The sequence below is a fragment of the Streptomyces sp. NPDC026092 genome, from assembly GCF_040638605.1.
Taxonomy (GTDB): Bacteria; Actinomycetota; Actinomycetes; order Streptomycetales; family Streptomycetaceae; genus Streptomyces.
Genome location: NZ_JBEZYN010000003.1, coordinates 223,807 through 278,912, shown reverse-complemented (window position 1 = coordinate 278,912; position 55,106 = coordinate 223,807). Strand labels below are relative to the sequence as shown.

The 55,106-nt window shown below is 72.8% G+C and carries 54 protein-coding genes (2 of these 54 only partly in view); 19 read left to right on the top strand and 35 right to left on the bottom strand.

Going from position 1 to position 55,106, the window contains the following annotated elements; translation table 11 throughout:
- Positions 1 to 1,366: the 3' portion of an MFS transporter gene (locus AB0F56_RS06245; RefSeq protein ID WP_362004633.1), read on the top strand. Its footprint begins 44 nt before the window's first position; only the last 1,366 of its 1,410 coding nucleotides appear in the window; its start codon lies beyond the left edge, outside the window; it ends in the stop codon at positions 1,364 to 1,366.
- 28 nt (positions 1,367 to 1,394) lie between these two features.
- Here the strand turns inward: AB0F56_RS06245 and AB0F56_RS06240 are convergent, their stop codons facing one another.
- The 5 genes from AB0F56_RS06240 to argC are packed head-to-tail and all read right to left on the bottom strand — an operon-like array spanning position 1,395 to position 6,264.
- Positions 1,395 to 1,931, bottom strand: coding sequence for an arginine repressor (locus tag AB0F56_RS06240; protein WP_362004631.1), 537 nt, complete (start codon positions 1,929 to 1,931; stop codon positions 1,395 to 1,397).
- Positions 1,932 to 1,938: 7 nt separating this feature from the next.
- Positions 1,939 to 3,171, bottom strand: a complete 1,233-nt coding sequence (locus AB0F56_RS06235; protein WP_362004628.1) for an acetylornithine transaminase — start codon at positions 3,169 to 3,171, stop codon at positions 1,939 to 1,941.
- Entirely contained in the window at positions 3,168 to 4,076 is a 909-nt protein-coding gene (gene argB / locus AB0F56_RS06230) for an acetylglutamate kinase (RefSeq protein ID WP_362004625.1), read from the bottom strand. The genes AB0F56_RS06235 and argB overlap by 4 nt, the downstream gene beginning before the upstream one ends.
- Positions 4,073 to 5,239: a bifunctional glutamate N-acetyltransferase/amino-acid acetyltransferase ArgJ gene (gene argJ / locus AB0F56_RS06225; RefSeq protein ID WP_362004623.1), complete on the bottom strand. Its 1,167-nt coding sequence runs from the start codon at positions 5,237 to 5,239 to the stop codon at positions 4,073 to 4,075. The genes argB and argJ overlap by 4 nt, the downstream gene beginning before the upstream one ends.
- On the bottom strand, positions 5,236 to 6,264 hold the full coding sequence (gene argC / locus AB0F56_RS06220; RefSeq protein WP_362004620.1) for an N-acetyl-gamma-glutamyl-phosphate reductase: 1,029 nt from the start codon (positions 6,262 to 6,264) through the stop codon (positions 5,236 to 5,238). The genes argJ and argC overlap by 4 nt, the downstream gene beginning before the upstream one ends.
- A gap of 113 nt (positions 6,265 to 6,377) precedes the next feature.
- On the opposite strand from argC, the gene AB0F56_RS06215 reads away from it, so the two are divergent.
- Positions 6,378 to 7,046: a helix-turn-helix domain-containing protein gene (locus AB0F56_RS06215; RefSeq protein WP_362004618.1), complete on the top strand. Its 669-nt coding sequence runs from the start codon at positions 6,378 to 6,380 to the stop codon at positions 7,044 to 7,046.
- 32 nt (positions 7,047 to 7,078) lie between these two features.
- On the top strand, positions 7,079 to 7,591 hold the full coding sequence (locus tag AB0F56_RS06210) for a DUF3291 domain-containing protein (protein ID WP_362004615.1): 513 nt from the start codon (positions 7,079 to 7,081) through the stop codon (positions 7,589 to 7,591).
- Here AB0F56_RS06210 and AB0F56_RS06205 read toward each other — a convergent pair.
- Together AB0F56_RS06205 and AB0F56_RS06200 are read right to left on the bottom strand one after the other, a co-directional pair.
- Complete coding sequence (locus tag AB0F56_RS06205) at positions 7,569 to 7,985, bottom strand: VOC family protein (RefSeq protein WP_362004613.1); 417 nt, start codon at positions 7,983 to 7,985, stop codon at positions 7,569 to 7,571. The two genes, AB0F56_RS06210 and AB0F56_RS06205, sit on opposite strands and share 23 nt — an antisense overlap.
- 39 nt (positions 7,986 to 8,024) lie before the next feature.
- Positions 8,025 to 8,438 carry a helix-turn-helix transcriptional regulator gene (locus AB0F56_RS06200; protein WP_362004610.1) on the bottom strand — a complete coding sequence of 138 codons (414 nt, stop codon included), beginning with the start codon at positions 8,436 to 8,438 and terminating at the stop codon, positions 8,025 to 8,027.
- A 177-nt stretch (positions 8,439 to 8,615) separates the two neighbouring features.
- Here AB0F56_RS06200 and AB0F56_RS06195 point away from each other — a divergent pair, with 177 nt between their 5' ends.
- From AB0F56_RS06195 to AB0F56_RS06185, 3 genes are all read left to right on the top strand, one after another.
- Positions 8,616 to 9,386, top strand: coding sequence for a DUF2071 domain-containing protein (locus tag AB0F56_RS06195; RefSeq protein WP_362004607.1), 771 nt, complete (start codon positions 8,616 to 8,618; stop codon positions 9,384 to 9,386).
- Between the two features lie 68 nt (positions 9,387 to 9,454).
- A complete protein-coding gene (locus AB0F56_RS06190) occupies positions 9,455 to 9,934 on the top strand; it encodes a sigma factor-like helix-turn-helix DNA-binding protein (RefSeq protein WP_362004604.1) in 480 nt (159 codons plus the stop codon).
- A gap of 93 nt (positions 9,935 to 10,027) precedes the next feature.
- Entirely contained in the window at positions 10,028 to 11,629 is a 1,602-nt protein-coding gene (locus AB0F56_RS06185; RefSeq protein WP_362004602.1) for an ABC-F family ATP-binding cassette domain-containing protein, read from the top strand.
- A 2-nt stretch (positions 11,630 to 11,631) separates the two neighbouring features.
- Here the strand turns inward: AB0F56_RS06185 and AB0F56_RS06180 are convergent, their stop codons facing one another.
- From AB0F56_RS06180 to AB0F56_RS06170, 3 genes are all read right to left on the bottom strand, one after another.
- Entirely contained in the window at positions 11,632 to 12,801 is a 1,170-nt protein-coding gene (locus AB0F56_RS06180) for a methyltransferase (protein ID WP_362004600.1), read from the bottom strand.
- 53 nt (positions 12,802 to 12,854) lie between these two features.
- Positions 12,855 to 13,430 carry a histidine phosphatase family protein gene (locus AB0F56_RS06175; protein ID WP_362004597.1) on the bottom strand — a complete coding sequence of 192 codons (576 nt, stop codon included), beginning with the start codon at positions 13,428 to 13,430 and terminating at the stop codon, positions 12,855 to 12,857.
- Between the two features lie 205 nt (positions 13,431 to 13,635).
- The gene (locus AB0F56_RS06170) at positions 13,636 to 15,072 is read right to left on the bottom strand and encodes a PLP-dependent aminotransferase family protein (protein WP_362004594.1); all 1,437 of its coding nucleotides are present in this window, start codon (positions 15,070 to 15,072) and stop codon (positions 13,636 to 13,638) included.
- Between AB0F56_RS06170 and AB0F56_RS06165 the strand changes: the two genes are divergently transcribed.
- A complete protein-coding gene (locus AB0F56_RS06165) occupies positions 15,071 to 16,006 on the top strand; it encodes a DMT family transporter (protein ID WP_362004591.1) in 936 nt (311 codons plus the stop codon). The genes AB0F56_RS06170 and AB0F56_RS06165 overlap by 2 nt on opposite strands.
- A 99-nt stretch (positions 16,007 to 16,105) precedes the next feature.
- Positions 16,106 to 16,300: a DUF1918 domain-containing protein gene (locus AB0F56_RS06160; protein WP_362004589.1), complete on the top strand. Its 195-nt coding sequence runs from the start codon at positions 16,106 to 16,108 to the stop codon at positions 16,298 to 16,300.
- Positions 16,301 to 16,336: 36 nt separating this feature from the next.
- On the opposite strand, the gene AB0F56_RS06155 is transcribed toward AB0F56_RS06160, so the two are convergent.
- Positions 16,337 to 17,605 carry a family 10 glycosylhydrolase gene (locus AB0F56_RS06155; RefSeq protein WP_362004587.1) on the bottom strand — a complete coding sequence of 423 codons (1,269 nt, stop codon included), beginning with the start codon at positions 17,603 to 17,605 and terminating at the stop codon, positions 16,337 to 16,339.
- A 179-nt stretch (positions 17,606 to 17,784) separates the two neighbouring features.
- On the opposite strand from AB0F56_RS06155, the gene AB0F56_RS06150 reads away from it, so the two are divergent.
- A complete protein-coding gene (locus AB0F56_RS06150; RefSeq protein WP_362004583.1) occupies positions 17,785 to 18,645 on the top strand; it encodes a 3-hydroxybutyryl-CoA dehydrogenase in 861 nt (286 codons plus the stop codon).
- A gap of 84 nt (positions 18,646 to 18,729) precedes the next feature.
- Here AB0F56_RS06150 and AB0F56_RS06145 read toward each other — a convergent pair whose 3' ends face one another.
- The 10 genes from AB0F56_RS06145 to infC form a co-directional block, all read right to left on the bottom strand.
- Positions 18,730 to 19,260 (bottom strand): NUDIX hydrolase, encoded by a 531-nt coding sequence (locus AB0F56_RS06145; RefSeq protein WP_362004580.1) that lies wholly within the window; start codon positions 19,258 to 19,260, stop codon positions 18,730 to 18,732.
- Between the two features lie 51 nt (positions 19,261 to 19,311).
- The gene (locus tag AB0F56_RS06140; RefSeq protein WP_362004577.1) at positions 19,312 to 20,655 is read right to left on the bottom strand and encodes a transcriptional regulator; all 1,344 of its coding nucleotides are present in this window, start codon (positions 20,653 to 20,655) and stop codon (positions 19,312 to 19,314) included.
- 283 nt (positions 20,656 to 20,938) lie between these two features.
- Positions 20,939 to 22,018, bottom strand: coding sequence for a PP2C family protein-serine/threonine phosphatase (locus AB0F56_RS06135; protein WP_362004575.1), 1,080 nt, complete (start codon positions 22,016 to 22,018; stop codon positions 20,939 to 20,941).
- Between the two features lie 318 nt (positions 22,019 to 22,336).
- Complete coding sequence (pheT, locus tag AB0F56_RS06130; protein WP_362004572.1) at positions 22,337 to 24,865, bottom strand: phenylalanine--tRNA ligase subunit beta; 2,529 nt, start codon at positions 24,863 to 24,865, stop codon at positions 22,337 to 22,339.
- A complete protein-coding gene (gene pheS / locus AB0F56_RS06125; RefSeq protein ID WP_362004569.1) occupies positions 24,865 to 25,992 on the bottom strand; it encodes a phenylalanine--tRNA ligase subunit alpha in 1,128 nt (375 codons plus the stop codon). The genes pheT and pheS overlap by 1 nt, the downstream gene beginning before the upstream one ends.
- A gap of 138 nt (positions 25,993 to 26,130) precedes the next feature.
- Positions 26,131 to 27,279, bottom strand: a complete 1,149-nt coding sequence (locus tag AB0F56_RS06120; RefSeq protein WP_362004567.1) for a PAS domain-containing sensor histidine kinase — start codon at positions 27,277 to 27,279, stop codon at positions 26,131 to 26,133.
- Positions 27,280 to 27,361: 82 nt separating this feature from the next.
- Complete coding sequence (locus tag AB0F56_RS06115; protein ID WP_362004564.1) at positions 27,362 to 28,201, bottom strand: RNA methyltransferase; 840 nt, start codon at positions 28,199 to 28,201, stop codon at positions 27,362 to 27,364.
- A gap of 243 nt (positions 28,202 to 28,444) precedes the next feature.
- Entirely contained in the window at positions 28,445 to 28,831 is a 387-nt protein-coding gene (rplT, locus tag AB0F56_RS06110; protein ID WP_043227974.1) for a 50S ribosomal protein L20, read from the bottom strand.
- 107 nt (positions 28,832 to 28,938) lie between these two features.
- Positions 28,939 to 29,133, bottom strand: a complete 195-nt coding sequence (gene rpmI, locus AB0F56_RS06105) for a 50S ribosomal protein L35 (protein WP_329122635.1) — start codon at positions 29,131 to 29,133, stop codon at positions 28,939 to 28,941.
- A gap of 123 nt (positions 29,134 to 29,256) precedes the next feature.
- A complete protein-coding gene (gene infC / locus AB0F56_RS06100; RefSeq protein ID WP_362005106.1) occupies positions 29,257 to 29,958 on the bottom strand; it encodes a translation initiation factor IF-3 in 702 nt (233 codons plus the stop codon).
- Between the two features lie 333 nt (positions 29,959 to 30,291).
- On the opposite strand from infC, the gene AB0F56_RS06095 reads away from it, so the two are divergent.
- Entirely contained in the window at positions 30,292 to 30,651 is a 360-nt protein-coding gene (locus AB0F56_RS06095) for a DUF1844 domain-containing protein (protein ID WP_362004561.1), read from the top strand.
- Between the two features lie 52 nt (positions 30,652 to 30,703).
- Here the strand turns inward: AB0F56_RS06095 and AB0F56_RS06090 are convergent, their stop codons facing one another.
- From AB0F56_RS06090 to AB0F56_RS06080, 3 genes are all read right to left on the bottom strand, one after another.
- Positions 30,704 to 31,441: an SseB family protein gene (locus tag AB0F56_RS06090; RefSeq protein WP_362004558.1), complete on the bottom strand. Its 738-nt coding sequence runs from the start codon at positions 31,439 to 31,441 to the stop codon at positions 30,704 to 30,706.
- A gap of 239 nt (positions 31,442 to 31,680) precedes the next feature.
- Positions 31,681 to 32,874 (bottom strand): type VII secretion-associated serine protease mycosin, encoded by a 1,194-nt coding sequence (gene mycP / locus AB0F56_RS06085; RefSeq protein ID WP_362004556.1) that lies wholly within the window; start codon positions 32,872 to 32,874, stop codon positions 31,681 to 31,683.
- Complete coding sequence (locus AB0F56_RS06080; protein ID WP_362004553.1) at positions 32,871 to 34,454, bottom strand: hypothetical protein; 1,584 nt, start codon at positions 34,452 to 34,454, stop codon at positions 32,871 to 32,873. Before AB0F56_RS06080 ends, mycP begins: the two co-directional genes overlap by 4 nt.
- Positions 34,455 to 34,578: 124 nt before the next feature.
- Between AB0F56_RS06080 and AB0F56_RS06075 the strand changes: the two genes are divergently transcribed.
- Positions 34,579 to 35,781: an amino acid deaminase/aldolase gene (locus AB0F56_RS06075; RefSeq protein WP_362004550.1), complete on the top strand. Its 1,203-nt coding sequence runs from the start codon at positions 34,579 to 34,581 to the stop codon at positions 35,779 to 35,781.
- 13 nt (positions 35,782 to 35,794) lie between these two features.
- Here the strand turns inward: AB0F56_RS06075 and AB0F56_RS06070 are convergent, their stop codons facing one another.
- The 4 genes from AB0F56_RS06070 to AB0F56_RS06055 are packed head-to-tail and all read right to left on the bottom strand — an operon-like array spanning position 35,795 to position 40,334.
- On the bottom strand, positions 35,795 to 36,748 hold the full coding sequence (locus tag AB0F56_RS06070; RefSeq protein WP_362004547.1) for a DUF2510 domain-containing protein: 954 nt from the start codon (positions 36,746 to 36,748) through the stop codon (positions 35,795 to 35,797).
- A gap of 30 nt (positions 36,749 to 36,778) precedes the next feature.
- Positions 36,779 to 37,576: a 3-oxoacyl-ACP reductase gene (locus AB0F56_RS06065; RefSeq protein ID WP_362005104.1), complete on the bottom strand. Its 798-nt coding sequence runs from the start codon at positions 37,574 to 37,576 to the stop codon at positions 36,779 to 36,781.
- A gap of 11 nt (positions 37,577 to 37,587) precedes the next feature.
- Positions 37,588 to 38,961: an aldehyde dehydrogenase family protein gene (locus AB0F56_RS06060; protein ID WP_362004545.1), complete on the bottom strand. Its 1,374-nt coding sequence runs from the start codon at positions 38,959 to 38,961 to the stop codon at positions 37,588 to 37,590.
- Positions 38,962 to 38,969: 8 nt separating this feature from the next.
- Entirely contained in the window at positions 38,970 to 40,334 is a 1,365-nt protein-coding gene (locus tag AB0F56_RS06055; protein WP_362004542.1) for a glutamine synthetase family protein, read from the bottom strand.
- Between the two features lie 78 nt (positions 40,335 to 40,412).
- On the opposite strand from AB0F56_RS06055, the gene AB0F56_RS06050 reads away from it, so the two are divergent.
- From AB0F56_RS06050 to AB0F56_RS06040, 3 genes are all read left to right on the top strand, one after another.
- Positions 40,413 to 41,162 (top strand): FCD domain-containing protein, encoded by a 750-nt coding sequence (locus AB0F56_RS06050; protein WP_362004539.1) that lies wholly within the window; start codon positions 40,413 to 40,415, stop codon positions 41,160 to 41,162.
- Between the two features lie 113 nt (positions 41,163 to 41,275).
- Positions 41,276 to 42,736 (top strand): ethanolamine permease, encoded by a 1,461-nt coding sequence (eat, locus tag AB0F56_RS06045; RefSeq protein ID WP_362004536.1) that lies wholly within the window; start codon positions 41,276 to 41,278, stop codon positions 42,734 to 42,736.
- Positions 42,737 to 42,765: 29 nt separating this feature from the next.
- A complete protein-coding gene (locus AB0F56_RS06040) occupies positions 42,766 to 43,443 on the top strand; it encodes a gamma-glutamyl-gamma-aminobutyrate hydrolase family protein (RefSeq protein WP_362004533.1) in 678 nt (225 codons plus the stop codon).
- A 268-nt stretch (positions 43,444 to 43,711) separates the two neighbouring features.
- Here AB0F56_RS06040 and AB0F56_RS06035 read toward each other — a convergent pair whose 3' ends face one another.
- The gene (locus AB0F56_RS06035) at positions 43,712 to 44,647 is read right to left on the bottom strand and encodes a LysR family transcriptional regulator (protein WP_362004530.1); all 936 of its coding nucleotides are present in this window, start codon (positions 44,645 to 44,647) and stop codon (positions 43,712 to 43,714) included.
- Between the two features lie 70 nt (positions 44,648 to 44,717).
- On the opposite strand from AB0F56_RS06035, the gene AB0F56_RS06030 reads away from it, so the two are divergent.
- Complete coding sequence (locus AB0F56_RS06030; RefSeq protein ID WP_362004527.1) at positions 44,718 to 45,875, top strand: TDT family transporter; 1,158 nt, start codon at positions 44,718 to 44,720, stop codon at positions 45,873 to 45,875.
- On the opposite strand, the gene AB0F56_RS06025 is transcribed toward AB0F56_RS06030, so the two are convergent.
- The 4 genes from AB0F56_RS06025 to AB0F56_RS06010 form a co-directional block, all read right to left on the bottom strand.
- Entirely contained in the window at positions 45,802 to 46,536 is a 735-nt protein-coding gene (locus AB0F56_RS06025) for a helical backbone metal receptor (RefSeq protein WP_362004525.1), read from the bottom strand. The two genes, AB0F56_RS06030 and AB0F56_RS06025, sit on opposite strands and share 74 nt — an antisense overlap.
- Positions 46,533 to 47,084, bottom strand: coding sequence for a cupin domain-containing protein (locus AB0F56_RS06020; protein WP_362004523.1), 552 nt, complete (start codon positions 47,082 to 47,084; stop codon positions 46,533 to 46,535). Before AB0F56_RS06020 ends, AB0F56_RS06025 begins: the two co-directional genes overlap by 4 nt.
- 161 nt (positions 47,085 to 47,245) lie before the next feature.
- The gene (locus tag AB0F56_RS06015) at positions 47,246 to 49,051 is read right to left on the bottom strand and encodes an ABC transporter permease/substrate binding protein (RefSeq protein WP_362004520.1); all 1,806 of its coding nucleotides are present in this window, start codon (positions 49,049 to 49,051) and stop codon (positions 47,246 to 47,248) included.
- Entirely contained in the window at positions 49,044 to 50,129 is a 1,086-nt protein-coding gene (locus AB0F56_RS06010) for a glycine betaine/L-proline ABC transporter ATP-binding protein (RefSeq protein WP_362004517.1), read from the bottom strand. Before AB0F56_RS06010 ends, AB0F56_RS06015 begins: the two co-directional genes overlap by 8 nt.
- Before the next feature lie 363 nt (positions 50,130 to 50,492).
- On the opposite strand from AB0F56_RS06010, the gene AB0F56_RS06005 reads away from it, so the two are divergent.
- Positions 50,493 to 51,398, top strand: a complete 906-nt coding sequence (locus AB0F56_RS06005) for a 5'-3' exonuclease (protein ID WP_362005102.1) — start codon at positions 50,493 to 50,495, stop codon at positions 51,396 to 51,398.
- Between the two features lie 74 nt (positions 51,399 to 51,472).
- A complete protein-coding gene (locus tag AB0F56_RS06000; RefSeq protein WP_362004514.1) occupies positions 51,473 to 52,309 on the top strand; it encodes a siderophore-interacting protein in 837 nt (278 codons plus the stop codon).
- A gap of 121 nt (positions 52,310 to 52,430) precedes the next feature.
- Here the strand turns inward: AB0F56_RS06000 and AB0F56_RS05995 are convergent, their stop codons facing one another.
- The gene (locus tag AB0F56_RS05995) at positions 52,431 to 53,063 is read right to left on the bottom strand and encodes a MerR family transcriptional regulator (RefSeq protein ID WP_362004511.1); all 633 of its coding nucleotides are present in this window, start codon (positions 53,061 to 53,063) and stop codon (positions 52,431 to 52,433) included.
- Positions 53,064 to 53,252: 189 nt separating this feature from the next.
- Here AB0F56_RS05995 and AB0F56_RS05990 point away from each other — a divergent pair, with 189 nt between their 5' ends.
- Both AB0F56_RS05990 and AB0F56_RS05985 read left to right on the top strand, forming a co-directional pair.
- Positions 53,253 to 54,155, top strand: coding sequence for a hypothetical protein (locus tag AB0F56_RS05990; RefSeq protein WP_362005099.1), 903 nt, complete (start codon positions 53,253 to 53,255; stop codon positions 54,153 to 54,155).
- Positions 54,152 to 54,583, top strand: coding sequence for an ABA4-like family protein (locus tag AB0F56_RS05985; protein ID WP_362004509.1), 432 nt, complete (start codon positions 54,152 to 54,154; stop codon positions 54,581 to 54,583). Before AB0F56_RS05990 ends, AB0F56_RS05985 begins: the two co-directional genes overlap by 4 nt.
- A gap of 19 nt (positions 54,584 to 54,602) precedes the next feature.
- Here the strand turns inward: AB0F56_RS05985 and AB0F56_RS05980 are convergent, their stop codons facing one another.
- Positions 54,603 to 55,106, bottom strand: the final stretch of a protein-coding gene (locus AB0F56_RS05980; protein WP_362004506.1) for a winged helix DNA-binding domain-containing protein. 642 nt of this gene lie beyond the right edge of the window; 504 of the gene's 1,146 nt are visible here — the last part of the coding sequence; its start codon lies beyond the right edge, outside the window — the gene reads right to left on this strand; it ends in the stop codon at positions 54,603 to 54,605.

Here is a 55,106-nt window from a genome sequence, read left to right as displayed (position 1 = left end):
GTTCAGCGGGCGGGATCGGGCCGTGATCGCGGCGGCCGCGCTGTCCATGCTGATCGTGCAGATGGACTGGTTCGCGCTCAACCTCACGCTTCCCGTGATCGCCCGGGACTTCCACGAACCGACCACCGATCTGCAGTGGCTGGTGAGCGGGTACATGCTCACCCTGGGCGCCTTCATGATCACCGGCGGGCGGGTCGCCGATGTCCACGGCCGGCGGCGGACGCTCGTCTGCGGACTCGTCGGGTTCGGGGCCGTCTCCGTCTTCTGCGGCCTGGCGCCGTCCACCGGGTGGCTCGTCGCGGGGCGGGTCGTGCAGGGCGTGACCGCCGCCTTCGTCTTTCCCGTCGCCGTCGCCGTCGTCACCGGCTACTTCCGGGACGACCGGCAGGGCCGGGCCGTCGGAACGGTCCTCGCCTTCAGCGCCGTGGGCACCGCCCTGGGCCCGTTCGTCGGCGGGACGCTCGCCGAACACGTCAGCTGGCGTGCCGTGTTCTACCTCAACGTGCCGATCTGCGCCGCCGCCGTGTTCCTGATGCTCCGCCACGTCCCGGAGACCCGCGACACCCAGGCCTCGGGTCGGCTCGACCTGACCGGCGCGGCCGCCATCGCGGGCGGGCTGACGCTGGTCATGCTCGGCGTGGACCAGGGCGCCTCGTGGGGCTGGGCCGCCCCGGCCACCTGGGGCTGCCTCCTCGCCGGAGCCGTGCTCCTCGCCCTCTTCGCCCGTATCGAACGGCGCAGTGAGGAACCACTGCTCGACCTCGGACTGCTGCGGAACGGCCCGTTCGTCACCATCACCCTGGCCGGGTCCCTGTCCAACGTCGTCTACTGCCTCGTCGCCGTCTTCTCGGCGCTCTACCTCCAGCAGGCGCGGGGCCTGTCGCCCTTCACCTCGGGGCTGATCTTCCTCGCGCTCTCCGTCGGCGCGGGTACGGCCAGCTACTACTCGGGGCACCTGGCGCACCGATGGCGGCCCGAAGTACTCATGGCCGGCGCCATGTTCCTCAGCGGCACCTCGCTGCTCGCCCTCACCTGGTCGACGCCGATCGGCCTGTACCTGGTGGTGTTCGCCGTGGTCGGGGCGGGCCTCGGCCTCGGCTGGGCCCTGACGAACGTCGCCACCCAGTCGTACGTACCGGAGACCCGCCTCGCCGCCGCGTCCGGCTTCGTCCTGACGTCCCTGGTCCTGCTCGGCGCGCTGGCCGTCGCCGTCGCCTCGACGGTCCTCGAGGCGCTCAGCGGCTCGGCGTCCCGCGCGGCCTCCGACGGCCCGGCCATCGAGCTGGTGCTCCGCGCCGCGGCCGTACTCGCCCTGCTCGGCGGAGTGCTCCTGCTCCGCCTGGTCCGCCGGCCGGAACGGCCGTAGGGGGCGGAGTCGGCCGCGTCCCGCAGCCCTAGCGGTCGTTCTGCGCGAGCCTGAGCAGGTGGTCGGCGAGGGCCTGGCCGCCCGACGGATCGCGGGAGATCAGCATCACGGTGTCGTCGCCCGCGATCGTGCCGAGGATCGGGTGGAGTTCGGCCTGGTCGATGGCCGACGCGAGGAACTGGGCCGCGCCCGGCGGGGTCCGCAGGACCACCAGGTTCGCGGAGGCCTCGGCGGAGATCAGCAGCTCGCCGGAGAGGCGCCGCATGCGCTCCTCCTTGGCGGACTCGCCGAGCGGCGCCTGCGGGGTGCGGAAACCGCCCTCGCTGGGAACCGCGTAGATCAGCTCGCCGCCCGTGTTGCGGATCTTCACCGCGCCGAGCTCGTCGAGGTCGCGGGAGAGCGTCGCCTGGGTGACGCTCAGCCCGTCGTCCGCGAGGAGCTTGGCGAGCTGGCTCTGCGAGCGCACCGGCTGCCGGTTGAGGATGTCGACGATCCTGCGGTGGCGTGCGGTACGGGTCTGCGGAACGGACGGCCCGCCGTGCTCGGTTTCCTGCGCGTCGGTCATCGTCGTCTCATTCTCCGGTTCGTCCTTGCCCGTTCACCGCTCCGTCGAGGACACCGGGCAGCGCTGCCAGGAACGTGTCCACCTCCGCGTCGGTGATGATCAGTGCCGGCATGAGCCGTACGACATCGGGGGCGGGCGCGTTGACCAGGAGACCGGCGTCCTGAGCCGCCTGCTGCACCTGGGGCGCGAGGGACTCGGTGAGCACGATACCCAGCAGGAGGCCCGCACCACGGACATGGGAGACCAGCGGGTGGTCCAGGCCCTCGATTCCGCTCCGCAGCCGCTCGCCGAGCCGCTTGACCTCGTCGAGGGTTCCGCCGGCCGCGAGGGTGTCGATCACCGCGAGCCCGGCGGCGCAGGCGACCGGGTTCCCGCCGAAGGTCGTGCCGTGGTGACCGGGCTCGAAGAGCTCGGCCGCCGCACCGAAGGCGACGGTCGCGCCGAGCGGCAGCCCGCCGCCGAGGCCCTTGGCCAGGGTGACGATGTCGGGGTCGACCCCGTCGTGCCCCTGGTACTCGAACCAGTGCCCGCCGGTCCGGCCGACGCCCGTCTGGACCTCGTCGAGGACCAGGAGGGTGCCCGTGGCCCGGGTGATCTCGCGGGCGGCCTGGAGGTAACCGGCGGGCGGCACGACCACGCCGTTCTCGCCCTGGATCGGCTCGATGATCACGAGCGCGGTCTCCTCGGTGACCGCGGCGCGCAGCGGCTCGACGTCTCCGTACGGCACGTGCGTGACGTCACCGGGCAGCGGCAGGAACGGGGTCTGCTTGCCGGGCTGGCCGGTGAGGGCGAGCGAGCCCATGGTCCGGCCGTGGAAGCCGCCCTGGGTCGCGACCATGTGGGTACGGCCGGTCAGCCTGCCGATCTTGAAGGCGCCTTCGTTGGCCTCGGCGCCGGAGTTGCAGAAGAAGACCCTGCCCGGCCGGCCGAAGAGCTGGAGCAGCCGCTCGGCGAGCGCGACGGGCGGCTCGGCGACGAAGAGGTTGGAGACATGGCCGAGCGTGGCGATCTGCCGCGACACGGCCTCGACGATCGCCGGGTGCGCGTGGCCGAGCGCGTTGACCGCGATGCCGCCGACGAAGTCGAGGTACTCGGTGCCGTCGGCGTCCCAGACCTTGGCGCCCTCGCCGCGTACGAGGGACAGCTTCGGCGTGCCGTAGTTGTCCATGAGCGCGCCCTGCCAGCGGAGGGCCAGGCCCGCGTTGCCCGCATCCGCGTTGCCCAGGTCCGCGTTGCTCATTTCCCGTCCCCCGTCGTGTCGTCGGGCACGACCATCGTGCCGATGCCCGAGTCGGTGAAGATCTCCAGCAGGATCGAGTGCTGGACGCGGCCGTCGATCACCCGGGCCGTGGTGACCCCGTTCCGTACGGCGTGCAGACAGCCCTCCATCTTGGGGACCATCCCGCTGGAGAGCTCGGGCAGGAGTTTCTCCAGCTGGCTCGCGGTGAGCCGGCTGATGACCTCGTCGCTGTTCGGCCAGTCCTCGTAGAGGCCCTCGACGTCGGTCAGGACCATCAGGGTCTCGGCGCCCAGCGCCGCAGCGAGAGCCGCAGCCGCCGTATCAGCATTGACGTTGTAGACATGTCCGTCGTCCTCGGAGCGGGCGATGGAGGAGACGACCGGGATCCGGCCGTCCTCCAGGAGCGCCTCGATGGCGCCGGTGTCGATGGCGGTGATCTCGCCGACCCGGCCGATGTCGACCTGCTCGCCCTCGATGACCGGCTGGTGCCTGGTGGCGCTGATGGTGTGGGCGTCCTCGCCGGTCAGACCGACGGCGAACGGTCCGTGCTGGTTGAGCAGGCCGACGAGTTCGCGCTGCACCTGGCCGGCGAGCACCATCCGTACGACGTCCATGGCGTCCTCGGTGGTGACCCGCAGTCCGGCCTTGAACTCGCTGACGATGCCGTGCCGGTCGAGCGCGGCGCTGATCTGCGGTCCGCCGCCGTGCACGACGACCGGCTTGAGACCGGCGTGGCGCAGGAAGACGACGTCCTGGGCGAAGGCCGCCTTGAGCTCGTCGTCGATCATCGCGTTGCCGCCGAACTTGATGACGACCGTCCTGCCGTGGTGACGGGTCAGCCAGGGCAGCGCCTCGATGAGGATCTCGGCCTTGGGCAGGGCGGTGTGCTTTCTGGTCTCGGTCATGACGAGTACGCGCTGTTCTCGTGGACGTAGTCGGCGGTGAGGTCGTTGGCCCAGATGACGGCCGTCTCGGAGCCGGCGGCGAGGTCGGCGGTGATGGTGACCTCGCGGTAGCGCATGTCGACGAGGTCGCGGTCCTCGCCGACCGAGCCGTTCTTGCAGACCCAGACGCCGTTGATGGCGACGTTCAGCCGGTCGGGCTCGAAGGCTGCGGCGGTCGTGCCGATGGCGGAGAGCACCCGGCCCCAGTTGGGGTCCTCGCCGTGGATGGCGCACTTGAGGAGGTTGTTCCGGGCGATGGAGCGGCCCACCTCGACGGCGTCGTCCTCGGTCGCGGCGTTGATCACCTCGATACGGATGTCCTTGCTGGCGCCCTCGGCGTCGCCGATGAGCTGGCGCGCCAGGTCCTGGCAGACGTCCGTCACGGCCTCGGCGAACGCGGCCTGCTCCGGGGTGATGCCGGAGGCGCCGGAGGCGAGGAGGAGGACGGTGTCGTTGGTGGACATGCAGCCGTCGGAGTCGACCCGGTCGAAGGTGACCTTGGTGGACTGCCGCAGCGCGGCGTCGAGGTCCTTGCTGTCGACGTCGGCGTCGGTGGTGAGGACGACGAGCATGGTGGCGAGGCCGGGGGCGAGCATGCCCGCGCCCTTGGCCATGCCGCCGACGGTCCAGCCGTCCTTCGTGACGACGGAGGTCTTGTGGACGGTGTCGGTGGTCTTGATGGCGATGGCGGCCTTCTCGCCGCCGTGCTCGGAGAGTTCGCCCGCGATCTTCGCGACGCCGGCCAGGACCTTGTCCATGGGCAGGAGGAGACCGATGAGACCGGTGGAGGCGACGGCGACCTCGCCGGCACCGATGTTCGTACCCCGGGCGGTGAGCACCTCGGCGACCTTCTCGGCCGTCGCGTGGGTGTCCTGGAAGCCCTGGGGGCCGGTGCAGGCGTTGGCGCCGCCGGAGTTGAGGACGACGGCTGCCAGCTCGCCGGTGCTGAGGACCTGCTGGGACCAGAGGACGGGCGCGGCCTTGACGCGGTTGGAGGTGAAGACTCCCGCGGCGGCGCGGCGCGGCCCGGTGTTGACCACGAGGGCCAGGTCCGGGTTGCCGTTCTCCTTGATCCCGGCGGCGATGCCCGCCGCCGTGAATCCCTTCGCCGCTGTGACGCTCATGGAGCGACTCCAATCGTGGAAAGTCCGGTGTCCTCGGGGAGGCCGAGGGCGATGTTCATGCTCTGCACCGCACCGCCTGCGGTGCCCTTGGTCAGGTTGTCGATGGCGCTGATCGCGATGATCCGGCCCGCCGCGACGTCGTGGGCGACCTGGATCTGAACGGCGTTGGAACCGTATACGGACGCGGTGGCCGGCCACTGCCCCTCGGGGAGCAGATGGACGAAGGGCTCGTCCGCGAAGGCCTTCTCGTACGCGGCGCGCACGCCCTGCACGGTGACCCCGGGCTTCGCCTTGGCGGAGCAGGTGGCGAGGATGCCGCGGGACATGGGCGCGAGGGTGGGCGTGAAGGAGACACCGACGCGCTCGCCGGCGGCGGCGCTGAGGTTCTGGATCATCTCGGGGGTGTGCCGGTGGCCGCCGCCGACGCCGTACGGGGACATGGAGCCCATGACCTCGCTGCCGAGCAGGTGCGGCTTGAGGGCCTTGCCTGCGCCGGAGGTGCCGGTGGCGGCGACGATCACCGCTTCGGGCTCGGCGAGGCCGTTCTCGTACGCGGGGAGGAGTGCGAGGGAGACGGCGGTGGGGTAGCAACCGGGTACCGCGATGCGCTTGGACCCCTCCAGCGCGGCGCGGGCGCCCGGCAGTTCCGGGAGGCCGTAGGGCCAGGTGCCGGCGTGCGGGGAGCCGTAGAAGGTCTCCCAGTCGGCGGAGTCCTGGAGCCGGAAGTCGGCGCCCATGTCGACGACGAGGGTGTCCGGGCCGAGCTGCTCGGCGACGGCGGCGGACTGCCCGTGGGGCAGCGCGAGGAAGACGACGTCGTGGCCCGCGAGCGCCTCGGCGGTGGTCGGCGCGAGGACGCGGTCGGCGAGCGGAAGCAGGTGCGGCTGAAGACCGCCGAGCTTCTGACCGGCGTTGGAGTGGCCGGTCAGGGTGCCGATCTCGACATGGGGGTGGGCGAGGAGAAGACGCAGGAGCTCTCCGCCCGCGTATCCGCTCGCGCCCGCCACTGCTGCTCGTACCGTCATCAGAACCCTCCTCATGGATGGCATGACTATACGCATAGCCGCAGGTTTATGCAAAGCCGTAGGGGCGACTCCTGCTTTCTATCTGCAACCTCCATTGTTCCTAGACTGGCGAGATGGAGGACATCGACGCGATCGCGATGCTGCAGGACCCGGTACGGCGGCGCCTGTACGAGTACGTGGCGGCCCAGGGGCGCGAGGTCGGCAGGAACGAGGCCGCCGAGGCGGCCGGGGTGGCGCGCACGCTCGCCGCGCACCATCTGGACCGGCTGACCGAGGCCGGGCTCCTGGAGAGCGGGAGCCGACGGCTGACCGGGCGTTCGGGGCCGGGGGCGGGGCGGCCCGCCAAGGTCTACACGCGGGCGCGGGCCGAGTGGTCGGTGGCGCTGCCCGCCCGCGACTACCGCACCGCCGCCGAACTGCTCGCCGAGGCCGCCGAGCAGGCCGGGCTCGACGCCGGGCTCTGCGCGGCCGCCCGCCGCCGGGGCGAGGCCCTGCGCGGCTCCGCCGCGCCCTGCGGCGACCTCGACGAGGCCACGCGGACGCTGGCCGCTCGCGGATACGAGCCGCACATGGAGGACACCGAGGGCGCCGCGCGGGTCGTCCGGATGCGCAACTGCCCCTTCCACGCCGTCGCCGAGCGTTTCCCGCCCCTCGTGTGCGGCATGAACCTCGCCCTCCTGGAGGGGCTGCTCGGCACGGACGGCCCCCTCCGCGCCCGGATGGACGCGCGACCGGGAGAGTGCTGTGTCGTGGTCGAAGACTCTAAAAACAATGACGATTGACATAGAAAAGGGGGCCGTGCTGGGATGACGCCATGACCTCACCCGTGCGCGCCCTCCACCTCGCCCAGCTCAACGTCGCCACGCTCCTCCACCCCATCGACGACCCGCGCATCGCGCCGTTCGTCGAGATGCTCGACCCGGTCAACACGGCGGCCGACGGCGCGCCCGGCTTCGTCTGGCGGCTCGTGGAGGAAGGGGCGCCCGACGCCACGGGCCTGCGCCCGGCGGGCGAGGACGTCATCGTGAACCTGTCGGTGTGGGAGAGCCAGGACGCCCTGTGGGACTTCGCGTATCGCAGCGGGCACCTGGAGGTCATGCGGCGGCGCCGCGACTGGTTCGCCCGGCACGTCGAGGCGCACCTGGTGCTCTGGTGGGTCCCCGCCGGGAACGTCCCGACCGTCGGCGAGGCCCTGGAACGGCTTGCGGAGCTGCGGGCGCACGGGCCGTCGCCGCGCGCGTTCACCTTCGCCGCCTCGTACACCGCCGACGAGGCCGCCCCGCACCTCCAGAAGGTCCGCCAGGTCAGGACTTTCGGGGCTGGTTGAAGCGGAGCAGGTTCCCGGAGGGGTCGCGGAAGGCGCAGTCACGGACTCCGTACGGCTGGTCGACCGGCTCCTGGAGGACCTCTCCCCCGGCGGCCCTGATGCGCTCGAACGTGGCGTCGACGTCGTCCGTCTGGAAGATCACCCCGCGGAGCAGGCCCTTCGCGAGCATCTCCGCCATCGCCCTGCGGTCCGCGGGTGAGGCGTTGGGGTCGGCGAGCGGCGGTTCGAGGACGATCTCCACGTCGGGCTGCTCGGGCGAGCCGACCGTGACCCAGCGCATCCCCTCGAAGCCGACGTCGTTACGGACTTCCATGCCGAGGACGTCCCGATAGAAGGTGACCGCCTTGTCGTGGTCGTCGACCGCGATGAAGCACTGTGCGAGCTTGATGGTCATGGCTCCGACGATAGGAGCCGGGGACGGATTCCGCTGCCGCTACGGGACGTGAACCGCCGCGCCGTTCCTGACCGGACGCGTGTGGATCTTCGCGAGACAGGCCGGGATCGGGGCGCCCGCCTCGTGGCAACGGGCCCGGTAGGCGCTCGGGCTCTCGCCGACGAGCTCGGTGAAGCGCGTGCTGAACGAGCCCAGGGACGTACAGCCCACGGCGAAGCAGACCTCCGTGACGCTCAGGTCACCGCGGCGCAGGAGCGCCTTCGCCCGCTCGACGCGACGGGTCATCAGATAGCTGTACGGCGTCTCCCCGAAGGCGGCACGGAAGCTGCGGGAGAAGTGCCCGGCCGACATGAGGGCGATGCGCGCGAGGGCCGGAACGTCCAGCGGCTGGGCGTAGTCGCGGTCCATCGCGTCGCGTGCGCGGCGCAGGCGCACCAGGTCTTCGAGCGTCACGTCAACCAGCATCGCAGACGGGTGTGACAGCGGCGGCCGACGAGGGCGGGGGCGTCGATGTCGACGGAGCCCGGGCAGGGGGACGGCGGGGCGCGGACGACAACGGCGGGACGGCGGGGCGCGGCGGAGCCCGGGGGTGACCGCCTCGGCCGGGAAGCGCTCTGCGATTCTTGCGCCGTGCCGCAGCCCGAGTCCGTCGTGCCCGACGCCCCCGCCCTCATACGCGACCCGCTCCTCACCCAGGAGTGGCTCGACCTCGCCTTCGTCCACTGGGCCGTCGACCCGGACGTCGTGGCCCCGCTCCTGCCGAGCGGAACCGTGCCGGACACCCACGACGGGGTCACTTACGTGGGGCTCGTGGCCTTCCGGATGCACAAGGTCGGGTGGCTGCGGCTGCCGGGGATCCCGTACCTGGGCTCCTTCCCTGAGACCAACGTGCGCCTGTACTCGGTCGACGAGCACGGGCGGCGCGGTGTCGTCTTCCGGTCGATGGACGCGTCACGGCTGATTCCGGTGGTGATGGGGCGTCTCGGCTTCCAGCTGCCGTACCTGTGGTCCCGGATGAGCGTCCGTACTGAGGGCGACACGGTCGACTACACGAGCTCCCGCCGCTGGCCGGGCCCGCGCGGGGCGTACAGCCGGCTCCGGGTGGAGCGGGGCGAGCGCATCGAGGAGCCCACCGAGCTCGAGCACTTCCTGACCGCCCGCTGGGGCCTGCACAACGCGGTCTTCGGCGCGTCGGCGTATCTGCCCAACCACCATCCGCGCTGGCCGCTCTACCGGGCCGAGCTGCTCTCCTGCGAGGAGAACCTGCTCGCCGCGGCCGGGCTCCCGACGCCCAGCGAGGCGCCGGTCAGCGTCCTGTACTCGCCCGGGGTCCCGGTCCGCCTCGGCCGGCCGTCCCGGTCCGCCCCGACCGTGCCCCACCCCCGCAGGCCACCGCGCTAGGGGCTGTCACATCGCCCTCCAGGGGCGCGTCATCGCTTCGAAGGACGATGCGGAGGAGTGAGGGCCCCATGGACGGCGACACGTTTCTGGCCGGGCAGTTCGACCTGCACCACGAGCGGCTGTCGGCGCTCGCCCGGCGGCTGCTGGGCTCGCGGCACGAGGCCGAGGAGGCGCTGGGCGCGGCCAGGACCGCGGCCGGGCGCTGCGGGATCGACTCCTGGCTGACGGCGGTGGTCGCGCGGGTGTGCGTGGAGCGGCTGCGGACCCGGGCGGCGGGCCTCCCGTACGAGCCGCCGATGCCCGAGCCTGAGGCGATGGCCCTCGCGGACGGGACGGGGCTCGCGCTCTTCGTGGCCCTGGACTCCCTCACCCCCGACGAGCGGCTCGCCCTCGTCCTGTACGACCTGTTCGCCCTGCCGCTGCCCGAGGTCGCCCGCCTCACCGGCCGCACGACGACGGAGGCGGCGCGCCTCGTCCGGGGCGCCCGGCGGCGCGTCCGGGGTGGCCCCGCGGAAAACGGCATGCGCCCTGTCAGGGGCCTCCGTTAGCCTCGTACGCATGTCTACGCCCCGAGTCTCCTAGCTCAAGGACCCACTTCCACGCCACCCGTGTGTCCTTCTGCTTTCTCGGAGCGTTACCCCATGATCACCGTTCGTGCCGCCGACGTGCGCACCGGCGCCCGGCTCCTGCTGTCCGACCTCTCCTTCCACGTCGCCCCCGGCGACCGGATCGGCCTCGTCGGTCGCAACGGAGCGGGGAAGACCACCCTGCTCGACACCCTGGCCGGGCTGCGCCCGCCGGCCGCCGGGACCGTCTCCCGTACCGGCGCGGTCGGCCATCTCGCGCAGGATTCCCACGCCGCCGACCCCACCGTCTCCGTCACCGACCGCATCCTCTCCGCGCGCGGCCTCGACCGGGCCATGCGCGCCCTGCACACGGCCGCCGGCGCCCTCGGCGAGGCCCCCGACGAGCGGCGCATGGCCTTGTACGCCCGCGCCGAGGCGGAGTTCGAGGCCCGCGGCGGGTACGCCGCCGAGGCCGAGGCCGCCCGGGTCGCGGCCGGCCTCGGCCTGCCCGCCGACCTCATGGACCGGGCGGTCGGCACGCTCTCCGGCGGCCAGAAGCGCCGGGTCGAGCTGGCCAGGATCCTGTTCGCCGGGCACGGCCGCGAGGGCACGCTGCTGCTCGACGAGCCCACCAACCACCTCGACGCCGACTCGATCGGCTGGCTGCGCGGCTTCCTCGCCGCCCACCAGGGCGGACTCGTGCTGATCAGCCACGACGTGGCACTCCTCGCCGACACGGTCAACCGGGTCTTCCACCTCGATCCGGCGCGCGCCACGATCGACGTGCACAACACCGGCTGGGCGCGGTACCTCGCCCAGCGGGACGCCGACGAGCGCCGCCGGACCCGGGAGCGCGCCAACGCCGAACGCAAGGCGGCCTCGCTGCACGCCCAGGCGGACAAGATGAAGGCACGCTCGGCGACGGCGACGACGGCCCGGAGCATGGCGCGCCGCGCCGACCGGCTGCTCGACGGGCTCGACCCGGTGCGGCAGGCCGAGCGCGTCGCGCGGATCCGGCTGCCCGAGCCCGCGCCGTGCGGCCGGACGCCGCTGGGCGCGGTGTCGCTGACCAAGTCCTACGGGGGCGGTCGACCGGTCATCGACGGCGTCGACCTCGCCGTGGACCGGGGCAGCCGGCTCGTCGTGCTCGGCCTCAACGGCGCGGGCAAGACGACCCTGCTGCGGCTCCTCGCGGGGGTCGAGGTGCCCGACTCGGGGCGGGTGGTGCGCGGGCACGGGCTGCGGATCGGGTACTTCGCGCAGGAGCACGAGACGCTCGACCGCGGTCGCACGGTCCGCGCCAACCTGGCGGCCGCGGCGCCCCATCTGACGGACGGTGAGGTACGGCGGGTCCTCGGGGCGTTCCTCTTCCGCGGCGACGACGCCGACAAGGCGGCCGGGGTGCTTTCGGGCGGCGAGAAGACGCGGCTCGCGCTGGCCGGTCTGGTCCACTCGGGCGCCAACGTCCTGCTGCTCGACGAGCCCACGAACAACCTGGACCCCGCCTCCCGCGACGAGGTCCTGGCCGCCGTCGGCACCTACCCGGGCGCGATCGTGATGGTCACGCACGACGAGGGGGCGATCGACGCGCTGCGTCCCGACCGGGTGCTGCTGCTCCCGGACGGCGACGAGGACCTGTGGAGCGAGGAGTACCGGGAGCTGGTCGCGCTGGCCTGAGGTCAGCCGGCCCGACCCGTCCGCTTCACCGCCCGCAGGACCACGAACTTCGGGTCGCTCGCGACCAGTTCGCAGGAGCCGAAGATCCGGCGCAACGTGACGTGGTAGCCGAGGTGCCGGTTGCCGACCACCCACAGCTCGCCGCCCGGCCGAAGGACGCGCCGCGCGTCGGTGAACATCCGGCGGGCGGTGCGGTCGGTGGTGGCCTGGTGGCTGTGGAAGGGCGGGTTGTTCAGGACGAGGTCGACCGACTCGGCGGCGAGCTCGGCCGTCCCGTCGCCGACCACGAAGTCGGCGGTGCGGCCGGGCGCCGCGTGGGTACGGAAGTTCTCCTCGGCCGAGGCGACGGCCTGGTACGACTCGTCGGCGAAGACCAGCTCCGCCTCGGGCTCGGCGAGCGCGACGGCCAGGCCGACGACCCCGTTCCCGCAGCCCAGGTCCACGACCCGGGCGCGGCCGAGGTCGTTCGGCAGGTGCTTCAGGAAGAAGCGGGTGCCGATGTCGAGGCGGTCCGCGCAGAAGACGCCGGCCTGGTTGACGACGGTCCGCCCGGCGACGGTACCGGCGTCGGCGGGGAGGTCGTAGCGGTACGGCCAGGGGTTCGCGGCCCGGTCCCGCGCAGGGTCGGGGGTGCAGAGGATCAGCCGGGCCTTCTTGGCGGCGAGCGAGGTGCGCGTGGGGCCCAGGATCGATTCGAAGAGCTGGAGCGTGGAGGTGTGGATCTCCTTGACCATGCCGGTCCCGACGACCACCGTGCCCTCGTGCAGGGCGGGTGCGAGCCGGTGCAGCTGGTCCTCCAGGAGCGCGAGGCTCTTGGGGACGCGCACGAGCAGCACGTCGATCCGCTCGGGCGGCGCGTCCTGGGTGGTGAGGAGCCGTACCGCGTCCGGGGCGGCGCCCGAGCGGGCCAGGTTCTCGGTGGTCGCCCGGCGGCCGAGGTAGGAGTCGGAGATCTGCGCGAGCGCGCCGGGGCGGCGGGCCGCGAGCGCCGTCGTGAGGGCGCCCCAGCGGTCGCCGACGACGGCGACCGTGCCGGACAGATCGGTGTCCGTCTCGGCGAGGTGGCTCAGCAGGTACTCGTCGGACGCGTCCCAGGCACGGAGCTGGTCGCGCGGGTCCTCGGGGAAGCGGGCGAGCGGGAACTCGCCCCATGACGTGGTCAAACGGTTCATCGTGCTCTCAGGCTAGCCGCTCGCCGCGCCCCACCCGGCCGGGCCGCCCGCCTTCAGCCCACCGCCGCCTGGAGGTGGAGGTGCCAGAGCCCCGGACGTCCGGTGAGGGTGACCGTGGACAGCGGGCGGACGTCCACGTTCCAGAAGGTGGCCGGCGGCGCCTTCAGGGCGTACACGAGGGCGGCCCGGACGACGGAGGGTTCGGCGACGGCGACGATGGAGCCGTCGTCGGCGGGGCGGGTGTCGAGCCAGCTCCCAATCCGCGCGATGAAGGCGAGCAGGGTCTCGCCGCCGTGCGGGGCGATGCGCGGGTCGGTGAGCCAGGCGTCGACGGCGGCGGGTTCGAGCGCCGCGACCTCCGCGAGGGTCAGTCCGCGCCAGCGGCCCATGTCGCACTCGCGCAGGGCGGGCTGGGCCAGCGGGGCGTAGCCGAGCGCGGTGCCGGTGGCCCTGGAGCGGGGCGTCGGGGAGCAGTAGCGCAGCTCGGCCGCGCCGAGCGGGACCAAGGAGTGCGCGGCGAGCTGTACCTCGTACCAGCCGGCCTCGTCGAGCGGCCGGTCGTCGTCGAACCGCTCGGCGAGCAGGGAGGAGCTGCGCGCCGCTGCGACGAGCGTGACCCGTAGACCCATGGGCGCGATCGTGAGGCCGGACGCCTTGCAGGTCAAGAGGGCATATGCGCGGGCTCAGGTCACGACCGAGGGCGGATCGGGGGCGGTTGCTGTCCGGCAAGCGTCCCCTTGTCCGGAATCGTCAAGGGATCGAATCCGGCCTTCCCGTACACACCACGCGCATCGTCCGTGGCCGGAAGAGCCCCTGGAACCCCCGTCGGCGGTGTCAGTCGGTGAGCTCGTCGACGGCCGTCCGCAGTCGGCGCACCCCCTCGGCGATCTCGGCGGGCCCGGCCACGCCCGCGAAGCTGAGGCGGACGTGCCCGGCGGGCGGTTCGGCGCTGAAGTACGGGCGGCCGGCGGCGACGGCGACCCCGGCCCGCAGCGCGCCCGCGACGAGCGCGGCCTCGGGCAGGGTGTCGGGGAGCCGGAGCCAGAGCTGGTAGCCGCCGACCGGGATGTGCGGCAGGGCCAGTTCGGGCAGGTGCCGGGCGAGGGCGCCGGCCATGGCGGCCCTGAGCTCCCTCAACTCGCGGGAGACGGAGCGCAGATGGCGTCCCCAGGCGGGCGAGCCCACGAGTTCCAGGGCGGCCTCCTGGAGGGGGCGCGGGACAAAGAAGCTGTCGACGACCTGGATGGCGCGGAGCCGTTCCAGGACGGGGCCGCGCGCGGCGAGGGCGCCGACGCGCAGGCTGGGCGAGGTCGGCTTGGTCAGTGAGCGGATGTGGACGACGACGCCGTCGGGGTCCTCGGCGGCCAGGGGGACGGGGAGCGGTCCGGCGTCCTCGTGGACGAGCAGGCGGGCGAAGTCGTCCTCGACGACGAAGGCCCCGGCGGCCCGCGCGATCCGGACGACGGCGCGCCGCCGCTCGGCGTCGAGGACGGCGCCGGTCGGGTTCTGGAAGAGCGGCTGGCAGACGAAGACCCGGGCGCCGGTGGCCCGGAAGGCGGCTTCGAGCAGCTCGGGGCGGACCCCGTCGGGGTCGGCCGGTACGGGTACGGGGCGCAGGCCGGCCGCGCGGGCGACGGCGAGCATGCCCGGGTAGGTGGGCGACTCGACGAGGACGGGGGTGCCGGGCGGGGCGAGGGCGCGCAGGGCGGTGGCGATCGCGGGCTGTCCGCCGGCGGTGACGATCACGTCGGCGGCGGTGACCGTGCCGCCGATCTCGCGGGCGAACCACGCGCGGAGTTCGGGCAGCCCGTCGGTGGGCGGCCGCCCCCAGGCGCCGGGGCGGCGGCCCGCGCGGGCGAGGGCGGCGGCCATGGCACGCTCCGGCTGGAGCGAGGGGTGCAGATAGCCGCCGTTGAACTCGACGACCCCGGCGGGCGGCGCCGACAGGGTCGCGAGGACTCCGGACGCGTCGACGCTGCGCGGGACCAGCTCGGTCGCGGCGTCGGCGCTCAGCGTGACCTCCTGCCAGGAGGTGTCGCCGGCCACGGCCGTCCGCTCGCGCGGCTCCGCGCGGTACGCCCCGGCTCCCGGCCGGGTGACGACGAGGCCCTCGGCGGCGAGCTGGGCGAGGGCGCGGGTGACCGTCACCGGGGAGACGCGGTACCGCTCGACGAGGGCGCGACTGGAGGGCAGCTTCCCGCCGGGTGAGTAGCGGTTCAGCTCCGCTCTCAGGGATGTGGCCAGTTCACCGACGCTGCTACGCTCGTGCATGACAGCACAGGATAGCGCTACTACGACTTCGACGATAGCGGTCGGCTCCACCGGGACCGCCCCTGCGGCGCCCTCCCCGCGGACCCGCGGCACGCTCCTCGCCGGCCTGGGCGTGGTCTCCTTCTCGCTCACCTTCCCGTCGACCGCCTGGGGCCTGGAGAGCTTCGGCCCCTGGTCCCTGGTCGCCGTGCGCTCGACGCTCGCCGCGCTCATCGCGGGCGCCTTCCTGCTGGCGATGAAGGTCCCCCTGCCCGAGCGCCGGCACTGGGCGGGCCTCGCCGTCGTCGCGGGCGGGGTCGTGGTCGGCTTCCCGCTCCTGACGACCCTCGCCCTGCAAACCTCGACCACCTCGCACGCCGCCGTCGTGGTGGGCCTGCTGCCGCTCACCACGGCGGCCTTCGCCGCGATCCGCACCGGCCGCCGCCCCTCCCGCCGGTTCTGGGTCGCGGCCGTCGCCGGCGCCGTGGTCATCCTCGCCTTCACGCTCCAGCAGAGCGGCGGAGCCCTCTCGACGGGCGACCTGTACCTGTTCGGCGCGCTCCTCGTCTGCGCGGCCGGCTACACCGAGGGCGGGCGGCTCGCGGGGCTCATGCCGGGCTGGCAGGTGGTCGGCTGGGCCCTGGTCCTCTGCCTGCCGTTCATGGTCGTCGGCGCGGCCGTCGCCCTCTCCCTCGAACCCGTCCACCTGAACACCCACGGTGTCGTCGGCCTGGCCTGGGTCGCGGCCGGCTCCACCTTCTTCGGCCTGTACGTCTGGTACCGGGGCATGGCGGCCATCGGCATCCCCAGGGCCAGCCAGCTCCAGCTCGCCCAGCCGCTGCTGACCCTGGTCTGGTCGGTGACCCTGCTCGGCGAGTCCCTCTCGCCCGCCGCACCCCTCGCGGCCTGCGCCGTCCTCGTCTGCATCGCGGTGACCCAGCGCGCGAAAAGCTGACGGGCCGCGGACTGGACGCGCGCCCGGGGGTGACGCGGGTCACAATGGCGGACATAGACTCGGATCGAGGACAAGCACGGCCGCGAGGAGGTCACCCCGATGGAAGCGAGCGTGGGCGACAAACTGCTGGTGCACGGCCGGACCGTCGGTCAGCACGACCGTACGGCCGAGGTCCTTCAGGTGCTCGGCGAGAACGGCAATCCCCCGTACCGCGTCAAGTTCGACGACGACGGCCACGAGGCCCTGATGGCTCCGGGCCCCGACACCGTCGTACGCCACCACGAGAAGTCGTGACCAGAAGCCGTATCCGGAAGTCGTAACGAGCAGTCTTCAGTTGGACCGGACCGAGGTCGGGTAGTGATCGGCCACCACGGCCGCCATCGCCCCGATCCGGTCCTTGCCGACCTCCGTCGCCGCGAAGAAGCAGTGCCCGCCGACCCCCGGGTACCGCGCGGCGAGGGTCAGATGGCGGGAGAGTTCCCTCTTGTCCTGCCAGGCGGCGGGCTGGGCGGGGTCGCCGGCCTTGTAGAGCGCCTCGCCGATGAAGAGCCGGACGCCGGTGTCCCGCACCACCGCCTCCCACCAGGGCACGAGCTTGGCGTAGTCGGCGTTGGCGTTGCCGATGTGCCAGTACAGCTGCGGGACGACGTAGTCGATCCAGCCCTCCTTGATCCACTTCCTGGTGTCCGCGTGCAGATCGCCGTAGCTCTCCACGCCCAACTCGGTGTTCGAGCCCAGGGGGTCACTGGTGGCATGGCGCCAGATCCCGAAGGGGCTGATGCCGAAGGCGACCTGGGGGGCGAGCTGCTTGATGCGGGCGGAGGCCTCGGAGACGAGCAGGTCGACGTTGTTCCGCCGCCAGGCAGCCCGGTTCGCGAAGCCCCCGCCGTACCGCGCGAAGGCCTCGTCGTCGCCGAAGGCCTCCCCGGCCACCGGGTACGGATAGAAGTAGTCGTCCCAGTGGACGGCGTCGATCTCGTAGCGGCCCAGGACGTCGAGCATCGCGTCCTGGACGAAGCCGCGCACCTCGGGCAGCCCCGGGTTGTAGTGCAGCTTCCCGCCGTAAGGAACGATCCACTCCGGGTGACGTCGGGCCGGATGGTCCGCCGAGAGCCGGCTCGGGTCCGTGTGGTTCGCCACACGGTACGGGTTGAACCAGGCGTGCAGCTCCAGGCCGCGCGCGTGGGCCTCCTCGACGGCCGTCCCGAGCGGGTCCCAGCCCGGGTCACGCCCCTGGACCCCGGTCAGGCACTCCGCCCACGGCTCGTGCGGCGAGGGCCACAGGGCGTCGGCGGTCGGCCGGACCTGGAGGACGACGGCGTTCAGCCGGCGGGCGACGGCCCGGTCGAGGTGGGCGAGGAGTTCGGGCCGCTGCGCCTGGGCCGAGAGGCCTGGGAGGGAGGGCCAGTCGCGGTTGAAGACGGTCGCGATCCACATGCCGCGGAAGGCGTTCGCCGCCCGCCGCTTCGGCTCCGCCGGCTCGGTACCCGGATCCGGATCCGCTCCCGCGCTCCCGCCCTCCCGCGCGCTCGCGCCCGTCGTGGCGAGCATCGCGAGGGCCGTGCCCGCCACGAATCCCCTTCTCCCGATCAGACCCATATGTCGACCTTGCCGTCCGTCTTGTGTCGGATACGTCACACCTACAGGCAGAGCATGCCCGACCCGGACGATCGATCATCGGTTAATGAGCGGTAACGTCGTGGGGTCGAGGCGGACGCACCGGAATCACACGGGGCCCGCCGCCAGAGAAAAGCGAAAGGCACGAGGTGACGGACTCCATGGCCGACATTGAGCGCGTCGGAGTGGTGGGCTGCGGCCAGATGGGCGCGGGCATCGCGGAGGTGTGTGCCCGCAGCGGTCTTGAGGTGAAGGTCGCCGAGACCACCGGCGAGGCGCTGGAGATCGGCCGTACGCGGCTCTACAACTCGCTCGCGAAGGCCGCCGAACGCGGCAAGATCAGCGAGGAGGAGCGCGACGCCACGCTGGCGCGCCTCAGCTTCACCACCGACCTGGGCGAGTTCGCCGACCGTGACCTCGTGATCGAGGCCGTGGTGGAGAACGAGCAGGTCAAGACCGAGATCTTCAAGGTCCTCGACCAGGTGATGACCCGGGCCGACGCGATCCTGGCCTCGAACACCTCCTCCATCCCGCTGGTCAAGCTGGCGGTGGCCACCTCCCGCCCCGACCAGGTCATCGGCATCCACTTCTTCAACCCGGCGCCGGTGCAGAAGCTGGTGGAACTCATCCCGGCCCTCACCACCTCCGAGGGCACGATCAGCCGCGCCCAGCTCTTCGCCGAGAAGGTGCTCGGGAAGCACGCGATCCGCGCGCAGGACCGGTCCGGCTTCGTGGTCAACGCGCTGCTCGTCCCGTACCTGCTCTCCGCGATCCGGATGTTCGAGTCGGGCATCGCGAGCCGCGAGGACATCGACAACGGCATGGAGTTCGGCTGCGCCCACCCGATGGGTCCGCTGAAGCTCGCCGACCTGATCGGTCTGGACACGATCGTCTCCATCGCCGACTCGATGTACACCGAGTACAAGGAGCCGCTGTACGCCGCTCCCCCGCTGCTCCAGCGCATGGTCGACGCGGGCCGGCTCGGCCGCAAGACCGGCTCGGGCTTCTACCCGTACTCCTGAGCCCCACCGGCCTCCTGAGCACCACCGACCACCGTTCGGCCCGTACACCCGCACAGGTACGGGCCGTTCGGCTTTCCCGGGCTCTCAGCCGAGCCGCAGGTGATGGAGCATGAGCAGCCCGGCGGCCATGTTGGCGGCCGGGATCTCACCCCGGGAGATCATGTCCGGGATCAGTTTGAGCGGTATCCACTCGCGCCGCGAGGACTCGAAGTCGTCCTCGGGCGGGCCGATGTACGTGGCTTCCTCGGCCCAGTAGAGATGGTGCCGGGCGTCGGTGAGGCCGTTGGAGGGCTCGACGGTGAGGAGATGGCGCAGGGGCCCCGGGCGCCAGCCGGTCTCCTCCTCCATCTCGCGGGCGGCGGCCGTTTCGAGGTCCTCGTCGTCCTCGACGACACCGGCGGCCAGCTCCCAGCCCCAGCTGTCGGTGATGAAGCGGTGCCGCCAGAGCATGAGGACTTCGTTGGCCTCGTTGACGGCGGTCGCGACGGCGACCGGGCGGAGCCGGATCAGATAGTGGGCGAGGTGGCGGCCGTCAGGGAGCTCGACGTCCGCGAGGTTCACCCGGAACCAGCGGTTCTCATAGACAGGTTGTTCGCTCAGTTTCGTCCACTGCACGTTTCTGCCACCTTCCGATTGGTCGGTGGCAATATGGCAGCAGTCCTTGGCTCACAGGGGAACGCGTAGCGCCCCGTCGATGAGTTCGGCCGCCTGCCGCGCGTCCCGGCAGTCGCTCGCCAGCAGATGCTCGCGGACCAGCCGCAGCCGGTCGCGCAGCCGCTGCGACTCCATCCCCCGCGCCCGCTCGGTCATCTCCACCGCCGTCCGCGCGGCCGCGTCGGCCTCCCCCTGCCGCAGCTCGATCTGGCAGAGCATCGCGAGGCGGTGCACGCGGCCCCGGTCGTGCGCCGGGGTCTCCACCGCCGCCCGCGCGTGCTCCCGGGCCGCCGGGAGATCACCCAGACTGAGCAGGGCCTCGGCGACCTGCACGTTGACCAGGCCCGGCTGGACATAGCCGGTCTCGGCGGGCTCGTGCCCGGGCCGGATCCGCTCCGCCTCCGCCTCCGCGCGCCGGATGCCGGCCAACGCGGCGGCCCCGTCGCCGAGATGGGCGTACGCCTTCGCCTGCATCGCGGAGAGGTCGGCGGCGAGGGCCGGGGTGATCCGCTCCCCCGCCGACCGCAGGGCCGCCTCGGCGAATGCGACCGCCTGCCGGTACTCCCCCATGAACAGCGACTGGTTGACGAGCAGCGCGACGACGTACGCGCCGAGGCCCCGGTCCCCGCTCGCCTTCGCGAGCCGCAGCGCCTGGTGGAAGTAGCGCTGGGCGAGGCCGAGGGCGTCGGAGTCGTACGCGCAGATGCCGGCCACGGCCACCAGAGCGCCGGTGGCGCGGTGCAGCTGCCGGCCCAGGCTGTCGCCGTACGCGCCGCGCAGCAGCGGCGCCGTCTCGGCGTTGAGGAAGCCGACGATCCGCTGCCGGGTCGCCACTCCGCCGGTCTTGCGGTACATCTGCTCGTAGTGCGCCCGGGCGGCGCCGAGCATGGTGATGTCGGCGGTCGAGACCCGGGTCCGGCCGTCGCGGGACACGTCGGAGTCCTCCGGCGGGTTCTCCCACTCCCAGACCGGCATCACGGCGGGAGTGCCGGTGACCGCCTGCACGCCGAGTATGTGCGGCCGCTGCTGCTCGTCGGAGCGCCACAGGGCGGTGGCCCGCTCGACGAACGCGGAGAGCGGCGAGCCGTGGGCGACGGCGGCGGCGCCGCCGGAGACGCCCAGGCCGATGTCGTCGAGGGTGACCGCCCGGTGCAGCCTCGCCGCGAGCACCTCGCAGATCAGGTCGGGCACCTGGCCGCGCGGCCGCTGGCCCTTCAGCCAGCGGGCCACCGCCGTGTGTTCGTACCGCAGGGCCAGGCCGCGGTCGCGGCCGGCCCGGTTCACATGGGCGGCCAGGCCGGCGTGCGAGACGCCCGCCTCGTCCAGCAGGGCGTCGAGCAGGGTGTTGGGGTGCATGGGCCGCTCCGACGACTCGGTCCGCCCAGCGTAGTGGTGGGCGGTTTCGCACGGGGTGTGAATGAAGTGCCCGTTCTTCCGGTCCGTGCACTCTGCCGCCGTCCGCTCGGGGCCGGTTGACTGAGCGCCTCGCCGCAAGGCGACCCGGGCCGCCGGGCTCCCCCTCGTACAGTGCGGCGGCCCGCACCGCGCCGCCCGCCCGCCGACCTGCCCGACACTCCCAGGCGGCCGGGCGGCGCCGGCCGAGGGAGTGTCCTTTCCGGACACGACCGACCCTGTCCGCTCAACAGTGAGGGGAGGGTTCAGGTCGGGTACGGCGCAGCCCGGGTTCGGCGGGCTGCGCCGGAACCCGCATGCGGTCGTTGCGGACGACCAACAGGGCGACGTCGTCGGCGAGTCGGCCCCTGGTGTGCCGCAGCAGCGCGGCGTGCACACGGTGGACCAGCGCCGCCGGGGAGAGGGGCGTGTCACGGGCGGCCTCGGTCAGGACCGCTTCGAGGCCGAAGAAGCGCCCGGCCCCGTCCCGCGCGTCCTCCGCGCCGTCGGTGTGCAGGAAGAGCGCCTCGCCCGGCAGGAGCCGGCCGCAGGGGTACGGGGTGAGGTCGGCCGGCAGCGGGAACGTGCCGAGCGGGGGCAGCGGGTCGCCGACGGGGACGGGCTCGACGCGGCGGCCGATCCGGTACGGGCCGGGGTGCCCGCAGTTGAGCGCGTACACCTCCCCGTCCTTGCCGATCTCCAGGAGCAGTAAGGTGACGAACTCCTCGGCCGCCGGATGTTCCGGCTCACGTCCGGCGCAGGCCGCCGGGTGCTCCTCCCGCGCCCGCTCGCGCAGATGGCGGGTGAGCGCCCGGTCGAGCCGCCGCAGGACCCCGCCGAGTTCGGGCTCGTCGTGGGCGGCCTCGCGGAAGCTGCCGAGGACCGCGACCACCGCGCCGAGGGCGGCGAGCCCGTGGCCCCGGACGTCTCCGATGACGACCCGCACGCCGTAGGGCGTGGCCACCGCCTCGTAGAGGTCCCCGCCGACGGACGCGCCCCGGGAGGCGGAGAGCTGGCCGGCGGCGACGGAGAGGCCGTCGAGCCGGGGCGGCGGCGGTCGTAGCAGAACGCGTTGGGTGGCGTGGGCGATGGCCCGCACCCGCTCCAGTTCGCGCGAGAGGCCCCGGCGGATGCCGAGGATCAGTCCGGTGCCGACGCTGAAGAAGACCACGCTGGTCGCGATCCGCATGGGAAGCCCCGGTTGCTGCGCCAGTGGACAGCCGAGTTTCCATGTCACGGCCACGGCACCCCAGAGGGTGGGAAGGGCGAGAGGTCCCAGCCTGCGCAGCCGGGAACCATCGGAGAGCGACGTCCTGGTACGGATCATGCACGGCCCTTCCTGAGGCCCTGCAGCGCCCGAAGGCTCTGCGGCACACAGGCCCGCCCCTGTGGCCGCGTCGATTCTCCCGACCTCACAGGGCACCAGGGAACACCGCCCGGACATCTCACCCGAAGGAGTGACCACCCCCACCGCGCCGCCCCACGCCACCCGTCCGCCACCCGCACGGACACGGCCTCTTCGCACGGAGGATCGACCGAAGGGCGAGCGCGGGGTCCGCCTGCAACGCCGGAGAGGCAGGCCGCCCGCAACGCCGGAGGGGCCGGCCCGGGTTCACCGGGCCGGCCCCTCCGGGGAGCGTTCCGCTCAGGCGCCGCGCAGTACGGCGCCCGTGCGGTCCGTCGCCAGGGCGACGGCCGCGTCGCGGGCGGCGGTGGCCTCTTCGACCGTGAGGGTGCGGTCCGTGGCGCGGAACTTCAGGGCGTACGCCAGGGACTTCTTGCCCGCGCCGATCTGGTCGCCGGTGTACACGTCGAACAGCCGGATGGCCTCGAGGAGTTCACCGGCGCCGTCGCGGAGCGCGGCCTCGACCGTCTCGGTCGGGACCGACGCGTCGACGACCAGGGCGACGTCCTGGGTGGCGACCGGGAAGGAGGAGATGCTCGGGGCCTTCAGGGGGCCCTCGTTCGCCCGCTCCACCAGGTCCAGGTCCAGCTCCATCGCGCAGGTGCGGTCGGGCAGGCCGAGCGCCTTGACGACGCGCGGGTGCAGCTCGCCGCCGTGGCCGACGAGGACCTTCTCGCCGTCGACGACCACGTGGAACGCGGCGCAGCGGCCCGGGTGCCACGGGGCGTGCTGGTCGGAGCTGATGATCAGCTCGACACCCGCCTCCGCGGCCACCGTACGCGCCGCCTGGATCGCGTCGGCCCAGTCGGCCGGGTAGCCCTTGCCCCACCAGCCGGCCTGCTCGCGGGCGCCCGCGAGGACGACGGCGACGCGGCGCGGCTGAGCCGGAAGCGCGGCGTTGACGCCTCCGATCTCCTCGTCGGTGGGACGGCGGTCGACGGGCAGCCGGACGGCGACCCCCGGCCGGTCGCCCGGCCGGAAGACCAGACCGGTCTCGAAGAGCGCCAGGTCGTGGCTGCCGCGCCCGTTGTTGCGGCGCAGCGCGCCGAGCAGGCCCGGCAGCAGCGTCGTACGGAGCGCGGGCTCCTCGTCGGAGAGCGGGTTGACGAGCGTGACCACGCGGCGACGGGCGTCGTCCGCGTCCAGGCCGAGCTGGTCGAAGACCTGCGCGCCGATGAACGGGTAGTTCAGCGCCTCGACGTAACCGGCGCCGGCCAGCGCGCGGCCGACCCGGCGGTGGATGCGCTGGCTCTCGGTGAGGCCACGCCCGGCGGGCGGCTTGGGCAGCGTCGAGGGCAGGTTCTCGTACCCCTCGAGCCGGATGACCTCCTCGGCGAGGTCGTTCGGCACCCACAGGTCGGGGCGCCACGACGGGACGGTGACGATCAGCTCGTCCTGCCCGTAGACGTCGCAGCCGATCTCCTGGAGGCGGCGGACGACGGTCTCGCGGCCGTAGGCGACGCCCGCGACCTTGTCCGGGTGGTTCGCCGGCATGGTGACCGTACGGGGCGCGGACGGCGCGACGATCTCGGTGACGCCGGCCTCTGCCGTGCCGCCCGCGAGCAGCACGAGCAGGTCGACGCAGCGCTGCGCGGCGGCGGAGGCGGCCTGCGGGTCGACGCCCCGCTCGAAGCGCCGGGACGCCTCGGAGGCCAGCTTGTGCCGGCGGGCCGTACGCGCGATCGAGATCGCGTCGAAGTGCGCGGCCTCGATGACGATCTCGGTCGTGCCCGTGACGATGCCCGTCTCGGGGTCGGTCACCGGGTCGGCGATCTCGGTGTGGGCGCCGCCCATCACACCGGCCAGACCGATCGGGCCGGTGTTGTCGGTGATCAGCAGGTCCCCGGAGTCGAGGACGCGCTTGGCACCGTCGAGCGTGGTGATCGTCTCTCCGGCGGCGGCGCGGCGGACGCCGATGGGGCCGTCGAGCCGGGTGCGGTCGTAGGCGTGCAGCGGCTGACCGAGCTCCAGCATCACGTAGTTGGTGATGTCCACGGCGAGCGAGATCGGGCGCATGCCCGCCTTCTGCAGGCGGCGGCGCATCCAGATCGGGGTGCGCGCCTCGGGCGCGACCCCGACGACGGTGCGCGCGGTGAAGCGGTCGCAGCCGATCGGGTCGATGACCTGGACGGGGTGACCGTACGAGTTCGGCGCGGGCACGTCGAGCAGCGCCGGGTCGCGCAGCGGCAGGCCGTACGCGATGGCGGTCTCGCGGGCGACACCGCGCATCGAGAGGCAGTAGCCGCGGTCGGGCGTGACGGCGATGTCGAGGACCTCGTCGTACAGCTCCAGGAGCTTGGTCGCGTCGATGCCGATCTCGAGCTCCGGCGGCAGCACGATGATGCCATGCGTGCCGTCGTCGCCCATGCCGAGCTCGTCGCCCGAGCAGATCATGCCGCGGGAGACCCGGCCGTACGTCTTGCGCTCGGCGATCCGGAAGTCACCGGGGAGCACGGCGCCGGGCAGGGCCACGACGACCTTGTCGCCCTCGGCGAAGTTCCGGGCGCCACAGATGATCTCCTGGGGCTCGCCGGTGCCGTTGGCCTGGCCGACGTCGACGGTGCAGAAGCGGATGGGCTTCTTGAACTCCGTCAGCTCCTCGATGGTGCGGACCTGGCCGACCACCAGCGGGCCGGTCAGGCCGGCGCCGAGCTGCTCGACGGTCTCGACCTCGAGTCCTGCCGAAATGAGCTTGGCCTGGACGTCGCGTCCGGTCTCCGTCGCCGGCAGGTCGACGTACTCCCGCAGCCAAGAAAGCGGGACCCGCATCAGATCTCCATCCCGAACGGCCGGGTGAACCTGACGTCACCCTCGACCATGTCTCGCATGTCATCGACGTTGTGGCGGAACATCAGCATCCGCTCGATGCCGAACCCGAAGGCGAATCCGCTGTACTTCTCCGGGTCGACACCGCAGGCGACGAGCACCTTGGGGTTGACCATGCCGCAGCCGCCCAGCTCGATCCAGCCCTCGCTGCCGCAGGTGCGGCAGGGGCGGTCGGGGTTGCCGACGGACTCGCCGCGACAGACGTAGCAGAGCATGTCCATCTCGGCGGACGGCTCGGTGAACGGGAAGAAGTTCGGGCGGAGCCGGGTCTTCATGTCGGGCCCGAAGAGCGCCTGGACCATGTGGTCGAGGGTGCCCTTGAGGTCGGCCATAGTCAGGCCCTCGTCGACGGCGAGCAGCTCGATCTGGTGGAAGACCGGGGTGTGCGTGGCGTCGAGCTCGTCGGTCCGGTAGACCCGGCCGGGGCAGACGACGTAGACCGGGGGCTCCCGGTCGATGAGCGTGCGGGCCTGCACCGGGGAGGTGTGCGTCCGCAGCACGACACCGGACTCGTCGCCGGTGGTGCCCTCGGGGCCCCGGACGAAGAAGGTGTCCTGCATCTGGCGCGCCGGGTGGTCCGGCACGAAGTTCAGGGCGTCGAAGTTGAACCACTCCGCCTCGACCTCGGGGCCCTCGGCGACCTCGTACCCCATGGATACGAAGACGTCGGCGACCCGCTCCATGAGCGTGGTCAGCGGGTGGCGGGCGCCAGCCGGAACGCGGTCGTACGGCAGGGTGACGTCCACCGCCTCCTCGACCAGGACGCGGGCGTCGCGCTCGTCCTCGAGCTCGGCCTGGCGGGTGGCGAGGGCCTTGGAGACCGCGCCGCGGGCCTGGCCCACGAGCTTGCCGGCCGCGGCCTTGGCCTGCGGCGGCAGCGCGCCGATCTCGCGGTTGGCCAGCGCGAGCGGCGAGGTGCCGCCGGTGTGCGCGACCTTCGCGTGCGCGAGCGCGTCGAGGTCACCCGCGGCGGCGAAGGCGGCGAGCGCCTCGTCCCGCATGCGCTCGATCTCTTCCGGTTTCAAGGCCTCGACCTCAACCGGGTCGTACGACTTATTGGGTGCGGACATCTCTTCCCGTGCTTCCGTTTGGCTGGCTTGGGCGCGGCCCCGCTCGACGTCAAGGGCGCAAACGTGCCAAAGGTCGAGTCTAACGGGGCGCGGGGACGCGAATGAGCCCGTGGGCGGCCCGGGCGGCTGTGGATCTCGTCAGGCGAGATAGGCCGGGGCGCCGACGGGCAGGATAAATCGGAACTCGGCGCCGCCGCGGGGACCACGTCCGACGGTGATCGTTCCGCCGTGGGCCTCGACGATGCCCTTGACGATGTAGAGGCCGAGTCCGGTGCCACCTCGCTTGCTCCCCCGCCAGAAGCGGGTGAAGACACGGCCCATCGACTCCTCGGGGATGCCGGGGCCTTCGTCGCTCACGGTGACCGCCGTTCCCTTCTCTCCGTCGGGGGTGTCGCAGGTGGGTGCCACCTCGATGGTGACGGTTCCCTCGCCGTGGCGCACCGCATTTTCGAGCAGGTTGCCGAGGACCTGGTCGACCTTGTCGGGGTCGGCCCACAGATCGGGCAGCTGAGGGCGGACGCGGACGAAGAAGCGGTCCGGGGACTGGCCGCCGGTGGTGTGGGCCTGGATGTGCCGGCCGACGGCGGCGGCGATGTCGACGGGCTGGCGGCGCACCTCGAGCCGGCCGGAGTCGATCCGGGAGATGTCGAGGAGCTCGGCGATGAGCCGGGTGACGCGGTTGGCGTCGGCGTCGACGGTCTCCAGCATCAGCCGCTTCTGGTCGTCGGTGAACCGCTCCCACTTGGCGAGCAGGGTCGCGGTGAAGCCCTTGACGGAGGTCAGCGGGGAGCGCAGCTCGTGGGCGACGGTGGCGATGAGCTCGGCGTGGCTGCGTTCGGTACGGCGCCTGGCCTCGGTGCCGCGCAGCGAGACGACGACGCGGCGCACGGGCCCGGTGGGGTGCTCGCGGACGTAGCGGGCGGAGACGAGGACCTCGCGGCCGCCGGGCAGGAGCAGGTTGCGCTCGGGCTGGCCGCGCCGGGTGGCGAGGCCGCCGTACGGGTCGGTGAGGGTCCACCAGCGGCGGCCCTTGAGGTCCTCCAGGGGCAGCGCCTGTTCGAGCGGGAGGCCGAGGGCCTTGCCCGGGGGTACGGAGGTGATGCGGGCGGCGGCGGCGTTGAAGCAGACGACGTGTCCGGTGGCGTCGGCGACGACGAGGCCGTCGGGCAGCTCGTCGGGGTCGATGCCGGGGATGCCCGGCGCCTCGGGCGGGGTCCCGCCCGGGTCCTCCGGGGCATCCGGCGCGGCACTCCGTGCCTGTGCGGGACTGTCCGTGCCGACCGTCATCCCCGTTCCCCACCCCTCCGTGTAGCGCAGTGGGCCCCCGAGTTCGTCACCCTACTAGGTGCGGGTGACGCTTTGGAGCCCCTCAGCGGGAGGTTCGGGGGCGCTGGGCTCGCGCGGAGGCGTAGAGGCACACGGCGGCCGCCGTCGCGAGGTTCAGGCTCTCGGCCTTGCCGTGGATCGGGACGCGCACCACGGCGTCCGCGAGGGCGCGGGTCTCCTCGGGAAGTCCCCAGGCCTCGTTGCCGAAGACCCAGGCGGTGGGCCCGCCCATGGTGCCGGCGTCCAGCTCGTCGTCGAGGTCGTCCTGCCCGGCGCCGTCGGCGGCGAGGATCCGTACGCCCACGCTCTTCAGTCCGGCGACGGCCTGCTCGACCGGGACGCCGACGACGACCGGGAGGTGGAAGAGGGAGCCGACGGAGGCGCGGACGGACTTGGGGTTGTAGAGGTCGACGGAGGCGTCGGTGAGGACGACGGCGTCGGCGCCGGCCGCGTCGGCGCAGCGCAGCACGGTGCCGGCGTTCCCGGGGTCGCGCACGTGGGCGAGGACGGCGACCAGCTTGGGCCGGGCCGCGAGGACCTCCTCGAACGGCGAGTCGAGGAAGCGGCAGACCCCGACGAGCCCCTGCGGGGTGACGGTCTGGGAGACCTCGGCGAGGACGGCGGCGTCGGCGTAGTGGACCCTGGCGCCGGCCGCGCGGGCGGCGTCGACGATCCCGTCGTACCGCTCGGCGGCCTCGACGGTGGTGAAGAGCTCGACGAGGGTGGGCTCACCGGAGCCGCCGCGGTGCTGGACGGCCTCGCGGACGGCCTGCGGGCCCTCGGCGATGAAGAGGCGGTCCTTGCCCCGGAAGTTGCGCTTGGCGAGCCGCCTGGCGGCGACGACACGCGGCGAACGCGGGGAGATCAGCTCAGGGGTACCCATGGGGTCGGTTGGCTCTTTTCGGCGGTCCGGGCGAGGGGGTCAGGGTCCGGGGTGATCGGGGTCCGGGGCGATCCGGATCCGGAAGGATCGAGGCCCGGGGTGATCGAGTTCCGGGGGATCGGGGCGGTCCGGGTGATCGGGGCGCGGCGCCGGGCGGGTCGGGCCCGGCGTCGGCTCCGAACGCGACCGGACCCGCAGGCCCGAAGGCCTGCGGGTCCGGTCGGAAGATCTGCGGCCTGGAGATCAGGCAGCGGCCTTCGGGGCGTTGACGTCGGCCGGGAGGGCCTTCTGGGCGACCTCGACGAGCGCGGCGAACGCGTTCGAGTCGTTGACGGCCAGCTCGGCGAGGATCTTGCGGTCCACCTCGATGTTGGCGGCCTTCAGACCCTGGATGAGGCGGTTGTACGTCATGCCGTTCTGGCGGGCAGCGGCGTTGATGCGCTGGATCCACAGCTGACGGAAGTCGCCCTTGCGCTTCTTGCGGTCGTTGTAGTTGTAGACCAGGGAGTGGGTGACCTGCTCCTTGGCCTTGCGGTACAGGCGCGAGCGCTGACCGCGGTAGCCGGAGGCCGCCTCGAGGATCGCCCGGCGCTTCTTGTGGGCGTTGACTGCCCGCTTGACGCGTGCCACTTGTTAACTCCTTGTAGCGGGGTCGTGGTTGGACTCACACGACCCGAAAACGAATTGGTCCCGGACTGGCCGGATGGCCCTCGTCACCGAGGGCACGAGACGATCGGTCAGATGCCCAGCATCTTCTTGATGGTCTTGGTGTCACCCGGGGCCATCTCGGCGTTGCCGGTGAGGCGACGCGTCAGCTTGGACGACTTGTGCTCGAGCAGGTGGCGCTTGCCGGCGCGCTCGCGCAGGATCTTGCCGGAGCCGGTGACCTTGAAGCGCTTCTTGGCACCGGAGTGCGTCTTGTTCTTCGGCATAGCGCCGTTATCTCCTCGTCAGTGGCGCTCCCCCGGTGCGGGCACCGGACAACCAGGAGCGTCATATCTTCGTTTGGTGGTTCCGGGCGGGGCCCGGGGCTGCCTGGGTGGCAGCCCCTCGGGTCACGCCTCGGGGTTCTCGGCCTCGGCGGGAGCCTCGGCCGAAGCGTCCTCGGCCGGAGCCTCGGCGGTCTCGTCGGACGTGCCGCCCTGACGCTCCGCCTTGCGCGCGGCCTGGGCCTCACGCGCCTCGGCCATGGCCTCGGTCTTCTTCTTGTGCGGGCCAAGAACCATGATCATGTTCCGGCCGTCCTGCTTGGGGTTGGACTCGATGAAGCCAAGCTCCTCGACGTCCGAAGCCAGCCGCTGAAGCAGCCGGAAGCCAAGCTCGGGGCGGGACTGCTCGCGACCACGGAACATGATCGTGATCTTGACCTTGTCGCCCTGCTTGAGGAACCGGACGACGTGACCCTTCTTGGTGTCATAGTCGTGCGGGTCGATCTTCGGCCGGAGCTTCATCTCCTTGATGACCGTGTGCGCCTGGTTCTTGCGCGCCTCACGGGCCTTCATGGCCGACTCGTACTTGAACTTCCCGTAGTCCATGAGCTTGCAGACGGGCGGGCGGGCGTTCGCCGCCACCTCGACGAGGTCGAGGTCGTACTCCTGAGCAAGCTCAAGGGCCTTGGCAAGCGGAACAATCCCGACCTGCTCGCCGCTGGGACCGACAAGTCGCACTTCGGGAACGCGAATCCGGTCGTTGATGCGGGGCTCGGCGCTGATGGATCCTCCTCGGTAGCACCACGTGACCGCCTGGCGGACGGACACGTATGTCTGTTTCAGTAGACCTACCGCGCCGGTACATGAAAAACGCCCCGGACGGGACACAGGCGGGGCTCCACGGAAATACCGGAGCACCGCCGCGGTCAACCGCGGGGCGCACATCGGGCGGCTCCATCGTCCGTACGGAACGATGGGCGCCACCTGACCGGTGACCCGCCGCCCGCGAGGGCGGCCAGGTGGGAGATCGGAGCCTCCACTTGTGGGCCGGGCACATAGGTGTCCGGCCGGTCGTTACACCAGGTTAGCAGGACCCGTCCCGGTACGCGAACGGGGACGGCGGCGCCGGGCGGGCGGCCCGGTCCGCTTATCGTGTGGGGCATGAGCGAGACGCCCCAGAACGAGTCCCCCGACTTCGACGACATGACCCGTGACATCGCGGAGGTCCCCGCGGTGGAGGTCATCGTGACCGTCGCGGTGAACCTGATGAGCGCCGCCGCGGTGAAGCTCGGTCTCACCGAGGACGGTGAGAAGCACAAGGACCTCGACGAGGCCCGCAAGCTGGTCCACGCCCTGGCCGGCCTGCTCGACGCCGGCGCGACGGAGATCAGCTCCTTCCACGCGGCGCCGCTGCGGGACGGCCTGAAGTCCCTGCAGCTGGCCTTCCGCGAGGCGTCGCTCGTCCCGGACGAGCCGGGCCAGGGTCCGGGCGAGAAGTACACGGGGCCGGTGTACGGGTAAGGCCTGTCGGGGGTACGGGGGTCGGCCCCGTACCCCTGGTCAGTTCCGTACGTCAGCTGTTCCGTACGTAGAAGGGCTCGCCCGGAGGCGTGGCCGAGGCCGGCAGGAGTGCCAGGTCGAGGCCGCGTACCAGGCGGGCCCTCAGTGTTTCGTCGGCGGCCAGGCCGCGGGCCACCCGCTGGGCGGCCTCCGCCGGGGCCGCGTCCTCGGCGAGGACGAGGGCGAGGGTGCCGTCGGCGGTGCCGGGGCCGAGGTGGGCGCGCAGGACCGCGGGCTCGGCGGCGACGGCGTTCCGTACCGCGTCCCGTACGGCCGGGTCGTCCAGCGGGTCGAGGCTGGTGCGGCCCTCGGCGAGGGCGAGCAGCGCGGGGCCGGTCAGCTGGTACGGGACGGGGCCCGCGAGGTCGAGGACGAGGGTGTCGGCCTTCTCGTGCGCGGCGGCCTGGAGGGCCTGGTGCAGGGGGACGGCCACCGGCCGGGCCTCGGGGTCCCAGAGGGCGAGCGAGGCGATCGACGTGAACGCGGGGAGCGCGCGGCGGTCTCCGGCGGTGAGCGTGGGGACGGCCATGTCGCTGGTCTTCTCGCGGCGCAGGCCCGTCTCGGGGTCCTCCTCGACCTCGCCGAGGACGGCGACGACGGGGACGAGCAGGCGCGCGTCCTTCAGGGCCGCCAGGACCGGGCCGTGGGCGGTTCTGTCCACCGCCCAGGCCGCGAGGGCCTCGGCGAGCCGCGGGTCGGCGGTTCCGTCGTCGTCGGAGAAACCGGGGTCAGGGATGTTCTTGAGCGCCACGCACCGAGCCTAACCGCCGTGGTGGGGCGGTCAGCGCGGAGGGCGGGGCCAGGGCCTCTCGTTCGGATCGGGCCGGATCAGGGAGCGGGGTCTGGTGCGTGCGATCGCAAGGCGGAGGAGGGAGTCGACGCGGAGCGTCGGCGACTGACGACAACGCGGCGTGGGGGTCCCCCTGCTCGAAGAGCTTGGGGGAGGGCGTGCCAGGGCCCGCGAGCCCGGCATGATCCGAACGAGAGGCCCTAGGTGCGGCTGCCGCGCCACAGGACGATCGCGGCGGCGAGCAGGAGGGCTCCGAGGCCGCCGGCGGCCGGGGCGAGCAGGCCGACCGGCTTGCCCTCCTCCTCGGCGGGCGGCTGCGGGCCGGGGCCGAAGAAGCGGCCTCCGTAGCCGGCGGCGGCGTTCTTGGGGTCGGCGGCCTTGAGCCGGAGGCCGGCCTTGATGGCGGCGGCCGGGTCGACGGTGCCGTAGCCCTTCTCGTCGCTGCGGCCGTGCTCGGGCCGGTCGCGGGCGGTGTCGATGAGGAGCTGCTTGACCTGGGCCGGGGTCAGGTCGGGGTGGGCGGAGCGGACGAGGGCGACGGCGCCCGAGACGAAGGCGGCGGCGGCGCTGGTGCCCCAGCCCGAGTAGTAGCGGCGGTCCGGGTCGGCGATGACGATGTCGAGGCCGGGGGCGCTGACGGTGGCGTACCAGCGGCTGGTGGAGAACGCGGCGCGGGTGCCCCACCGGTCGACGGCGGTGACGGCGACGACGCCGGGGTAGGCGGCGGGGTACGAGATGTGGTCGCCCTTCTCGCCGCCGTTGCCGGCCGAGGCGACGACGGAGACGCCCTTGGCGAGGGCGTACTGGACGGCGGCGTCCTCGCCGGCGTCCGGGTGGGCGGACTTGGAGTCGTCGCCGAGGGAGAGGTTGATGACGTCGGCGCCGTGGTCGACGGCCCAGCGGATGCCTTCGGCGAGCGCGGTTCCGCGGGTCTTGCGGGCCTTGTCGCGGGACTTGTCGGCGCCTTCGAGGATGACGCGGACGGGCAGGATGTCGGCCTTGGGCGCGATGCCGAGGACGCCGTCCTGACGGCCGGCTCCGTGGCCGTGTCCGGCGATGATGCCGGCCATGGCGGTGCCGTGGCGGGCCCACGCGCGCTCGCCGGGTGCGGCGCCGAAGCCGACGAGGTCCTTGCCGGGGAGGACGGAGCCGGTGAGGTCGGGGTGGTCGGCGTCGACGCCGGTGTCGAGGACGGCGACGGTGATGCCCTCGCCCTTGGTGGTGCGCCAGGCCTCGGTCGTCCGCAGGGCTTCGAGGCCCCACTGGCGGGCGCGGATGGTGTCCCCGTACGCCGGGGTGGTGGTGGCAGGCAGGACCGCGAACGCGGCGGCGAGGAGGGCGGCGAGCGCGCGGGGGTTGCGGAGGGCACGGGGCGTGCGGAGGGTCCGGTTCACGTGTCGGCGTCCTTCGCTGCCGTGGCGACCGTGGCGCGCAGGGCGCGTTCGAGCTGGTCGGCGACGCCCTTCGCCTCGTGGCCGAGGCCCGCCTGGGCGGTGGGGCTGGTCTGTCCGTCGGCCATGGCCCGCGCGGCGGATTCGGGGGTGGCGACCGGGCGGCCGTCGGCGAAGCCGGAGACGGCGGTGACGACGACGGGGAGGTCGGCGAGGGCCCGGGTCGACCAGCTGGCGCGCTGCCCGGGGCCGAAGCGGGCGGCCACGGTGCCGGGGCCCGCGAGCGCGGGCGGCACGTCGGTGGCGAGCCGGGCGGCGGAGTCGGTCGCGAGCGTGCGGGTGGCGGTGGGGTCGGCGTGGGTGAAGACGAGGCCGACGGTGATGACGCTGGACGCGGTCGCGTCGGTGTAGGTGGCGCGCAGGACGCGGTCGCAGCCGACGGGGCGGAGCGTGGTGAGGACGCTCGCGGGCAGCACGGCCGCCGTGCAGGGGGTGTCGGGCGCGACGACGACGCGGGTCCAGGTGCGGTCGGCGGCGCCGGGACCCTTGCCGGGACCGGCGAGGGTGCGGGGGAAGAGCGTGTCGACGGGGACGCTGTGCCAGAGGGTGCCGGCCTCGGTGTAGCCCTCCGGCTCGGGGGGCGCGCCGGCGTCGGTGGCGGCGAGGACGGCTCCCGCGAGGGCGCCGCCGAGGAGGCCGACGCCGAGGACGAGGCAGGCCCCGGCCGCGACGACCCGGCCGACGGCGCGGCGGTCGCGGATGGGCCGCAGGCGGGTGGTGGTCTCGGCGGGCGTCTCGGGCGGCGCGGTGAACGCCCGGTAGGCGCCGTACGTCCCGTACGTCTGCCCACTCGGCGGCCCGCTCCGGGGCGGGAGCCCGGTGCCGTGGCCCTGACCTGTGCCGGGTGCGGCCTCGCGTATGGGCCGCAGCCGCGTGGTCGTCTCGACGGCGGGGACGGCGCTGCTGGTACCGCCGGTGCGGGGCGCGGCGACACGGTCGGGAGCGGGCGCGGGCGGCCGGCCGGAACCGGCCTGCGGGGTCACCGCCGGACGCGGCGGTATGACGCGGGGGCCGCCTCCCGGAGCGGTGGCGCCCTCGGGCGCGGGCGTACCCGCGCGTGGGGCCGCCGCCGGACGCGGCGAACCGCTCGCCGGGCCGGTCACACGGTCGGGACCGACACGCGTAGCGCCCGCGGCTCCCGGAGCGGTCGAGCCGCCGGGCGCGGGCGTACGGCCGGAACCGGCCTGGGGCGTCGCCGCCGGACGCGGAGGTACGACGCGGGGGTGGCCGGCTCCGGGAGCGGCAGCGTCGGGCGCCGGCGTGCGGGCGGCATCTGCGCGGGGGCCGGCTGCCGAAGCGGCGGTGCCCTCCGGCGCGGGCGTGCCCGCGCGTGGGGCGGTCGCCGCGCGCGGGGGCAGGGCCGGCGTCGCCGGGGGGTGGAGCGGCCTCGGGGGGAGCTGTTGGTGGGGCGCTGCGGCGGGCGGCGCGGGGGTGGTCTCGTCGCCTCGGCCCGCGGGCTCGGACGGCGGCAGCAGGGCGTCGGCGAGGCGGGCGGAGGCGGGGCGGTGCGCGTCAGTGCTCATGCCCGCCCCCTGGTGGTTCCTCGTCGTGCCTGCCCTCGCAATGCCCGCCACTCTACGGGCTGTTCCCCTCACCACGGGAACCCAGGGGCTACCCACCCGTAAACCCGTCTGGCAAGCTCGGGCCATGACTCCCCGCGCCGCAGACCGGGCCCGGTACGACCGGGCCACCGCCCCTCTCGACGCGCCCGTCGCCATCGTCGACCTGGAGGCCTTCGACGCCAACGCCGACGATCTCGTCCGGCGGGCCGGGGGCAAGCCGATCCGGGTGGCGAGCAAGTCGGTGCGGTGCCGGGCGCTCCTGGAGCGGGTCCTGGCGCGCGAGGGCTTCGCGGGGATCATGTCGTTCACGCTCGACGAGAGCCTGTGGCTGGCCCGCGCCGGGTTCGAGGACGTGCTGCTCGCGTACCCGTCCGCCGACCGGACCGCCTTCGGCGAGCTGGCGAACGACCCGAAGCTCGCCGCCGCCGTGACGGTCATGGTCGACGACCCGGCGCAGCTTGAGCTGATCGACACCGCGCGCGCGGGCGGCGCCGAGGAGATCCGGGTCTGCCTGGAGCTGGACACCTCCCTCCGGCTGCTCGGCGGCAAGGTGCGGATAGGCGCGCTGCGCTCCCCGCTGCGCGAGCCCGCCCAGCTCGCCGAGCTGGCCCGCTCGATCGCCCGCCGCCCGGGGTTCCGGCTGGTCGGGATCATGGCGTACGAAGGGCATGTCGCCGGGGTCGGGGATTCGGTGGCGGGGCGGCCGCTGCGGTCGCGGGCGATCCGGCTGATGCAGGCGGCGGCCCGTCGGGAGCTGGCGGCCCGGCGCGCGGCGGTGGTCCGTGCGGTACGGGCGGTGGCGCCGGACCTGGAGTTCGTCAACGGCGGCGGTACGGGCAGTGTGCAGCAGACGGCGGCCGAGGAGGCGGTGACCGAGATCGCCGCCGGTTCGGGGCTCTACGTGCCGCGCCTCTTCGACAACTACACGTCCTTCACCGGCCGTCCGGCGGCCCTCTTCGCCCAGCCCGTCGTGCGCCGCCCCGGCGTCGGTGTGGTGACCGTGCTCGGCGGCGGCTACCCCGCCTCGGGCGCCGCCGGCGCGGACCGACTGCCGGTCCCGTACCTGCCGGAGGGGCTGCGCTACGACCCGCAGGAGGGGCCCGGCGAGGTGCAGACCCCGCTGATCGGCTCGGCGGCGGACGATCTCCTCATCGGGGACAAGGTGTGGTTCCGGCACGCGAAGGCCGGGGAGCTGTGCGAGCGGTTCGACAGCCTTCAGTTGATCGAGGGCGACCGGATCACGGCGACGGTGCCGACGTACCGGGGCGAGGGCCGCACGTTCCTGTAGCCCTCGGGCCCCCTCACGTCCCCGGGGTGATCGAGCTGCCCACTCCCCCGTTGGTGTCGCTGCCGATGGGGCGGATGCCGCGCGTGATCTCGTCCATCACGGCGAGCGCCGGCCCGTCCGGGCCCGCGTCGAAGACGAAGCGCACGACGACCGGGGACTCGCTGCCCGTCGGGGACGGGAAGGCGAGCGACTGGACGTAGCCGCCGGGGCCCTTGTCGGTGGTGACCTGCCAGCGGACCAGGTAGCCCGTGCGTCCCGCGACGGCGGTGGGTCCCGCGGCGACCACCTTGTAGGCGGTCATCCGGCCGTAGGGGAGGCTGCCGAGGATGTCCTCCTCGTAGGTCTCCTTCGCGGCGGCGGCCACGTCCTCCTTGGCGATCGCCTCGGGGGTCGAGGCGTCGGTGCGGGAGACCGCGTGCGAGGAGACCGTGCCGTGGCGGCACTCCTTGCTGCCGGAGGGGCACGGATAGGTGCCGACGGTCGTCACGGTCGGCGCGGGCCCCGAGTAGAACTCCGGCTTCTCCCAGCCCTTGACGATGGGGAGGGAGATGCCGTTGAGCTGGTCGTCGACCCGCGTGGCGTTCTTGTCCTCGTCGTCGTCCTCGACGGGCCCGTCGGTGGTGGGCGGCGCGGTGGGGGTCGTCGTGACCGCCGTCGGACCCGCCGTGGGCGGGTTCTCCTCGTCGTCGCCGCCGATGACGAGCACGCCCGCGACGACCGCCGCGACCACGGCCACCGCGACGGCGCCGATGAGGACGGCCCGGTTCCGCCCGGCGCGCGCGGACGGGGCCGGTGCGACGACCGGGGACGGCACGGTGGACGGCGTCACGGGCGGCGCCCCGTACGCGGCCTGCGCCTGTGTCTGCGCCTGCCGGGTGTGTGCGGTCCAGTTCGTACCGTCCCACCAGCGTTCGACGCCGGGAACGGCGGAGTCCGGGTACCAGCCAGGAGGAGTCGTCATGCTCATCCCATCAGACTAGGACCCGGATCTCGCCACCTACAGCGGGGTCACGTACGCGCCCGAAATGCCGCCGTCCACGAGGAAGTCGGTGGCGTTGATGAAGGACGAGTCGTCGCTGGCGAGGAAGGCCACGGCGGCGGCGATCTCCTCGGCCTCGGCGAACCGGCCGACGGGGATGTGCACGAGCCTGCGCGCGGCGCGCTCCGGGTCCTTGGCGAACAGCTCCTGCAGGAGCGGGGTGTTGACCGGCCCCGGGCAGAGCGCGTTGACGCGGATGCCCTCGCGGGCGAACTGCACGCCCAGTTCGCGGGACATGGCGAGCACGCCGCCCTTGGAGGCGGTGTACGAGATCTGGCTGGTGGCCGCGCCCATGATGGCGACGAAGGAGGCGGTGTTGATGATGGAGCCCCGGCCCTGGCGCCGCATGTAGGGCAGGGCGGCCTTGCAGCACAGGTACACCGAGGTGAGGTTGACGTCCTGGACGCGCTTCCAGGCCTCCAGGCCCGTGGTGAGGATGGAGTCGTCGTCCGGGGGCGAGATGCCCGCGTTGTTGAAGGCGATGTCGACGGAGCCGTAGGTGTCGAAGGCGGTCTTGAAGAGCGCCTCGACCTGCTCGGGGTCGGTGACGTCGACCCGCACGAAGGTCCCGCCGACCTCTTCGGCGGCGGCCTTGCCGGCCGTCTCGTCGATGTCGCCGCAGACGACGTTCGCGCCCTCGGAGGCGAGGCGGCGGGCGGTCGCCAGGCCGATGCCGCTGCCGGCGCCGGTGATGACGGCGGTGCGGCCGACGAGTCGCCGGCAGACGTTCTCGCTGCTCGGGGTGGCGTTGGTCAGGGTCTCGTTGCTCACAGTGCGGGGCCCTCCGTGCTGATGAAGACGTTCTTGGTTTCGGTGAAGGCGGTCAGTGCGTCGGGGCCGAGCTCCCGGCCGAGGCCGGACTGTCGGTAGCCGCCGAAGGGGGTCCAGTAGCGGACGCTGGAGTGGGAGTTGACGGAGAGGTTGCCGGCCTTGACGGCGCGCGAGACGCGCAGGGCGCGGCCGACGTCACGGGTCCAGATCGAGCCGGAGAGGCCGTACTCGGTGGCGTTGGCGAGCCGTACGGCGTCGGCCTCGTCCTCGAAGGGCAGGACGACGGCGACCGGTCCGAAGACCTCCTCGACGGCGCAGGGCGCGTCCTCGGCGATGTCGGTGAGGACGGTCGGCGGGAACCAGAAGCCGGGGCCCTCGGGGGCCTTGCCGCGGATGCCGGGGAGGGTGTCGGGGACGTACGCCCGTACGCGGTCCAGCTGGGCCTTCGAGATCAGCGGGCCCATCTGGGTCTTCTCGTCGGCCGGGTCGCCGACGGCGATCTCCTCGACGGCGGGGGTGAGCAGCTCCAGGAAGCGGTCGTACACGGAGCGCTGGACGAGGATGCGGGTGCGGGCGCAGCAGTCCTGGCCGCTGTTGTCGAGGAACGACATGGGCGCGGCCGCGGCGGCGGCCTCGATGTCGGCGTCGGCGAAGACGATGTTCGGGCTCTTGCCGCCGAGTTCGAGCGTGAGGCGCTTCACCTGGTCGGCGCACTTGGCCATGATGCTCTTGCCGACCCGGGTCGAGCCGGTGAAGACGATCTTGGCGATGCCGGGGTGTGCGACGAGCGCGTCGCCCGCGACGGCGCCCTCGCCGGGCAGGACTTGGAAGAGGTTCTCGGGGAGCCCGGCCTCCAGGGCGAGTTCGGCGAGGCGGAGGGCCGTGAGCGGGGTGGTCTCTGCGGGCTTGAGGATGACCGCGTTGCCCGCGGCGAGGGCCGGGGCGGTGGCCCAGGCGGCGATCGGCATGGGGAAGTTCCAGGGCGCGATCACGCCGACGACGCCGAGGGGTTCGAGGATCGTGACGTCGAGCCCGCCGGCGACCGGGATCTGCCGGCCGTTCAGCCGCTCCACTCCCCCGGCCGCGTAGTCGAGCAGGTCGCGGACGTTGCCCGCCTCCCAGCGGGCGTTGCCGAGGGTGTGGCCGGCCTCGCGTACTTCGAGGAGGGCCAGTTCCTCGGTGTGGGCGTCGACGACGGCGGCGAAGCGGCGCAGCAGCCGGGCCCGGTCGGCGGGGGCGGCGGCGGCCCAGCCGCGCTGGGCCTCGGTGGCCCGGACGACGGCTGCGTCGACGTCCTGCCGGGTGGCGGCGGGGACGGTGGCGACGACCTCCTCGGTCGCCGGGTTCAGTACCTGGAGTTCCTGAAGCAACTCGTTCCTCACATGCGTTCGAAGGAGCGGCGCAGCTCCCAGTCGGTCACCGCGGCGTCGTACGCGTCCAGTTCGACGCGGGCCATGTTGCGGTAGTGCGCGACGACCTCGTCGCCGAAGGCGGCCTTGGCGATGGGGCTGGTCTCCCAGAGCTCGGCGGCCTCGCGCAGGGTGGTGGGGACGTGGGCGTAGTCGCCGGTGTAGGCGTTCCCGTCGCAGGCGGCGGGGAGTTCGAGCTTCTGCTCGATGCCGTACAGGCCGGCGGCGATCAGGCCGGCGACGGCGAGGTGCGGGTTGACGTCTCCGCCGGGGAGCCGGTTCTCGAAGCGCGTCGAGCGGCCGTGGCCGACGACGCGCAGGGAACAGGTGCGGTTGTCGACGCCCCAGGCGACGGCGGTGGGGGCGAAGGAGCCGGGCTGGAAGCGCTTGTAGGAGTTGATGTTGGGGGCGTAGAGGAGGGAGAAGTCGCGCAGTGCGGCGAGCTGTCCGGCGAGGAAGTGCCGCATGACCTCCGACATCCCCGCGGGTCCGTCGCCGGCCATGACGTTTGTGCCGTCGGCGTCCTGGAGGGAGAGGTGGATGTGGCAGGAGTTGCCCTCGCGCTCGTTGTACTTCGCCATGAAGGTGAGCGAGACGCCCTCCTGGGCGGCGATCTCCTTGGCGCCCGTCTTGTAGACGGCGTGCTGGTCGCAGGTGACGAGGGCCTCGTCGTACTTGAAGGCGATCTCGTGCTGGCCGGGGTTGCACTCGCCCTTGGCGGACTCGACGGTCAGTCCGGCGCCGGCCATCTCGTTGCGGATCCGCCGCAGCAGGGGCTCGACGCGGCCGGTGCCGAGGATCGAGTAGTCGACGTTGTACTGGTTGACCGGGGTCAGGCCCCGGTAGTTCGCGTCCCAGGCCTGCTCGTAGGTGTCCTTGAAGACGATGAACTCCAGCTCCGTGCCGACGTGCGCGGTGTAGCCGTGCTCGGCGAGCCGGTCCAGCTGGCGGCGGAGGATCTGGCGGGGCGCGGCGACGACGGGCGAGCCGTCGCTCCAGGCGAGGTCGGCGACGAGCATCGCCGTACCCTCGTTCCAGGGCACGCGGCGCAGGGTGGAGAGGTCGGGGCGCATGGCGAAGTCGCCGTAGCCGCGGTCCCAGGAGGACATCGCGTATCCGTCGACCGTGTTCATCTCGGTGTCGACGGCCAGGAGATAGTTGCAGCCCTCGGTGCCGTGGTCGAGGACCTCGTCGAGGAAGAAGGGTGCGGCGAACCGCTTGCCCTGGAGTCGTCCCTGCATGTCGGGGAAGGCCAGGACGACGGTGTCGATCTCACCGCTCGCGACGAGGGCGCGGAGCTCCTCGACGGAGAGCGGGGCTTTGCGGTCTGCCACGGGATTGTTCCTCCTTGGGTCAGCCGGAAGCCATAAGGTATTGCCGAAGACCATTGCTTGGGAAGGGGAAACGGGAACGTGTCCACGACGAGTGATACGAGCGGATCGCCCGCCCCGCAGGCGGACCGGCTGACGCCCGTGCTGCGGCCGGTCCGGGCGGGCAACGGTTTCGAGGAGGCCCTGGAGCAGATCCTCCAGGTGGTACGGCTCGGACTCGTACCCGGCGGCGAACGGCTGCCCGCCGAGCGGGAGCTGGCCGACCGGATGGGGATCAGCCGGGTCACGCTGCGCGAGGTCCTGAAGGTCCTCCAGGAGCAGGGGCTGGTCGAGAGCCGGCGCGGGCGGTACGGCGGAACGTTTGTGCTGCCGCGCACCCAGACGGCCGACGAGGACGAGCTGCGGCGCCGGATCGCCGCGGTCGACGTCGAGGACACGCTGCGGTTCCGGGAGGTCCTGGAGGTCGGCGCGGCGGGCCTGTGCGCGGCACACGGGCTCGACGACGAGGGCGCGGACCGGCTCCGTACGGCCCTGGCCGCCACGCACGACGCCCCGCTGACCGACTACCGGCGCCAGGACACCCTGCTCCACCTCACGCTGGCCGAGCTCTCCGGCTCCCCGACGCTCACCGCGCAGTACGCGGCGGTACGGGCGACGGTGAACGACCTCCTGGACTGCATCCCGCTGCTGGTACGGAACCTGGAGCACTCCCAGCACCAGCACACGGCCCTGGTGGAGGCGGTCCTCGACGGCGACGCGGACGGGGCCCGCGAGGTCATGCGGGAGCACTGCGGGGGCACGGCGGCGCTGCTGCGGGGCTTCCTGACGTGAGCGGCGCGGCGCGCGCGTAACCCGAAAGTAACGCACGGGGGTTGCATTCGAGCCGACCCGGCGCAAAGGTATGGCACCAATCCATTGGGCCCGACGCGGGAGCTGACGCTGCCATGACGCTCGAAGACACCACCGGGGACAAGACAGCACCACCGAACGGGACGGCGCCGGACGACTATCTCCAACGCCGGGCCCTGCGCCGGGGCAGCGCCGGCTGGCTGCTGCTCACCGGCCTCGGGGTCGCCTATGTCGTCTCCGGCGACTTCTCCGGCTGGAACATCGGCCTCTCCAAGGGCGGCTTCGGCGGCCTCGCCATCGCGACCGTCCTGATGGGCGCGATGTACGCCTGTCTCGTCTTCGCGCTCGCCGAGCTCTCCGCCATCCTGCCCACCGCCGGCGGCGGTTACGGCTTCGCGCGCCGGGCGCTCGGCACCTGGGGCGGCTTCCTCACCGGCACCGCGATCCTCATCGAGTACATCCTCGCCCCCGCCGCGATCTCCATCTTCATCGGCGACTACGTCGAATCGCTCGGCCTCTTCGGCCTGGAGTCCGGCTGGCCCGTCTACCTCGCCTGCTTCGCGATCTTCATCGGGATCCACCTCTGGGGGGTGGGCGAGGCGCTCCGCTTCAGCCTGGTCGTGACGGCGATCGCGGTCGCGGCCCTCGTCATCTTCGCGCTCGGCGCGCTGAGCGACTTCCACGTCGACGGCCTCAACGACATCCCGGTCGACGGGGAGGCGCTCGGCTCCAACTCCTGGCTGCCGTACGGCCTGCTGGGCATCTGGGCGGCGTTCCCCTTCGGCATGTGGTTCTTCCTCGGCGTCGAGGGCGTGCCGCTCGCGGCGGAGGAGGCGAAGGACCCGGTCCGCTCGATGCCGAGGGCGCTCGCTCTGTCGATGGGCATCCTGGTGCTGCTCGCCGTGATCACCTTCGTCGCCGCGACGGGGGCGCGCGGCTCGGCCGCGATCCAGGAGGCGGGCAACCCGCTGGTCGTGGCGCTGCAGGGCGACGGGGACCCGACGACGCTCAGCCGCTTCGTGAACTACGCGGGGCTCGCGGGCCTCGTGGCCTCGTTCTTCTCGCTCATCTACGCCGGTTCGCGCCAGCTCTTCGCCCTCTCCCGGGCCGGCTACCTGCCCCGGTTCCTCTCCCTCACGAGCCGCCGGAAGTCCCCGTACCTGGGGCTCCTCATCCCCGGCGGGATCGGTTTCGCGCTGGCGGCGGGGACCGGGGACGGCGCGCGGATGCTGAACATCGCGGTGTTCGGCGCGACCATCTCGTACGCCCTGATGGCGCTCTCGCACATCGTGCTGCGCCGCCGCGAGCCGGAGCTGCCGCGCCCGTACCGCACGCCGGGCGGTGTCGCGACCTCGTCGGTGGCGTTCGTCCTCGCCCTGTCGGCCCTGGTGGCGACGTTCCTGGTGGACAAGGACGCGGCGTTCATCGCGCTGGGGGTCTACGTGATCGCACTCGCCTACTTCGCGTTCTACAGTCGAAAGCACCTGGTCGCCAAGGCGCCGGAGGAGGAGTTCGCGGCGCTCGCGGCGGCCGAGGCAGAACTCGACCGCGACTGACTCACCCCTTTTCCGATCTGGAGGTATCCGTGCCCAAGCCGCTCATCGGCGTGACGACCTACTTGGACCAGGCCCGTTGGGGCGTGTGGGACATGCCGGCGGCGCTGCTGCCCGCGCAGTACCCGCGACTGGTGCAGGCGAGCGGCGGCCTCGCGACGATGCTCCCGCCGGACGAGCCGTCCGCCGCCGCGTCGGTGGTGGCGCGGCTCGACGGCCTGGTGATCGCGGGCGGTGCGGATGTCGAGCCGGTACGGTACGGGGCCGAGCCCGACCCCCGTACCGGCCCGCCGGCCCGGGCCAGGGACACCTGGGAGCTGGCCCTGATCGAGGCGGCGCTCGCCTCCGGGACGCCGGTCCTCGGCATCTGCCGGGGCATGCAGCTCTTGAACGTGGCCCTCGGCGGCACGCTGGTCCAGCACCTGGACGGCCATGTGGAGTCGGTCGGCGTGATCGGCCGCCACGCGGTCAAGCCGGTCCCGGGCACGCGGTACGCCTCCCTGGTCCCGGAGCTGACCTCGGTCCCGACCTACCACCACCAGGCGGTGGACCGCCTGGGCAGGGACCTGTCCCCCTCGGCGTACGCGGAGGACGGCACGATCGAAGCGATCGAACTCCCGGACCCGACCTGGGCCCTGGGCGTCCAGTGGCACCCGGAGATGGGCGAGGACTTGAGGGTGATGCGGGGCTTGGTCACCGCGGCAACCTGAGAGGGGTTAGGGCCTGTCCGGCGGATCAGGGTCGGATAGGCCGCGGCGTCTGGTGCGGTGCATCGCAAGGCGCCGGAGCGTCTCGATAGCGGAGCTGTCGGGGCGTTTCGGCAACGCGGCGTGGGGGTCCCCCCTGCTCGAAGAGCTTGGGGGAGCGCCGTGCCAGGCGCCACGGCCCCGGCCATGATCCGCCGGACAGGCCCTAGGGGCGCGGGGAACTGCGCGACCGGCCACAACGGACCCGCACCCGCCCCCGGGCCAAGAGCCGTCACCCCGACGGCGTCGCCCGGGTCAAGGACAGCAAGTCCCGCGCAGGCCCCGTCGGCCGATGCCCCGTAGGCCACACCGCACGCAACTCCCGCCGCAACAGCACCCCCGCGACCGGGATCTCCACCAACCGCCGCGACGCCAGCTCCTCCGCGATCGCCAGCTCGCTCAGGACCGCCGGCCCCGCCCCACTCACCGCCGCCGCCTTCACCGCCGTCGTGGAGGCGAGTTCGAGCAGCGGCTGCGCGAGCCCCCCGTGCGCGGAGAGCGCCGAGTCGAGGACCTGGCGTGTGCCCGAGCCGCGCTCGCGCAGGATCAGCGGGGTCGCGGCCAGCTCCCCCGGGTCCACCGGCTTGCGCCGCCGCGCCCACGCGTGCGACGGCGCGGTGACCACGACCAGCCGGTCGCGGGCGACGACCGCCCCGTCCAGGCCGTCCGGCACGGCGAGCCCCTCCACGAACCCCAGGTCCGCCTCGTCGCCCAACAGCCGCTCCGCGACCGCCGCCGAGTTCCCCGCCATCAGCGACACCGCCGTGTCAGGCCGCTCCGCGCGCAGCGCGATCAGCCACCCCGGCAGCAGGTACTCGGCGATCGTCATCGACGCCGCCACCCGCAGCCGCGAGTCCCGCCGCCCCCGCAGCGCCTGCGCCCCCGCGTCGAAGGCCTCGGCCGCCTCGACGATCCGCCGCGCCCAGTCCGTCACGAGCGCCCCCGCGTCCGTGAGCCGCGAACCGCGCGGCGAGCGGTCCACCAGGGCCACACCGAGCTGCCGCTCCATCGACCGGATCCGGCTGCTCGCGGCGGGCTGCGTGATCCCGACCTCGCGGGCGGCCCGCCCCAGGCTCCCGTGCCGGGCGACGGCGAGCAGCAGTTCGAGCGCGCCGAGGTCGGGGACCCGGTGGGACAGGGGCGAGGTCTCGGCAGGCTCGTTGCTCATAAAGTCAGCTTATGACGTCATAGCGCCAAGATCCCTGGTCGGGCCCGTTCCACCGCGCGAGGGTGGAGCCATGGCAACCCTCGCACCTTCCCGTCCGGCCCCTCTCGCCACCACCCCCGGCGTGCGGGCGGCCGCGGTCCGTCACCTCGGCCCCAACTGGTACGCCTCGGTGATGGGCACCGCCATCGTCGCCAACGCGGGAGCCACCCTCCCCGTCGACGCCCCTGGTCTGCGCACCGCCTGCACCGCCGTCTGGGCGCTCTCCCTCGCGATGCTCCTCACCCTGCTCGCGGCCCGCACGCTGCACTGGATCCACCACCGCGACCGCGCCCGCGAGCACCTCCTCGACCCGGCCGTGGCCCCGTTCTACGGCTGTCTGTCGATGGCCCTGCTCGCCGTCGGCGCGGGTGCCCTGATCGTCGGCCAGGACTGGATCGGCCCGACCGCGGCCGTCGCCCTCGACACCGTCCTGTTCTCGGCCGGTACGGTCATCGGCCTGGCCGCCGCCGTGACGATCCCGTACCTGATGGTGGTGCACCACAAGATCGAGGGCGCCTCGCCCGCCTGGCTGCTGCCCGTCGTCGCGCCGATGGTCTCCGCCGCCGTCGGCCCGCTGCTCCTGCCCCATCTGCCCGCCGGGCAGCCCCAGGAGACCCTGCTGATCGCCTGCTACGCCATGTTCGGCGTCAGCCTGCTCGCCACCCTCGTGATGCTGCCCCTGGTCTTCGGCCGGCTGGTCACCGGCGGGCCTCTGCCCCTCGCGCTCACCCCCACGCTCTTCCTGGTCCTCGGCCCGCTGGGCCAGTCGACGACCGCCGCGAACAAGTTCGCCGACGCCGCCCCCGGCCTGCTGCCCGAGCCGTACGCGCACGGCTTCGGCGCCTTCGCCGTGCTCTACGGCGTGCCCGTCATGGGCTTCGCCCTGCTGTGGCTGGCGCTGGCCGGCGCGATGGTGCTGCGGGCCCGGCGGCAGGGCATGGGGTTCGCGATGACCTGGTGGGCCTTCACCTTCCCCGTCGGCACCTGCGTGACCGGCGCGGAGGGGCTCGCCCACCACACCGGCCTCGCCGCCTTCCGCTGGCTCGCGATCGCGCTGTACGTGTTCCTCGTCGCCGCCTGGCTGGTGGCCGGGACCCACACCCTGCGCGGGCTTCTCAGCGGTGCGCTGCTCGCAGGGCCCGGGCGAGGACCCGTGGCGCCTCTGCGAGCGACGGCCCGTACCACGTGAGATGGCGGCCGCTGACGAGCGCGGCGGCGGTCCCGGGGAACGCCTCGGGGCCGTCCTCGCGCGTGAAGCGGTACGGCTCGTCCGGCAGGACCACCAGGTCGGCTCCGGAGGCCCGGAGTTCGTCGAGCGGGACGCGCGGGTAGCGCTCGGCGTGGTCGGCGTACAGGTGCCGGACGCCGAGGCGGGCAAGCAGGTCGCCCGCGAAGGTGTCGCGGCCGAGGACCATCCAGGGGCGGCGCCAGATCGGCACGACGGCGGTGAGCGGTGGGCCCGGCGCCTCGGCGGCGGCCCACGCCTCCTCCGCCTCGTCGAGCCAGCGCGGCCGGTCCCGTACGCCGCAGGCCCGCAGCGTCCGGTCCAGCTCCTGGAACGCCTGGTCGAGCGTGCGCACCTCGGTGACCAGGACCTCGATCCCGGCGGCCCGCAGGGCGGCCAGGTCGGGGGCGCGATTCTCCTCCTCGTTGGCGATCACGAGGTCGGGGCGGAGCGCGGCGATGGTGGTGACGTCGGGGTTCTTGGTGCCCCCGATCCGTACGACGTCGAGCTCGGCGGGGTGGTCGCACCAGTCGGTGGCGCCGACGAGCAGGCCGGGCGCGGTGACGGCGACCGCTTCGGTGAGGGAGGGCACGAGGGAGACGACACGGGCCGGCCTCACGCTCATGTCTCGTCGGCCTCGATGTGCTCGGCGACGGCCACGACGAGGAGGCGGGTGCCGGGCTCGGTGGCGCGCCACCGGTGCCGTACACCGCCGGAGAGGTAGAGCGTGTCGCCGCGTTCGAGCCGGTACGCCCGGCCCTCGGCCTCGACCTCGGCGGCGCCGTCGGCGACGAACAACAACTCGTCGTTGCGGTGCTGGAATTCGCGGCCCGCGTCCCGCTCGCCGGTGAATTCGAGCGCGTGCAGCTGGTGGCGGCCGCGGACCAGGGACCGTACGCCCTCGGGCATCGCGTGCGGCTGCTCCTCGGCCCGTACGACGTCGACGGTGCGGGCGGCCTCGGCGGCGGCGAGGAGTTCACCGGCCGAGGTCTCCAGGGCTCCGGCGACCAGTTCGAGGGAGCGCTTGCTCGGGCGGGCCCGCTCGTTCTCGATCTGGCTGAGGAAGGGCACGGACAGGCCGCTGCGGGACGCCACGACGGCCAGGGTGAGCTTGAGGGCCCTGCGGCGCTTCTTGACGGCCGCGCCCACGCGCAGTGATTCCTTGTCGTCCATGTCGGCTCCCTCCCTCGTGCTCGGTGCCTGCGTACTGGTCGGTTACCTGAACCTTACGCAGCTTTGGCGCGGGGTTTCGCGTCGTGGCGAAAAGGGGTGGCCGCCGAACACGCTCGGCGACCACCCCTTTTCGGACAGGAGTCAGAACTCCTGCGTGGGTGCTACTGCGGGGCCAGCTTCTCCGCGAGGCCGGGGTTCTTCTCCAGCCAGCCGCGGACGGCCTCCTGCTCCTTGCCCTTGCCGGTCTCCTGGATGTCGGCTTCGAGATCCGTGAGCTGCTTCTCGGTCAGCTTGAAGTTCTTCAGCCAGGCGCCGATCTCGGGGTTCTCGCCGGAGAAGCCCTTACGGGCGAGGGTGTGCACGCCGTCACCGGCGCCCCAGGTGCCCTTCGGGTCCTTGAGCTTCTTCAGGTCGTACGTCGAGTAGGCCCAGTGCGGCGACCAGAGCGTCACGACGACCGGTTCCTTCTTGTCGTACGCGCGCTTCAGCTCGGCGAGCATGCCGGGCGTGGAGCCGTCGACGACCTTGTACTCGCCCTCCAGGCCGTACTCCTTGAGGACCTTGTCCTTGAGGATGCCCATCATTCCGGCGCTCGGCTCGATGCCGATGATCCGGCCCTTGAACTCGCCGCTCTTGCCCTTGAGGTCGTCGAGCGAGTCGACGCCCTTCATGTAGGACGGCACGGACAGCTCCAGTGAGGTGGGGCCGAACCAGGAGCCGAGGTCCTCCAGCTTGTTCTGGTACTTCTCCCAGTACTGGGCGTGCGTGACGGGGAGCCAGGAGTCGGTCTGGAAGTCGATCTGGCCGCCGGCCAGGCCGGTGTAGAGCGCGCCGGCCTCCAGCTGCTTGGCGTCGACCTCGTAGCCGCGCCGTTCGAGCAGTTCCTTCCAGAGGAAGGTGGAGGCGATGCCCTCGTCCCAGGGGATGTAGCCGAGGTTGATCTTCTTGCCGTGGCCGATGTCCTTGCCGCCGGCGGTCGTCGAGGACGTACCGCCGCCGAGGAAGCCCATGCCGCCCGCGACGAGCGCGAGGACGACCACGCCGACCAGGGCGGTGACGGGCTGCGGGCGGTGGTTCCAGAGCTTCGCTCCGACGCGGGCGGCGGTCGCGGCCCGCGCCTTGGCGAGCGCGCGGCGGCCGAGCGGCGAGACCTGGCGGCCGAGGGCGCCGGTCATCCGGTCCAGGTACATGGCGAGGATGACGATGGAGATGCCCGCCTCGAAGCCGAGGCCGATGTCGACGTTGCCGATGGCGCGGTAGACCGCGCCACCGAGCCCGCCGCCGCCGACCATGCCGGCGATGACGACCATGGACAGGCCCAGCATGATGACCTGGTTGATACCGGCCATGATCGTCGGCAGGGCGAGCGGCAGCTGCACGCGCAGCAGCGTGTTGCGCGGGGTGGTGCCGAACGCCTCGGCCGCCTCGACGAGTTCGCCGTCGACCTGGCGGATGCCGAGTTCGGTCATCCGGACGCCCGGCGGCAGGGCGAAGACGATGGTGGCGATGATGCCGGGGACCACGCCGACGCCGAAGAAGATGATGCCGGGGATCAGATAGACCATGGCGGGCATGGTCTGCATGAAGTCCAGGACCGGGCGCAGCACGGCGCTGACGGTCTTGGAACGGGCCGCCCAGATGCCGAGCGGAACCGCGATCACCAGGGTCACGAGCGTCGCGACGAGCACCAGGGAGAGCGTCGCCATGGCGTCGTCCCACAGGTCGACGGAGTCGACGAGCGCGAAGCCCGCGAAGGCGAGCACACCGGCGGGCAGGCCGCGCAGCCACCAGGCGACAACGGCGAGGATGCCGGCGAAGAGCAGCGGCTCAGGTGCGGAGAGGACCGCGTCGATGCCGTCGTAGAGACCGGTGACGACGGTGGTGATGGCGTCGAAGAGCCAGGAGAACTGGGCCTGGAGCCAGTCGACGGAGCTGTCGACCCACTGGCCGAGGGGGAGCCTAGGCATGCGCGGCCACCTCCTTCGTACCGGTGGAGCCGGGTGTGCAGGCGACGGGCGGGCGCTGCTCGTCGCCGATGAAGCCGATCAGCCGGGACTGCGGTACGACACCGAGGACGGTGCCGTCGGCGTCCTTCACGGCCACCGGGTGCGGGACGCGCGCGCTGACCGCGCACAGGTCCGCGACGAGGGTGTCGGGGCCGACGGTCTCGCAGCCGCAGGCGTCCGCCTTCTCGGGGCCGGCCGCCTCGGTCATCACGGAGGAGGCCGTGAGCACGCGGGAGCGGTCGACGTCCTGGATGAAGGAGGCGACGTAGTCGTTGGCGGGGCGGATCAGGATGTCCTCGGCGCTGCCGAGCTGGACGATCCGGCCGTCGCGCATGACCGCGATGCGGTCGCCGAGGCGCATGGCCTCGTTGAGGTCGTGGGTGATGAAGACGATGGTCTTCTTCAGCCGCTTCTGCAGTTCCAGGAGCTGGTCCTGCATGTCGCGGCGGATCAGCGGGTCGAGCGCGCTGAAGGACTCGTCCATGAGCAGCAGGTCGGCGTCGGTGGCGAGCGCGCGGGCCAGGCCCACACGCTGCTGCATGCCGCCGGAGAGCTCGTCGGGCCAGGACTTCTCCCAGCCGGCGAGGCCGCACATCTCCAGGGCCTCGGCGGCCCGGGTCTCGCGCTCGGCGCGCGGGACTCCCTGGACCTCCAGGCCGTAGGCGGCGTTCTCGAGGACGCTGCGGTGCGGGAAGAGCGCGAAGTGCTGGAAGACCATGCTGATCTTCGTGGACCGTACGGTGCGCAGATCGCGGGGGTTCAGCGCCGTGAGGTCCTTGCCGTCGAACAGCACGCGGCCCGCGGTGGGCTCGAGCAGGCCGTTGAGCATGCGCAGGAGGGTGGACTTGCCGGATCCGGACAGACCCATGACGACGAAGATCTGGCCGGGCTCGACGGTGAACGAGGCGTCGATCACCGCCGCCGTCGTGCCGTCGGCGCGGAGCTCGTCGCGGTCCGCGCCGTCATCGAGTTTCTTGACGGCTTCGTCGGGTCGTCTGCCGAACACCTTGTACAGGCGGTCGGCCTGGAGCCTGGACACATATACCTCACGTGTTGAAACGAAAACGGCCTGCCACCCCCGCAGCCAGGCCGTGGAGCGGGGCGGTTTCGGCCCGCGACTCCCGGTGCGCACGGTGATCCCTTGTGGAATCCCGTACCGGGTCCGCTCCGGGCCCGCGCCTGCCCGGGCGTCGCAGGCGCAAACCGAAAGGTGACGGGGGTCACGACGGACGGTCAGGTTCGCGGATCGGGGGCGAGTGGCCGAGGCGGGTGCCGGGTCGCCTGGGGCGGCCGGGCGGGGCAGGTGCTGCGTGGCCCGGGGCGGCCGGTCGGGGCGGGTGCTGCGTCGGCCGGGGCAGGTGTCAGTGGGGTGCGGCATGATCGGGGTGTGACGCGACGCCTGATGCTCCTCGACACCGCCTCCCTGTACTTCCGCGCGTATTTCGGCGTGCCGGACTCGGTCCGGGCCCCGGACGGCACGCCGGTCAACGCCGTGCGCGGTCTGCTGGACTTCATCACCCGGCTCGTCCAGGACCACCACCCGGACGACCTGGTGGCCTGCATGGACGCCGACTGGCGCCCGCAGTGGCGGGTGGACCTGATCCCGTCGTACAAGGCGCACCGGGTCGCCGTGGAGACGGAGACAGGCCCGGACGAGGAGGAGATCCCGGACACGCTCTCCCCGCAGGTGCCGGTGATCGAGGACGTCCTGGACGCGCTGGGCATCGCCCGGATCGGGGTCGCCGGCTACGAGGCGGACGACGTGATCGGGACGCTGGCGGGGTGGGCGAAGGGCCCGGTGGACATCGTCACGGGCGACCGGGACCTCTTCCAGCTGGTGGACGACGAGCGCGCGGTGCGCGTGCTGTACCCGCGCAAGGGCGTCGGCGACTGCGACCTGGTCGACGACGAGCTGATCCGCACGAAGTACGGGGTGCGGGCGGACCAGTACGCCGACTTCGCCGCCCTGCGTGGCGACGCCAGCGACGGGCTGCCCGGCGTGAAGGGCATCGGCGAGAAGACGGCGGCGCAGCTGATCACGGAGTACGGCGATCTGGCGGGCGTGCGCGCGGCCGCCGTGGACCGTACGTCGAAGCTGACCCCGGCCAAGCGGCGCGGGATCGTGGAGGCGGCGGCGTACCTGGACGTGGCCCCGACGGTCGTCCGGGTCGCCGGAGACGTACCGCTGCCGGAGTTCGACCCGGCGCTGCCTCGCGTGCCCAAGGACCCGGAGGCGCTGGCCGGCCTGGTGACCCGCTGGGGTCTCGGCGGGGCCGTGGGCCGCCTGCTGCCGGTCCTGGAGCGCTGAGGCGCTCTGGGCCGTCGCCCGCCCGGGATGCTAGCTTAGGCAAACCTAAGTTCGTAGAGTCAGGGGAGACCGTCGTGGCAGAGCAGCCGGCGCGCAAGGCACCGCAGGCCCATGAGGCACAGGTCGTGCGCACGGAGCGGATCACGCCTCACATGGTGCGGGTCGTCCTGGGCGGGGAGGGCCTCGCCGCGTTCTCCGTGGGCGAGTACACCGACCACTACGTGAAGCTGCTCTTCGCGCCGGAGGGCGTGAGCTACCCGGAGCCGTTCGACATGGAGCGGATCCGCGCGGAGTTCCCGCGCGAGCAGTGGCCGACCACGCGCACGTACACGGTACGGAGCTGGGACCCGGTCCACCACGAGCTGACCGTCGACTTCGTCGTCCACGGCGACGAGGGCCTGGCGGGGCCGTGGGCGGCACGGGCGCAGGCGGGTGAGACGGTGCGCTTCCTGGGTCCTGGCGGCGGTTACGCCCCGGACGCGGAGGCGGACTGGCACCTGCTGGTGGGCGACGAGAGCGCCCTGCCGGCGATCGCGGTGGCCCTGGAGCGGCTGCCGGAGGGCGCCACGGTCCACGCCTTCGTCGAGGTCGCGGACGCGGCCGAGGAGCAGAAGTTCGCGACGGCGGCGGGCATCGAGGTGACCTGGCTGCACCGCGGCGACCGCCCGGCGGGCGAGGCGCTCCTGGACGCCGTGAAGGGCCTGGACTTCCCGGCCGGCGACGTCCACGCCTTCGTCCACGGCGAGGCGGGCTTCGTGAAGGACCTCCGCCGCCACCTGCGCCTGGAGCGCGAGATCCCGCGCGAACGCCTCTCGATCTCGGGCTACTGGCGCCTGGGCAAGACGGACGAGGCCTGGCGCGCGATCAAGCGCGAATGGAACGACCAGGTGGAACGCGAACAGGAGAACTGAGAAGGGGCGGGGGCCGGGGTCGAGGGGCCCCGGCCCCCGGCGTTCAGACGCCGTGGGCGCCCGGGCAGCCGGGCGCCTCACCCACCCCTGGGCGGCCCCGGCCTCACAAGCGGCCGCCCCCTCACACCCCCGTACCGAACACCCTCCCCGACGCGTCCACGTGCGCCATCCTCCGTAGGGCCGCGAAGATCGCGTCGCCGAGCACGGTGCCCACCACCACGCTCTCCACCAGTTCGTCCCGCTCCACATTGCGCGCGACGTACTCCAGGTCCGCGCCGGCCACCTGCTCCGCCGCCCCCGCGTAAGCGTCGAGCACCTCGGCGAAGCCGCCGTGGCCGACCTCCGTGAGCGTCGCCAGGGCGACCGCGAGCGCCTCCGCCGCCGCACTGCCCTCGTGCGTGCGCCAGCCGCGCCGGCCGATCAGCTCGGCGACCGCCGCCCGCGCCTCGACGATCTCCTCCCCCACCTCCTCGCGGGTGCGCGGCACGACCCGGTCGGCGGCCGCGCCCAGCATCTTGTGCACCGGACGGTCGCGGTCCTCTATCGCCTCGAGGACCTCGCGGATCGCGGCGACCGACAGCCCGCCGACCTCCAGGAGCGCGCGGATCAGCCGCAGGCGCCGCTCGTGCGAGTCGCCGTACGAGGCCTGGTTCGGGCTCGTCAACTCCCCGGCGGGCAGCAGCCCTTCCCGTACGTAGTACTTGATCGTCGGCACCGGCACCCCGGTCCTGCGGCTCAACTCTCCGATGCGCACCCTGCGTTCACCTTCCCGTTCTCGCTCCGGACTTGCCGAGCGACTCACCCATCATAGATAGTGGCGCTATCAGATAGCGGCGAGTGCCACTATCCATAATGCTCGGGACAACCCACGGGGGTACCCATGTCCTCACCCATGCCGCAGCTCCGCGAGCTCCACCGGCCGCTGCTCTGGTTCTCCGCCTCGATGGCGTTACTCGCGGTCGTCGCCCTCGGCGGCCTGATATTCGACGACCGGATTCTGGTCGGCGCCCCGATATGGGCGAAGCCGTTCAAGTTCGCGGTCTCGTTCGTCGCGTACTGCATGACGCTCGCCTGGATGCTCACCCTGCTCCCCCGCGGCCGACGGCTCGCCTGGTGGGCGGGGACGGTGGTCGCCGTGACCGGTCTCGGCGAGATCGCACTGATCACGATGCAGGCGATACGCGGCAGGCAGAGCCACTTCAACAACGAGACCGCCTTCGACGCCGCCGTCTTCCGGACGATGGGCCTCACCATCGTCGTCCTGTGGCTGGCCGCCCTGGTCATCGCGATCCTGCTGCTGCGCGCCCGGATCCTGGACCGCGCCACCGCCTGGGCCGTCCGCCTCGGCTCCCTGATCGCCCTCGTGGGCACCGCGATCGGCTTCGTCATGGTGCTGCCCACCCCCGAGCAGCGCGCCTCCGGGGACGACCGGGGGATCGTCGGCGCGCACAGCGTCGGCGTCGCGGACGGCGGCCCGTCGATGGCCGTGACCGGCTGGTCCACCACCGGCGGCGACCTGCGCGTCGCTCACTTCTTCGGCATGCACGCCCTCCAGGTGATCCCGCTTCTGCTGCTCGTCCTGGTCGCGCTCGCTCCGAGGTTCGCCCGACTGCGCGACCCGCGCGTACGACTCCGGTTGACGCTCGTCGCCTCGAGCGCCTACGCGGCCGTCCTCGCCCTCCTCACCTGGCAGGCCCTGCGCGGCCAGCCGCTGACGCACCCCGACGCCACGACCCTCACCGCCGCGGCCGTGATCGTCCTGCTCGCGGGCGCGGCGACCTGGACCTCCCTGCGGCACAGCGATGGCCGCACCGCACCCACCACGACCCCGGAGTCCTCCTCATGACCGGTTTCCTCTTCGAGCTCAGCTTCTACCTGGCCGCGCCCGTCTGGCTGCTGATGATCCTCGCCCCGGCCTGGCGGTTCACCGAGCGCCTGGCGGCCTCCCCGCTGACCGTCGTCCCGATCCTGGCGGTCTACCTGGCCCTGGCCCTGCCGATCTTCCCCGAGCTGTGGGCGGCGGTCACCAGCCCGGACCTGGACTCCTTCCGCGACCTGACGGCCGGGGCCAACGGGGCGGGCGCGATCTGGGCCCAGGTCATCGCCTGGGATCTGCTGATCGGCCAGTGGATGTACCGCGAGGCCCGCCGACTCCGCATCTCCCCCTGGCTGATGGGCCCCCTCCTGATCCTGACGATCCTCCTCTCCCCCATCGCCCTCCTCGTCTTCCTGGCCGTCCGCGCCACGAGGAGGCCGACTCCCCAGCAGACCTGAGGAGTCCGCCCCGACCACCTCACGTCCCGGGCAGCAACCGGGCCTCGCCGCCCGGGAGTTTGCTCCACCAGTGGTCGTAGCGGCGGTAGACACGGGGCTCGCGGTCGGCGAGGAAGGCCGTCAACGCACGGGCCTCCTCCGCGAGTCCCTCCCAGACCTCGTCCGGCAGGTCGTGGAAGGCGGTCGCCTCGATGCCCCCGTCGGCCGGCCGCCACACACCGGCGACGTAGCCGTCGACCAGCAGGGCCGGCAGCACGTCACCGTTCCTGCGGATGACTCTCGTGCGGTAGTCGGGCGGGATGATCCGCGACCGGTCGGCGTAGGCCAGCAGCGTGCTGTCCCACATGGCCATCAGCCGTGGCGGGGCGGGGGTGTCCTCGTCCGGGCGGGGCGCGCCCGGGATGTCGAACAGCTCCTCGCCGCCCGGGCCCTCCCCTCGCTCGAGCTCGTCGGTCAGCGTCTCCAGCACCCTCCTGACCCTGGCCCGCTGGACCAGGGCGAACTGCGCCATGTCCGCCGCGGA

Coding starts and splice junctions, on each gene's coding strand:
- AB0F56_RS06140 (WP_362004577.1), bottom strand. CDS start 20,655: ATGCACCCCAACACCCTGCTCGACGCCCTGCTGGACGAGGCGGGCGTC.
- AB0F56_RS06205 (WP_362004613.1), bottom strand. CDS start 7,985: ATGACCATCAAGCTCGCACAGTGCTTCATCGCGGTCGACGACCACGAC.
- argB (WP_362004625.1), bottom strand. CDS start 4,076: ATGACCGAGACCAGAAAGCACACCGCCCTGCCCAAGGCCGAGATCCTC.
- rpmI (WP_329122635.1), bottom strand. CDS start 29,133: ATGCCGAAGAACAAGACGCACTCCGGTGCCAAGAAGCGCTTCAAGGTC.
- argC (WP_362004620.1), bottom strand. CDS start 6,264: ATGACGGTACGAGCAGCAGTGGCGGGCGCGAGCGGATACGCGGGCGGA.
- AB0F56_RS06030 (WP_362004527.1), top strand. CDS start 44,718: ATGGCAACCCTCGCACCTTCCCGTCCGGCCCCTCTCGCCACCACCCCC.
- argJ (WP_362004623.1), bottom strand. CDS start 5,239: ATGAGCGTCACAGCGGCGAAGGGATTCACGGCGGCGGGCATCGCCGCC.
- AB0F56_RS06035 (WP_362004530.1), bottom strand. CDS start 44,647: ATGAGCAACGAGCCTGCCGAGACCTCGCCCCTGTCCCACCGGGTCCCC.
- AB0F56_RS06185 (WP_362004602.1), top strand. CDS start 10,028: ATGATCACCGTTCGTGCCGCCGACGTGCGCACCGGCGCCCGGCTCCTG.
- AB0F56_RS06070 (WP_362004547.1), bottom strand. CDS start 36,748: ATGAGCATGACGACTCCTCCTGGCTGGTACCCGGACTCCGCCGTTCCC.
- AB0F56_RS06005 (WP_362005102.1), top strand. CDS start 50,493: ATGCTCCTCGACACCGCCTCCCTGTACTTCCGCGCGTATTTCGGCGTG.
- AB0F56_RS06190 (WP_362004604.1), top strand. CDS start 9,455: ATGGACGGCGACACGTTTCTGGCCGGGCAGTTCGACCTGCACCACGAG.
- pheS (WP_362004569.1), bottom strand. CDS start 25,992: ATGTCCGCACCCAATAAGTCGTACGACCCGGTTGAGGTCGAGGCCTTG.
- AB0F56_RS06170 (WP_362004594.1), bottom strand. CDS start 15,072: ATGCACGAGCGTAGCAGCGTCGGTGAACTGGCCACATCCCTGAGAGCG.
- AB0F56_RS06120 (WP_362004567.1), bottom strand. CDS start 27,279: ATGACGGTCGGCACGGACAGTCCCGCACAGGCACGGAGTGCCGCGCCG.
- AB0F56_RS06155 (WP_362004587.1), bottom strand. CDS start 17,605: ATGGGTCTGATCGGGAGAAGGGGATTCGTGGCGGGCACGGCCCTCGCG.
- AB0F56_RS06025 (WP_362004525.1), bottom strand. CDS start 46,536: ATGAGCGTGAGGCCGGCCCGTGTCGTCTCCCTCGTGCCCTCCCTCACC.
- AB0F56_RS05985 (WP_362004509.1), top strand. CDS start 54,152: ATGACCGGTTTCCTCTTCGAGCTCAGCTTCTACCTGGCCGCGCCCGTC.
- AB0F56_RS06235 (WP_362004628.1), bottom strand. CDS start 3,171: ATGAGCAACGCGGACCTGGGCAACGCGGATGCGGGCAACGCGGGCCTG.
- AB0F56_RS06135 (WP_362004575.1), bottom strand. CDS start 22,018: ATGATCCGTACCAGGACGTCGCTCTCCGATGGTTCCCGGCTGCGCAGG.
- AB0F56_RS06180 (WP_362004600.1), bottom strand. CDS start 12,801: ATGAACCGTTTGACCACGTCATGGGGCGAGTTCCCGCTCGCCCGCTTC.
- AB0F56_RS06165 (WP_362004591.1), top strand. CDS start 15,071: ATGACAGCACAGGATAGCGCTACTACGACTTCGACGATAGCGGTCGGC.
- eat (WP_362004536.1), top strand. CDS start 41,276: ATGACGCTCGAAGACACCACCGGGGACAAGACAGCACCACCGAACGGG.
- AB0F56_RS06115 (WP_362004564.1), bottom strand. CDS start 28,201: ATGGGTACCCCTGAGCTGATCTCCCCGCGTTCGCCGCGTGTCGTCGCC.
- AB0F56_RS06240 (WP_362004631.1), bottom strand. CDS start 1,931: ATGACCGACGCGCAGGAAACCGAGCACGGCGGGCCGTCCGTTCCGCAG.
- AB0F56_RS06095 (WP_362004561.1), top strand. CDS start 30,292: ATGAGCGAGACGCCCCAGAACGAGTCCCCCGACTTCGACGACATGACC.
- AB0F56_RS06075 (WP_362004550.1), top strand. CDS start 34,579: ATGACTCCCCGCGCCGCAGACCGGGCCCGGTACGACCGGGCCACCGCC.
- AB0F56_RS06175 (WP_362004597.1), bottom strand. CDS start 13,430: ATGGGTCTACGGGTCACGCTCGTCGCAGCGGCGCGCAGCTCCTCCCTG.
- AB0F56_RS06080 (WP_362004553.1), bottom strand. CDS start 34,454: ATGAGCACTGACGCGCACCGCCCCGCCTCCGCCCGCCTCGCCGACGCC.
- AB0F56_RS05990 (WP_362005099.1), top strand. CDS start 53,253: ATGGCGTTACTCGCGGTCGTCGCCCTCGGCGGCCTGATATTCGACGAC.
- AB0F56_RS06160 (WP_362004589.1), top strand. CDS start 16,106: ATGGAAGCGAGCGTGGGCGACAAACTGCTGGTGCACGGCCGGACCGTC.
- AB0F56_RS06210 (WP_362004615.1), top strand. CDS start 7,079: ATGACCTCACCCGTGCGCGCCCTCCACCTCGCCCAGCTCAACGTCGCC.
- AB0F56_RS06215 (WP_362004618.1), top strand. CDS start 6,378: ATGGAGGACATCGACGCGATCGCGATGCTGCAGGACCCGGTACGGCGG.
- pheT (WP_362004572.1), bottom strand. CDS start 24,865: ATGCGGGTCCCGCTTTCTTGGCTGCGGGAGTACGTCGACCTGCCGGCG.
- AB0F56_RS06150 (WP_362004583.1), top strand. CDS start 17,785: ATGGCCGACATTGAGCGCGTCGGAGTGGTGGGCTGCGGCCAGATGGGC.
- AB0F56_RS06020 (WP_362004523.1), bottom strand. CDS start 47,084: ATGGACGACAAGGAATCACTGCGCGTGGGCGCGGCCGTCAAGAAGCGC.
- AB0F56_RS06015 (WP_362004520.1), bottom strand. CDS start 49,051: ATGCCTAGGCTCCCCCTCGGCCAGTGGGTCGACAGCTCCGTCGACTGG.